43 protein-coding genes and 2 tRNA genes (1 of these 45 only partly in view) are annotated in these 57,671 nt (G+C 48.1%); 17 read left to right on the top strand and 28 right to left on the bottom strand.

Translation table 11 applies throughout. The features are described 5' to 3' along the window. From ING2E5A_RS05860 to ING2E5A_RS05845, 4 genes are all read right to left on the bottom strand, one after another. On the bottom strand, nt 1-1,469 hold the 5' portion of the coding sequence (locus ING2E5A_RS05860; protein WP_083373217.1) for a hybrid sensor histidine kinase/response regulator. The gene continues 1,033 nt to the left of window position 1, outside the view; 1,469 of the gene's 2,502 nt are visible here — the first part of the coding sequence; it begins with the start codon at nt 1,467-1,469; the stop codon falls past the left edge of the window. A gap of 19 nt (nt 1,470-1,488) precedes the next feature. Next, nucleotides 1,489-2,775 (bottom strand): sigma-54-dependent transcriptional regulator, encoded by a 1,287-nt coding sequence (locus ING2E5A_RS05855; protein ID WP_083373216.1) that lies wholly within the window; start codon nt 2,773-2,775, stop codon nt 1,489-1,491. Nucleotides 2,776-2,803: 28 nt separating this feature from the next. Next, on the bottom strand, nt 2,804-3,157 hold the full coding sequence (locus ING2E5A_RS05850) for a hypothetical protein (protein ID WP_083373215.1): 354 nt from the start codon (nt 3,155-3,157) through the stop codon (nt 2,804-2,806). Between the two features lie 135 nt (nt 3,158-3,292). After that, complete coding sequence (locus ING2E5A_RS05845) at nt 3,293-3,574, bottom strand: FtsB family cell division protein (protein WP_161941958.1); 282 nt, start codon at nt 3,572-3,574, stop codon at nt 3,293-3,295. A 184-nt stretch (nt 3,575-3,758) separates the two neighbouring features. Here ING2E5A_RS05845 and ING2E5A_RS05840 point away from each other — a divergent pair, with 184 nt between their 5' ends. The 3 genes from ING2E5A_RS05840 to ING2E5A_RS05830 are packed head-to-tail and all read left to right on the top strand — an operon-like array spanning nt 3,759 to nt 7,677. Next, entirely contained in the window at nt 3,759-5,411 is a 1,653-nt protein-coding gene (locus ING2E5A_RS05840) for a dipeptidase (RefSeq protein WP_071136602.1), read from the top strand. A 23-nt stretch (nt 5,412-5,434) separates the two neighbouring features. Further along, nucleotides 5,435-7,186 (top strand): phospho-sugar mutase, encoded by a 1,752-nt coding sequence (locus ING2E5A_RS05835; protein ID WP_071136601.1) that lies wholly within the window; start codon nt 5,435-5,437, stop codon nt 7,184-7,186. A gap of 35 nt (nt 7,187-7,221) precedes the next feature. Further along, entirely contained in the window at nt 7,222-7,677 is a 456-nt protein-coding gene (locus ING2E5A_RS05830) for a methylglyoxal synthase (RefSeq protein WP_071136600.1), read from the top strand. A 90-nt stretch (nt 7,678-7,767) separates the two neighbouring features. On the opposite strand, the gene ING2E5A_RS05825 is transcribed toward ING2E5A_RS05830, so the two are convergent. Further along, nucleotides 7,768-9,897, bottom strand: coding sequence for a S46 family peptidase (locus ING2E5A_RS05825; RefSeq protein WP_071136599.1), 2,130 nt, complete (start codon nt 9,895-9,897; stop codon nt 7,768-7,770). A 6-nt stretch (nt 9,898-9,903) separates the two neighbouring features. Further along, the gene (locus ING2E5A_RS05820; protein WP_231960451.1) at nt 9,904-11,415 is read right to left on the bottom strand and encodes a polysaccharide biosynthesis C-terminal domain-containing protein; all 1,512 of its coding nucleotides are present in this window, start codon (nt 11,413-11,415) and stop codon (nt 9,904-9,906) included. 162 nt (nt 11,416-11,577) lie between these two features. On the opposite strand from ING2E5A_RS05820, the gene ING2E5A_RS05815 reads away from it, so the two are divergent. Together ING2E5A_RS05815 and ING2E5A_RS05810 are read left to right on the top strand one after the other, a co-directional pair. Continuing rightward, the gene (locus ING2E5A_RS05815) at nt 11,578-13,119 is read left to right on the top strand and encodes a glycine--tRNA ligase (RefSeq protein WP_071136597.1); all 1,542 of its coding nucleotides are present in this window, start codon (nt 11,578-11,580) and stop codon (nt 13,117-13,119) included. A 54-nt stretch (nt 13,120-13,173) separates the two neighbouring features. After that, entirely contained in the window at nt 13,174-13,764 is a 591-nt protein-coding gene (locus ING2E5A_RS05810) for an FKBP-type peptidyl-prolyl cis-trans isomerase (protein ID WP_071136596.1), read from the top strand. Here the strand turns inward: ING2E5A_RS05810 and ING2E5A_RS05805 are convergent. After that, on the bottom strand, nt 13,749-14,045 hold the full coding sequence (locus ING2E5A_RS05805; RefSeq protein WP_071138222.1) for a DUF2149 domain-containing protein: 297 nt from the start codon (nt 14,043-14,045) through the stop codon (nt 13,749-13,751). The genes ING2E5A_RS05810 and ING2E5A_RS05805 overlap by 16 nt on opposite strands. Here ING2E5A_RS05805 and ING2E5A_RS15285 point away from each other — a divergent pair. The 3 genes from ING2E5A_RS15285 (at nt 14,034) to dacB (ending at nt 16,334) form a co-directional block, all read left to right on the top strand. Beyond that, nucleotides 14,034-14,264 carry a hypothetical protein gene (locus tag ING2E5A_RS15285; protein WP_154670044.1) on the top strand — a complete coding sequence of 77 codons (231 nt, stop codon included), beginning with the start codon at nt 14,034-14,036 and terminating at the stop codon, nt 14,262-14,264. The genes ING2E5A_RS05805 and ING2E5A_RS15285 overlap by 12 nt on opposite strands. 222 nt (nt 14,265-14,486) lie before the next feature. Then, complete coding sequence (locus ING2E5A_RS05800) at nt 14,487-14,741, top strand: hypothetical protein (RefSeq protein WP_071136595.1); 255 nt, start codon at nt 14,487-14,489, stop codon at nt 14,739-14,741. A 156-nt stretch (nt 14,742-14,897) separates the two neighbouring features. Further along, nucleotides 14,898-16,334, top strand: coding sequence for a D-alanyl-D-alanine carboxypeptidase/D-alanyl-D-alanine endopeptidase (dacB, locus tag ING2E5A_RS05795; RefSeq protein ID WP_071136594.1), 1,437 nt, complete (start codon nt 14,898-14,900; stop codon nt 16,332-16,334). Between the two features lie 118 nt (nt 16,335-16,452). On the opposite strand, the gene ING2E5A_RS05790 is transcribed toward dacB, so the two are convergent. The 14 genes from ING2E5A_RS05790 to ING2E5A_RS05725 form a co-directional block, all read right to left on the bottom strand. Next, on the bottom strand, nt 16,453-18,012 hold the full coding sequence (locus ING2E5A_RS05790; protein WP_154670106.1) for a glycoside hydrolase family 43 protein: 1,560 nt from the start codon (nt 18,010-18,012) through the stop codon (nt 16,453-16,455). Between the two features lie 81 nt (nt 18,013-18,093). Beyond that, nucleotides 18,094-19,797, bottom strand: a complete 1,704-nt coding sequence (locus ING2E5A_RS05785) for a cellulase family glycosylhydrolase (RefSeq protein WP_071136593.1) — start codon at nt 19,795-19,797, stop codon at nt 18,094-18,096. Between the two features lie 79 nt (nt 19,798-19,876). After that, a complete protein-coding gene (locus ING2E5A_RS05780; RefSeq protein WP_154670043.1) occupies nt 19,877-21,514 on the bottom strand; it encodes a hypothetical protein in 1,638 nt (545 codons plus the stop codon). A 39-nt stretch (nt 21,515-21,553) separates the two neighbouring features. Next, nucleotides 21,554-23,227 (bottom strand): RagB/SusD family nutrient uptake outer membrane protein, encoded by a 1,674-nt coding sequence (locus ING2E5A_RS05775; protein ID WP_071138220.1) that lies wholly within the window; start codon nt 23,225-23,227, stop codon nt 21,554-21,556. A 19-nt stretch (nt 23,228-23,246) separates the two neighbouring features. Then, nucleotides 23,247-26,420, bottom strand: a complete 3,174-nt coding sequence (locus ING2E5A_RS05770) for a SusC/RagA family TonB-linked outer membrane protein (RefSeq protein ID WP_071138219.1) — start codon at nt 26,418-26,420, stop codon at nt 23,247-23,249. Nucleotides 26,421-26,540: 120 nt separating this feature from the next. After that, complete coding sequence (locus ING2E5A_RS05765) at nt 26,541-29,060, bottom strand: glycoside hydrolase family 2 TIM barrel-domain containing protein (RefSeq protein ID WP_071136591.1); 2,520 nt, start codon at nt 29,058-29,060, stop codon at nt 26,541-26,543. Beyond that, on the bottom strand, nt 29,057-31,921 hold the full coding sequence (locus tag ING2E5A_RS05760; protein ID WP_071136590.1) for a glycoside hydrolase family 31 protein: 2,865 nt from the start codon (nt 31,919-31,921) through the stop codon (nt 29,057-29,059). Before ING2E5A_RS05760 ends, ING2E5A_RS05765 begins: the two co-directional genes overlap by 4 nt. 334 nt (nt 31,922-32,255) lie before the next feature. Continuing rightward, on the bottom strand, nt 32,256-36,419 hold the full coding sequence (locus ING2E5A_RS05755) for a hybrid sensor histidine kinase/response regulator transcription factor (protein WP_071136589.1): 4,164 nt from the start codon (nt 36,417-36,419) through the stop codon (nt 32,256-32,258). A gap of 219 nt (nt 36,420-36,638) precedes the next feature. Next, the gene (locus tag ING2E5A_RS05750) at nt 36,639-37,262 is read right to left on the bottom strand and encodes a porin family protein (RefSeq protein WP_083373214.1); all 624 of its coding nucleotides are present in this window, start codon (nt 37,260-37,262) and stop codon (nt 36,639-36,641) included. A gap of 183 nt (nt 37,263-37,445) precedes the next feature. Then, nucleotides 37,446-38,663 carry a M16 family metallopeptidase gene (locus ING2E5A_RS05745; RefSeq protein ID WP_071136588.1) on the bottom strand — a complete coding sequence of 406 codons (1,218 nt, stop codon included), beginning with the start codon at nt 38,661-38,663 and terminating at the stop codon, nt 37,446-37,448. An 8-nt stretch (nt 38,664-38,671) separates the two neighbouring features. Next, nucleotides 38,672-39,370, bottom strand: coding sequence for a DNA alkylation repair protein (locus ING2E5A_RS05740; protein ID WP_071136587.1), 699 nt, complete (start codon nt 39,368-39,370; stop codon nt 38,672-38,674). Further along, nucleotides 39,371-40,324 (bottom strand): NAD(P)-dependent oxidoreductase, encoded by a 954-nt coding sequence (locus ING2E5A_RS05735; protein ID WP_071136586.1) that lies wholly within the window; start codon nt 40,322-40,324, stop codon nt 39,371-39,373. Nucleotides 40,325-40,445: 121 nt separating this feature from the next. Then, a tRNA-Asn gene (locus tag ING2E5A_RS05730) sits at nt 40,446-40,519 on the bottom strand. Between the two features lie 30 nt (nt 40,520-40,549). Next, a tRNA-Asn gene (locus tag ING2E5A_RS05725) sits at nt 40,550-40,623 on the bottom strand. A 184-nt stretch (nt 40,624-40,807) separates the two neighbouring features. Between ING2E5A_RS05725 and ING2E5A_RS05720 the strand changes: the two genes are divergently transcribed. The 8 genes from ING2E5A_RS05720 (at nt 40,808) to ING2E5A_RS05685 (ending at nt 46,946) form a co-directional block, all read left to right on the top strand. Then, nucleotides 40,808-41,365, top strand: a complete 558-nt coding sequence (locus ING2E5A_RS05720; RefSeq protein WP_071136585.1) for an IS1096 element passenger TnpR family protein — start codon at nt 40,808-40,810, stop codon at nt 41,363-41,365. 54 nt (nt 41,366-41,419) lie between these two features. Next, nucleotides 41,420-42,325: a tRNA (adenosine(37)-N6)-dimethylallyltransferase MiaA gene (miaA, locus tag ING2E5A_RS05715; protein WP_071136584.1), complete on the top strand. Its 906-nt coding sequence runs from the start codon at nt 41,420-41,422 to the stop codon at nt 42,323-42,325. Between the two features lie 67 nt (nt 42,326-42,392). Beyond that, a complete protein-coding gene (locus ING2E5A_RS05710) occupies nt 42,393-42,707 on the top strand; it encodes a hypothetical protein (protein ID WP_071136583.1) in 315 nt (104 codons plus the stop codon). A gap of 114 nt (nt 42,708-42,821) precedes the next feature. Beyond that, nucleotides 42,822-44,273 (top strand): RNA polymerase factor sigma-54, encoded by a 1,452-nt coding sequence (rpoN, locus tag ING2E5A_RS05705; protein WP_071136582.1) that lies wholly within the window; start codon nt 42,822-42,824, stop codon nt 44,271-44,273. A 28-nt stretch (nt 44,274-44,301) separates the two neighbouring features. Then, nucleotides 44,302-44,916, top strand: coding sequence for a phosphatase PAP2 family protein (locus ING2E5A_RS05700; RefSeq protein WP_071136581.1), 615 nt, complete (start codon nt 44,302-44,304; stop codon nt 44,914-44,916). A 94-nt stretch (nt 44,917-45,010) separates the two neighbouring features. Further along, nucleotides 45,011-45,391, top strand: coding sequence for a glycine cleavage system protein GcvH (gene gcvH / locus ING2E5A_RS05695; RefSeq protein WP_071136580.1), 381 nt, complete (start codon nt 45,011-45,013; stop codon nt 45,389-45,391). A gap of 4 nt (nt 45,392-45,395) precedes the next feature. After that, nucleotides 45,396-45,902: a 5-(carboxyamino)imidazole ribonucleotide mutase gene (gene purE, locus ING2E5A_RS05690; RefSeq protein WP_071136579.1), complete on the top strand. Its 507-nt coding sequence runs from the start codon at nt 45,396-45,398 to the stop codon at nt 45,900-45,902. Between the two features lie 51 nt (nt 45,903-45,953). Further along, nucleotides 45,954-46,946: a stealth family protein gene (locus ING2E5A_RS05685; protein WP_083373213.1), complete on the top strand. Its 993-nt coding sequence runs from the start codon at nt 45,954-45,956 to the stop codon at nt 46,944-46,946. Between the two features lie 9 nt (nt 46,947-46,955). Here the strand turns inward: ING2E5A_RS05685 and ING2E5A_RS05680 are convergent, their stop codons facing one another. From ING2E5A_RS05680 to metH, 7 genes are all read right to left on the bottom strand, one after another. Then, nucleotides 46,956-47,909 carry a stealth family protein gene (locus ING2E5A_RS05680; RefSeq protein WP_071136577.1) on the bottom strand — a complete coding sequence of 318 codons (954 nt, stop codon included), beginning with the start codon at nt 47,907-47,909 and terminating at the stop codon, nt 46,956-46,958. 331 nt (nt 47,910-48,240) lie between these two features. Further along, the gene (locus tag ING2E5A_RS05670) at nt 48,241-49,248 is read right to left on the bottom strand and encodes a beta-ketoacyl-ACP synthase III (protein WP_071136575.1); all 1,008 of its coding nucleotides are present in this window, start codon (nt 49,246-49,248) and stop codon (nt 48,241-48,243) included. A 72-nt stretch (nt 49,249-49,320) separates the two neighbouring features. Further along, complete coding sequence (gene rpmF, locus ING2E5A_RS14995) at nt 49,321-49,506, bottom strand: 50S ribosomal protein L32 (RefSeq protein WP_083373212.1); 186 nt, start codon at nt 49,504-49,506, stop codon at nt 49,321-49,323. 35 nt (nt 49,507-49,541) lie between these two features. Then, complete coding sequence (locus ING2E5A_RS05665) at nt 49,542-50,120, bottom strand: YceD family protein (RefSeq protein WP_071136574.1); 579 nt, start codon at nt 50,118-50,120, stop codon at nt 49,542-49,544. Between the two features lie 140 nt (nt 50,121-50,260). Continuing rightward, a complete protein-coding gene (locus tag ING2E5A_RS05660) occupies nt 50,261-51,364 on the bottom strand; it encodes a phosphotransferase enzyme family protein (RefSeq protein WP_071136573.1) in 1,104 nt (367 codons plus the stop codon). 37 nt (nt 51,365-51,401) lie between these two features. After that, nucleotides 51,402-52,052 carry a carbohydrate-binding family 9-like protein gene (locus tag ING2E5A_RS05655; RefSeq protein ID WP_143102466.1) on the bottom strand — a complete coding sequence of 217 codons (651 nt, stop codon included), beginning with the start codon at nt 52,050-52,052 and terminating at the stop codon, nt 51,402-51,404. A 221-nt stretch (nt 52,053-52,273) separates the two neighbouring features. Continuing rightward, on the bottom strand, nt 52,274-55,954 hold the full coding sequence (gene metH / locus ING2E5A_RS05650) for a methionine synthase (RefSeq protein WP_071136572.1): 3,681 nt from the start codon (nt 55,952-55,954) through the stop codon (nt 52,274-52,276). Nucleotides 55,955-56,331: 377 nt separating this feature from the next. Here metH and ING2E5A_RS05645 point away from each other — a divergent pair, with 377 nt between their 5' ends. Beyond that, nucleotides 56,332-57,546: an ISL3 family transposase gene (locus ING2E5A_RS05645; protein WP_071136571.1), complete on the top strand. Its 1,215-nt coding sequence runs from the start codon at nt 56,332-56,334 to the stop codon at nt 57,544-57,546. The last annotated feature ends 125 nt before the right edge of the window (nt 57,547-57,671 follow it).

Genomic DNA, 57,671 nt, shown 5'->3' with positions numbered 1-57,671 from the left:
CTTGATGGCGATCCGGCCACTACCTCCACCCTTCCCTCTACCGTATATTTAATTGCGTTGGAGATCAGGTTGGAGCAGATCTCTCTCAGCATGAACGGATCGCTAAAAACATCGAGATCTTCGGGCACCCTGTTTGTCGCGACATACTCCAGCTGCTTTTTCTCAGCAAGCGGCTTGAAGCTCAACAGTGTCGCTTCAACCAGATCGTGGAGGTTGAAGTTCATCTCCTTGCGCATCCATGTACCCGATTCGATCTTCTGATAATCGAGCAGATTCGTGACCAGCTGCAACACATGATTACCCGATTTTTTCATGTTGGAGAGGTAGATCCTCCGGGTATCTTCGTCGGTTCCCGACTCCATCAGTTCCACATAACCGAGGATGGAGCTCATCGGTGCCTTGATATCGTGAGATATGGACATCATCAGCTTTTCACGCGACTGCAGCAACTGGTTGATCCGCAAGTTGGACTCTTCCAGACGCCGCCTGTATCTCTGGCTACGGTTGACATCCATCAGGAACAGCACTCCAAAAACAAGCGCTATCAGGAAGGCCAGCAAGGAGACACCAAGTACTATCTTCGAGGAGTGGTTCAACGTAGCCTCCCTCTCCTCGATCAGCCTGATCGACTTGTCGATCTCCTCCTTCTCGATCGATTTTAAGAGATCGTCGATCCGTGCCGTCAACAGATGATTGGTATGTGTCATTGAAGATTGCCTCATCAACAGCGCAGTCTGAAATTTCCGCTGGTTTTCCAGATTCAACCGTTCGGTGTGCCGGACAATGTTGACCACCGTATCGATTGCCAGCCGGATATTCTCCCTGCCGGCATCGGCTGTGACGGTACGGTTCTTTATGATCAGGGTGGAGTCCTGCTTGCCTTTTACGGCATCCCCTATCCGTTTCAAGAGCCCTTTCTTTTTGCCCTTCACCACCACAGTATCGCTTTCGGCAGCGGTTTCAACAACGTTGGGCACACGATCCACATACTGTTTGAGCTTATCGTTCACCTGTCTAGGGACTATTGTGCTGACCGTTTGCCGGATAACCTCCGGAGCCTTGCTGAGCGAATCGAGCAGAACGGCAATGGCCATGAGGTTCTCCTCCTTCTCATCCAGCAACACGCCGATAGTGTCGAGCTTCACCACCCGCAGGCTATCTTTCGAGAGCAGCTTGAGCGAATCGATCTTCGCATCAACTTCAGGTCTTATCGAACTGTAACGGGAGTAATAGTTTGCCGCATTTTCAGCCGTATACAGGTTTTGCGTACTTTCAACCTCATAGAGCTGGTTGATCACGTTTCCAACGATTAGCAGCTCCGACAGATCCTCGTTTCTGAGCCTTGTCTCGGAAAACCTGACCAGATTCCGATAAACAGCCAACAGTCCAATGATCATGATTACCACAACCAATGCATAACCGGTGATTACCTCATATTTAAGTGCAGAACGCATTCCTGACGATTTCATACGTTTGTTGCCCGGAAGATCAATTGACCTCTATGCTATAGAGCTTGATTTTGTTGTATAAGGTTTTTCTGTCTATATTGAGTATCGATGCGGCCACGGTTTTGTTCCCCCTGGCAATTCGCAGGGCCTCGATTATTTTCTCCTTTTCGTAATTCTCTTTTTTCAAACCTTCGAGCCCCTCTCTTTGCAGTTGTGGCGACTCGCTCCGTTCCCCCACCGGGGTGTTGAACAATGCAGGGAGCACCTTTGCGGAAATCCTATCCCCCTCGGCCAGAAGACACGCCTTGAAAATCAGGTATTTCATCTCCTTGATATTCTCCTCCCAGGGATAGTTGAAGAGCGCCTCGAGCACCTCACGCTCAATTGTCACCATCTTTTTATCCAGCTCCCTGTTGACCACCTCCAGGAAATGATCAGCGAAAAAGAGGATCGCTTCGCGGTTTCCCCGCAGTGTGGGAAGCTCGATATACGACCTCAGGATCAGATCGGCAAGTTTAGGCAGCAGTATCAACTCCAGCTGCTCCTTTTTCTCTTCGGTCGTCATGATAATCTGAACGAAGTCTTCATCTTTTTTCTGGGCAGAGAGTGTCCTCAACAACATCGTCTGAATAGTTATCCCGGTTTTCTGAAGATTCTGGATCAGCAGCAATCCACCCTTTGCCCTCTCCAGCGATTGCATGAAATGGGTCTCATGGTCTCCCTTTTCACAGTTCCGGGTTAACGATTGCGGATTGAGGTCTATCGTCACGAATGGACCTGAATCGATTCGTCCACGGCTGTAGATATAGCGGGCAACCGAGGTTTTTCCCGTTCCATTGTCACCGATGACCAATAGATGCGACTCATCATGTATCACCTCGTTCACTTTGGCGGAAATTGCATCATAACATTCTCCAGGTGGCCATATCAGCGGATCGCGGAACTGCTCGGTAAAGCGTTGGTTCTCCTGAACCTTGAAGGCATCGGCAATCTTCTTGTACAAGAGTTCAGCCTCGATGGGCTTTGCGATATAATCAGCCGCTCCTAGCTTCATCGACTCCACGGCCGACTCGATATCGGCATATCCGGTCATCATGATGACCAGAATTGCCGAGTCGAACTTCTTGATCCACGACAAGAATGAAAAGCCGTCAACATCCGGCATCCGGATATCCGAGAGGATCAGGTCGTACGCCTCGTTTCTCACTTTCTGCTGTGCTTCCTGAACACTTGTCGCCGTATCTGCCTGATACTCCTTTTTTACCAACCAGGACTTCAACATCAGACAAATGGTAAGATTATCATCCAGTATTAAGATTCTCTTCATGTCGGCAGGGAAAGTTAAGGTTTTAAAGTTAGGACTGTTCGTCCGTTGATTGCTCTTTCCGGAGTTCACGGGGGATCATGATGCCCGAATAGAGCAGGAAAATTGCCCCGCTCAACATCGACAATACCCATAAATTATTTTTCCTGAACATCAGATAGGCAGCAACCATCATCAATGCACAGGAAATCACTTGAAAATTGAACAACCGTTTCCCGCGGATACTCTTGCCAGGATAGGGAGAGAAGGCGGTAGCCGCACTGAAAGCAACAACCGAAACAGCCATAACCCATGGAGCAACCGATGGAAGGAACAGATACAACAATGCAGATAACAGGATGACAATACCGGAAATCTGATAAACAATCTCTTTTGATTTATACATTAATTTCACTTTAACCTTCTTAGCAATGATTTTTAAACTGGTCCAACATATGCAATCCGACCACCAGACGGAGCCGCAAAATGAAAAAAACCGCTGACAAACCCTTCTCACCAACTTTCAGCAGAATCGGCAACATCACTCAATCACAAAGATCTCCTCGTTCTCCTTCTTCATAAAATAGTTCTCCCGGGCATATTTTTCGAGATTCTCCAAACTGGATTGGAGTTCGTTCAACTTGGCTCTATCTGTTTCGGTCTGCTTGCGATAGTATTCGATCTGTGTTTTCAGGTCACGAATCTCATTCTCGTATTTGAGTCGTTTAAGGAGGCTGCTGTCACTGAAAAAGAACAGCATGGCAATAAGAGCTATCAATATGGCCAGCTGATAGACCGATAGACTCAGCACCCTTTTTTTCATAATCTTTCCGAGGTCCATATAGCGTAGCTATTCATGAATTACATCATGCAAAATTAATCGAAATTTCAATCTTAATCAAACGATTTCGAAGAATTTAGAGAAATATTGCCGGAGTGAGCAGGCTTTTTTGCGGTTTTTGAATTATCTTTACATCAAATAAATATCAACAATTCACAGAAAAAATATGAAAAGATTCCTCTTCATCGCTGCTGTTTATCTGGCGACAGCGTTTGTAGCCTATCCCTGTACAAATTTTCTCATAGGCAAGAAGGCGTCGGTTGACGGCTCTACCTTTATCTCCTATTCGGCCGACTCCTACAGTCTCTATGGTGAGCTTTACCACTGGAAAGCCGCCAATCACGCTCCCGGCACAATGTTGAAGGTGTATGAGTGGGATACGGGAAAATATCTGGGTGAAATTCCACAGGTCCCCAAGACATATAATGTAATTGGCAACATGAATGAACATCAGGTGGCTATCGGCGAGACCACCTTTGGAGGTCGTCCCGAATTGAGCGACTCTACCGGAATCCTCGACTACGGAAGTTTGATCTATATTACCCTGCAACGGGCCAGGAGTGCGCGCGAAGCGATAAGGATCATGACCGATCTGGTAGCCGAATATGGATACTACAGTTCAGGAGAGTCATTCTCGATTGCCGATCCTAACGAGATCTGGGTTATGGAGATGATCGGCAAGGGTGTCGGGAACAAGGGCGCCGTTTGGGTTGCCGTACGCATCCCCGACGATTGTGTATCGGCTCACGCCAACCAGGCTCGAATCCAGCAATTTCCGCTGAACGATCCCGAAAACTGTCTCTACTCGCCCGATGTGATCTCGTTTGCCCGAAAACAGGGGTACTTTTCGGGAAAGGATGCCGACTTCAGCTTTGCCCAGGCTTATGCGCCGCTCGACTTTGGCGCGCTCCGTTTCTGCGAAGCACGCGTATGGTCGTTCTTCAACCGGGTGAACAAGGATATGGCCAAATATGTGACTTATGCACAGGGCAAGACAACCGACCCTATGCCGCTTTACGTCAAACCCGACAGGAAACTCTCGGTAGAGGATGTCCAGGCATTGATGCGCGATCATTATGAGGAGACGGAGCTCGACTGGCGTTTCGACGTGGGAGCAGGTCCCTTCAACTCCCCCTATCGCTGGTCGCCCCTTACCTTCGAGGTGGATTCGGTGGAGTACTGCAACGAGCGACCGATCGCCACGCAACAGACCGGCTTCTCTTTTGTCGCCCAGATGCGGTCATGGCTACCGGCACCTGTTGGCGGAGTGCTCTGGTTCGGCGTCGACGATGCCGCCCAGACTGTCTACTATCCGGTTTACTGCGGTCATACCGACGTGCCTGAAGAGATGGCGGTGGGCAATGGCGATCTGCTGACCTATTCCGAAACATCGGCCTTCTGGATACACAACTGGGTATCGAACATGGTCTATACCCGATACAGCGACATGAGCGCCGACATGCAGAAGGTACAGCAGAGACTGGAGAACAATTTCAGGGAAATACAGCCCGATATTGAAAAGAAAGCGCTAAATTTGTACAACCAATCGCCCGAGGAGGCTGTCCGTTTTCTCACCAACCACACCAACACGCTGGTAAAGGAGGGCCTTCAGGAGTGGAAGAAACTGGGCCAATACTTGCTGGTCAAGTATGTGGATGGTGTCATCAAGAAAGAAGAGAACGGCCAATTCAAACGGAACCCGTACGGACAACCCGCATCACCCACTCGACCGGGTTACTCAAAAGAATTCTACAAGAAGGTTATCGATCAGACCGGCGAGAAATATAAAGTTCAACCGATTGGGAAACAAGGAAATTGAACAAACTATCATCATATCATCATATGGATAAAGAAACATTATTAGCTCAGGTAACCAGTAAAGCCCAGTCGTGGCTGGATGGCAATTACGACGAAGAGACGAAGAGAGAGGTAAGGCAATTGCTGCAGAACGAAGACAAGCGGCCGTTGATTGATGCTTTCTACAAGGATCTTGAGTTTGGAACTGGAGGTCTACGGGGCATCATGGGGGCCGGCACCAACCGGATGAACATCTACACCGTAGGTGCAGCTACACAGGGATTGTCGAACTACCTGCTGCAGGAGTTCGCCGACCTGGAGCAGATCAAGGTGGTCATTGGCCACGATTGCCGGAACAACAGTCGCAAATTTGCCGAGATAGCAGCCGACATCTTTACTGCCAACGGAATCAAGGTATTCCTCTTTGAAGATTTACGCCCCACTCCGGAGGTTTCATTTGCCATACGCAAGCTTGGCTGCCAGAGTGGAATCATGATCACCGCATCACACAATCCCAAAGAGTATAACGGTTACAAGGCCTATTGGGAAGACGGTGCCCAGGTACTTGGTCCGCACGACAAGAACATCATCGCCGAGGTAAACCGGATCTCCTCTATCGAGGAGATCAAGTTCAACGGAAACAAGGAGTTGATCGAGATTATCGGTAAAGATATGGACAGGGCCTTTATCGAGACGGTGAAGAGTTTTGTCCTCTCGCCCCAGGCCATCGAGAACCAGAAAGATCTCAAGATAGTCTACACCCCGATCCACGGAACGGGAAGCAAACTTGTGCCCGATGCCTTGAAGGCGATCGGTTTCACCAATATCATCCATGTGCCCGAACAGGATATCACAAGCGGCGACTTCCCGACAGTAGTCTCGCCCAACCCCGAAGAGCCGGCGGCACTTGATCTGGCCATAAGAAAAGGAATCGAGACCGGTGCCGATATCGTACTGGCCACGGATCCCGATGCCGACAGGATCGGTGCGGCCATCCGCGACGACGAAGGCAATTTCGTTCTGGTCAACGGTAATCAGATGATGATCATCCTCGTTTACTACCTGATGACCCGCCGCAAGGAGTATGGCTTGCTCAATGGGAGGGAGTTTGTCGTCAAGACGATTGTCACCAGTGAACTGGTAAGAAAGATCGCCGACAAGATGGGAATCGAGATATTCGACTGCTACACCGGATTCAAGTGGATTGCCGACGTGATCCGCAAAAACGAGGGCAAGAAAAAGTATATTGGTGGCGGTGAAGAGAGTTACGGTTTCCTGGCCGACGATTTCGTGCGCGACAAGGATTCGGTATCGGCTTGTACCCTCTTTGCCGAGGTTGCCGCCTGGGCCCGGGATAACGGAAAAACGGTCTATCAGTTGCTACAGGACATCTATGTGGAGTACGGTTACTCCAAGGAGGTGGGGATTTCGCTGGTACGTAAAGGGAAAGAGGGTGCCGACGAGATTGAAGCCATGATGAGGAACTTCAGGGCAAACCCCATTAAGCAGCTGGCGGGATCTCCCGTTGTCTTGTCGAAGGATTTCGTGAAGCTCGAAAGTGTGGATTATGTCAAGGAGGAGGTAACCACGCTCGAGATGCCCACCACCTCCAACGTGTTGCAATACTTTACCGAAGACGGCACCAAAGTATCTGTCCGTCCCTCCGGAACCGAACCCAAGATCAAGTTCTACATCGAAGCGCAGGGTGGCCCCGTCACTTCACGCAAAGATCTCAGGCAGGCCGAAGCAGAGGCGGATGAAAAGATAAAAGCCGTGAGGGAGTTCTTCGGAATTTGACGAGATTGAACAATAACCGCTAAACAAAAATTGAAATGAGAAAGAAACTGACCATTGCCCTGGTGGCTCACGATCACCGAAAAGCAGACATGGTCGACTGGGTAATTTACAATTCCGACTTTCTGGCGGAGCATCACCTGGTCTGCACGGGAACAACCGGCAAGTTGGTTCGTGAAGCATTGAACAGGGAGGGAGTCTTTCCCGAAATCACCTGCATGAATTCCGGACCGATGGGTGGTGATGCTGAGATTGCCGCCATGGTGGTACGCAAGGAGATCGATATGGCTGTTTTCCTGATTGACGACCTGAATGCGCAACCGCACGAGGCCGACATCATGATGTTGCTGCGTCAATGCCGTATCCACAATGTGCCGATCGCCTGCAACCGGTACAGTGCCGACCTGATGATCACCAGCACGTTGTGGGACGATGAGACCTACAAGCCGATGGAACCCCTCTACAGAAAGTTCGACCGGAATAAACCGGAATAAATAAGTCCGGAAACAGACCGGACTCAACGAAATGGAAACCGGACGATCGTGGATCGTCCGGTTTTTCTCTTTATATTAAGGGGACGTTCGTTACTTTACAATATTCAATTCACGCACGATATGCGGCGCCTCCATGATCTTGTCGATCGTGTAAAGCACGTAACGGATATCCACGCTGATGGTACGCTGCATCTCCGGTTCGAAGACAATGTCGCCGCTCAACGCTTCCCAGTTTCCGTCGAATGCCAGACCGATCAGTTCGGCCTTACCGTTAAATACGGGACTTCCCGAATTACCACCGGTAATGTCGTTATCGGAGAGGAAGTTCACCCGCATCGTTCCATCCTTGGCTCCATATCTTCCAAAATCCCTCTTTTTGAGGGCCTCGATAATCTTTGGCTCCAGGTGAAACTCGGGGTCGTTCTCACGATATTTCTCCAGCACACCCTTTTCGGTAGTATAGTAGTCGTACCATACCCCGTCGCGTGGCTTGTAGCCTTTCACCGAACCGTAGCTCATCCGTTGCGTGAATGTTGCATCGGGGTAGAAGTTCTTTTTCGAATCCATCTCCATCAGGGCAGCCATCAGTTCCCGTTCACCCCGCATCATGTTCTCGTAGGCCGACATCATCCGTTCCGTGATCTCGTAACCCATATCCTTTGTGGACAAGGCCAGCTCCATTGCCGGATCTTGTACCAACGTCTCCGTATCTACATTCTTCAGCAGCTTCATCAAGTCGGGAAGATTGGTAAACTGCGAATTTGCAAATAACCAGTCGGCATACTTGTCGTAATCCCCGTCAAATTCCGTCTTGATCTTATTGTAGATATCGGGCAGATACTCCGCCGGGACCCTCTGCTCGTAAAGTCGCATCAATACAGGCAACACTTTCCGGTCGAGTTTGGGTTCATAATTCTTGTACGACTCGATGATCCTGTCGTTGATAAACTCGCTCTTGTCCTCTTCCGTCCCGTCCATGTCGAACTGGAGGATGGTATTTGCAAAACGGATCAGCTCAATCCCATTATTGAAGGTCTCCAGGAAGTAGGTAGTATAACGGGCCAGATCGGTGGAGCCGGTGTAGGTCTCTTCCAGAGTTTTCAGCAGATGACCATATTTCGCCCGGTTTTTCTCGTTGCTGTTGATCCAGTCCGACAACCGTTTCTCCAATTGCCGCTTCTGCGCCAGCACGTCGAGTTTCACGAGCGCTTCGTTCATTCCCATCGAGTTTTTCCAGTAGTTGGAGCTTCCTGCATACTTGTTGGCATATTTCAACCGGATGGTGTCATTCTTTGTCATGGCATCCCACCAGATATCCTGTTTGGCTCCGCGTACCTCGATGCGGGGCTTGTTCTCCGATTCCATCTGTTGTGCTATCCCGAACGAGGAGAGATAACGTTGTGTACTTCCCGGGTAACCGATGGTCATGGCATAATCGCCCTCCTTCACGCCTCCCAAGGAGACCGGCACCACATACTTTGGCCTGTACGGTACGTTATCGACACTATACTTGGCAGGCTTGTTGTTCCTGTCGGCATAGACGCGGAACACCGAGAAGTCGCCCGTGTGGCGGGGCCACATCCAGTTGTCGGTATCGCCGCCATACTTTCCCACCGACGATGGCGGGGTAACCACCAACCGGATATCGCGGAAGACATCGTAGACCACCTTGTAATATTTGTTTCCCGAATAAAAGGGAATGATCCGTGCAGATGTAAAGGGATCGTTGTCATATTGCCGGAGCAGTTCGTCCGAAATTGAGTCGATCGCCTGTTCACGTTGCACCTCGCTCAGCACCATCGGGACCTTCGGCAGGATCTGGTCAGTCACCTCCTCCATGCTGCGCAGGAAAGAGACGGTCAGCCCATCGGCATACAACTCCTGTTGCTGATTGTCGGCCTTGAACCCGTTCTTCAGGTAGTCTGCCTCAACCGAGCTCAGTTTCTGGATGGCCCCATATCCGCAGTGATGGTTGGTGAATATCAGCCCCTTGTCCGATACCGCCACGCCCGAACATCCGCCACCGAATATCACCACGGCATCCTTCAGCGAAGCATTTTTCTCGTCATAGAGTTTATTGACCGGGAAGGTGAATCCCAGCTCTTTCATTCGCGCCACACTTTCTCTGTTCAGCTCTTTCAAGAGCCACATGCCTTCATCGGCTTTCACCCAAGAGACCGCAATAAGAGAAAGGAGGAAAAACAAGAATAATTTTCTCATAATCAACTATTTAATATTAATAAATTTTCCAATGACCGGTGCCCGGCCCAATATTCCTGCCGGGAATCCCTTCTTAAGCGCAAGAACCACGTATGCAACAATCAATATCGTATTGACAGTCAAACGTATCCAAATATTTTCCACATATATGAACCCCAGCAGTATCACCGCCAGGAAGAGCATTGAAACCGAGAAGAAGAGGGCAGCATATTTCAGGTCGTACTTAATCGGATAGTGTTTCTGACCCAGCAGGTAGGAGACGATCATCATTACCAGATTGGCAAAGAATGATGCCCAGGCGCAAGCCATATAGCTGTATGAGGGGATAAACAGGATATTGATTGCCAAGGTGATTACCAGCCCCATGAGCGACATGTAGGCTCCCCATTGCGTCTTGTCGGTCAGTTTATACCACAACGAGAGGTTGAAATAGACACCAAAAAAGAGTTCACCCATCATGACGATCGGCACCACGGTCAGCCCTGCGTGATAGGTCGACTTTATCAGGTACTTGATGATATCCATATACCCCATGACAGCCAGTACCACAAAGAGGCCGAAAATTATGAAATAGCGGGTGACATCGGCATAAGCCCTCTTGTTGTCTCCGCCATCGTTGCTTTTTGCAAAGATAAACGGTTCGAAAGCATATCGGAACGCCTGTGTCATCACGATCAGGATGATCGCAATCTTCATTGAAGCACTGTAGATTCCGAGTTCCCGATAAGCCTCCAGTTTCCCGGGAGTGGCGTCGGGATAGATTTCAGGGAAAAGAATAATGGCGGCATTCTGGTTCAATATCCCGGCAACACCCAGGATCAGCAGCGGCAAGGAGTATTGTAACATCCGCTTCAACAGGGGTAACCCTCCCCACTGGTACCTGATCCTGACCTGCGAAAAGACCAGCAACGTCTGGACGAAAGAGGCGACCAAATTTGCAATCAGGATATACTCCACACTATTCTCAATCCGGTACCAGCCGAACGCACCGGGGTACCTGGCGTCAAGCAATGGCATCACGAGGAAGAAAAAGAGGTTCAACAAGATCGTGATGACAATATTGGAGAGCTTGATGGCCGCAAACCTGACCGGACGATTTTTATACCGCAGGTAGGCAAAAGGGATGGCTCCAAAGACATCGAGCGCGATAATGAAAACCATCATCACAATATAGTGCGGCTTCTCCCCCATGTTCAATCCACGGGAAACCGGGTACAGGAAGAGTAGCGTCAGGGCGACAAACAGAAGCGTCGTAGCGCTCAGACTGGTAATGGCAGTGGAAAAGACCTTGTCGGGACTCTCCTCCTGCTTGTTGGCAAACCGGAAAAAACCGGTCTCCAGACCGTAGATCAAGATGACCAGAAACAACGCAATCCAGGCGTAGAAGTTGTTCACAATCCCCATATCCGCCTGTGAAGGCAGGTAATAGGTCCAAAAAAGCGCCAAAAACCAACTCAACGACCGCTGGATTATGGTAGTGCCGCCATAGATTACAGTCTCCCTGGCAAGGGTTTTCATTCCACCCGACATATCATTTTTTTGAAAGTTCCAGCAAATGTACATAAAATTAGGTTTTCGTTTGTCCGCTTGAACCATAATTATACATCTTTTAAATGGCATAAGGTTCCTAATTTCGAAAAAAACCGTTTACTTTGTAGCTTTATTGAGGAAATCTGATTTATGGCACAAGAAGACGTTTTTAAGAAGATTGTATCGCACTGCAAAGAGTACGGTTTTGTTTTTCCCTCAAGTGAAATCTATGACGGCCTGGGGGCTGTATACGATTACGGACAACTGGGCGTTGAACTGAAAAACAACATCAAAAAATATTGGTGGGACAGCATGACCCTGCTGCATGAGAACGTGGTTGGGATCGATTCCGCCATCTTTATGCACCCTACCATCTGGAAAGCTTCGGGACACGTGGATGCTTTCAACGATCCGCTGATTGACAACAAGGATAGCAAGAAACGATACCGGGCCGATGTATTGATTGAAGAGTACCTGGCCCGAATCGACGAGAAGATCGACAAGGAGGTTGAAAAGGCAGCCCGCAGATTTGGCGAGAGCTTCGACGAAACAATGTTTCGCCAGACCAATCCCCGGGTATTGGAGAACCAGAAGAGACGGGACGAGGTTCATGCCCGGTTTGCCAAGGCATTGAACGATGGCAATCTCGAGGAGCTGCGTCAAATCATCGTCGATTGCGAGATCGCCTGCCCGATAAGCGGTACCAGGAACTGGACGGAGGTACGTCAGTTCAACCTGATGTTCGCCACCGAGATGGGATCAACCGCCGACGGCGCCATGAAGGTATACCTTCGCCCCGAAACGGCACAGGGTATTTTCGTCAACTTCCTCAACGTGCAGAAAACCGGAAGGATGAAGATTCCCTTCGGCATCGCACAGATCGGCAAAGCCTTCCGCAACGAGATTGTGGCCCGGCAGTTTATCTTCCGCATGCGTGAGTTCGAACAGATGGAGATGCAGTTTTTTGTCGCTCCGGGCACCGAACTCCAATGGTTTGAATACTGGAAGCAAGAGCGGCTGAAATGGCACAAGGCTCTCGGTTTCGGGGATGAGAATTATCAGTACCACGATCACGACAAGCTGGCGCACTACGCCAATGCCGCTACCGATATCGAGTTTCGCATGCCCTTCGGGTTCAAGGAGGTGGAAGGTATCCACTCCCGCACCGATTTCGACCTGAGTCAACACGAAAAATACTCGGGCAAGAAGATGCAGTACTTTGATCCGGAGCTCAACACCTCCTACGTCCCCTACGTAGTGGAGACCTCCATCGGCGTGGACAGGATGTTCCTTTCAGTAATCAGCAGCGCCTATTGCGAAGAGCAGCTGGAGGGAGGAGAAACCCGCGTGGTACTGAAGATTCCGGCAGCCCTTGCGCCCGTGAAACTGGCCGTATTGCCCCTGGTGAAAAAAGATGGATTGCCGGAAAAAGCAACCGAGATCATGAATGCGTTGAAGTTCAGTTTCGCCTGCCAGTACGACGAGAAGGACAGCATCGGAAGGCGTTACCGCCGTCAGGATGCCATTGGCACTCCCTACTGTGTCACCATCGACCACCAGACGCTGGCCGACAATACCGTTACGGTGCGCGACCGGGATACGATGGAGCAGAAACGGGTCACCATCGACGAAATTGAAAAAGAGATCTCACTCAAGACCGATATAAAACAGTTACTGAAAAAACTAGCCTGATCAATTGGTCTGGCCATGGCCGATTCGTACCCATTGAGATAAAAGTCCAGAAAAATGAAAATGAAGACAAAACTATATCTTTTGTTAGGGCTGTTTGCCGCCTGTCTCCTCATCTCCTGCAACGACGATGAGGATCCCATCGACGAAGCCTACAAGCTGGCCAACGAAGCCCAGTTTGCCAAGATCACCGCAGACCCCGCCTACACCAAGATCACATCGCAGTCTGCAAACGGTCATATCATGTACAAGGAGCTGGTTGACGGGAATACGGGAGAGAGACCCTATTTTTCCGACACGGTAAGTGTGCGGTATACCGGTTGGTACAAGAATGACTGGAACCGGGAGGATACCTACATCGACGGTGATGGAAACCTTGTCAGGAACAAGGTGATCTTTGACTCGACTGCCGACAACAACGGAGTCGGGAACAATATTCCCCGAACCTTCAATGTGGGCAACGAACTGATCGACGGCTTCAGTACCGCTCTCCAACACATGGAGGTGGGCGACAAATGGGAGATTTGGATTCCTTGGAACATGGGCTACGGGGCAAGCCAAAGTGGCACTATCCGCCCCTATACCACCCTGGCATTCGAAATTGAACTGGTGGATATCGTGCGGCAACAGGGTTATTCCGGCACGTAAATAATCTCGCCGTTCTCCAACTCGTATTCGATCCCTACCCGCTTCCCTTTTTGCCCCGATGACGACTGGTCTTCGGAGGGAGTGTAGCTGTTGATTTCATTCCCTTCCCGGGTGATGATTTCCATGTTGTCCTTCCCGGGATTTTTTATGATCGTGAAGTCTTCCCCGCTGAAGAATTCCGACATGCCCATGTGCATTACCAACGCCACCATCAGGGCGACGGCAAATACCATCGCCACGTCAATGAGAATGAATAAGATAAGTTTGAAATGAGCAACCATAAAGTAATAGCAACCATTGATGTATCGCGCCCTGCCGGACGTAAGATCGTGAAAGAACTGCAAAACAAAAGAGTCGTCAAACTTAAATATCCATTGCCGGAAGAGACTTCCGGTGAATGGCACGATTGGGAAGAGGTGTATGAGAAAGGAGTAGATAAACTGAGTGAATTATGCGACACCGATTTACGCGAATTAGCCGCAAAACATAATATAAACTGACAACTACAGTGTTTGTCGAAGAAAATGTGAAAGTAATCATCTGGAAGGAAAAGAAAGATGTGAAAGGAATGGCGGACACTTCCATGGGTAAGTTGCCGATTAAATTTACCCGCAAACAAGAATCCAAACAGTAACCGCTTCTTTCCTCACGACCATTTTCTTTGCCACATTGGCAAGATATTCATATACTTGTAGCTCACAGGCATAAAATAGGAGGGGATTATGAAAGTAAAAGTTATCATCGATATCACATCGTCCGAAGGAAGGGAGATTGTGGAATATTTAAAACAGTTCCCGGATGAAGTTACCTTCGAGAGTGACATCTCCGCGGTTGAAGAATCCGTGGAAGCTTATAGACGAATTCAACCATCTACCACGACCAAAACTCCTCCACCGGGTTATATGACCTCCGAAGAGTTTTGGGAGAAAGCAGTCGAGGATACCCGTAAGTTTTGTGAAAAACATGGTATTTTATAGTCAGCAAGCATTAAAAGTTCATCGTTACCGTCGTAACCCGAATACCACGTGGTATATCATTTACGACATAGATCGCGATAATAACATCTGTATTAACAAGATAATCTCAAACTATTTAACTATTGGAGAGCAAGAGTAATCAGAAAAAGAGTAGGTATGAATAGATATATCTTTTCCCTTCTTTTCCTATTTCTAGCCGGATTTATTTATCCACAAACGGCGTTGCAACGATTTATCAATAACCCGGCATTGAAACACGCGTCGGTGGGTGTCTCGGTGGTGGAGTTGGAGAGTGGAAAAAGTATTGCCGCGTACGACGAGGAGAAATCGCTTACCCCGGCATCGGTGCTCAAGTTGATTACCGCCGCAACAGCCCTGGAAGTACTGGGGGAGAACTACCGGTACAAGACCGAGATCGCGATCGACGCGGATGACCCCTCTCGGATATTGGTGATCGGTACGGGCGACCCCACGCTGGGCAGCGAGGTGTTTCCGGAAAATCCCGACGCTTTTTTTATTAACGGGGTGGAAGCGCTGAAAAAGAGTCTCCCTGCAGACAAAGAATATTCTATCTACGTGGTGGATAACTTGTTTGGATATAACGGAATTTCTCCGGAGTGGACATGGATCGATATCGGTAACTACTACGCGCCGGGTGCCTATGGCATCAGCATTTATGATAACAGCTATCGACTGGTATTTAATACCACCGACCGGAACAATCCCCCGCGCATCTTACGCACGGAACCGGAGATTAAAGGGCTTACCTTTCAAAATTCACTTTCCTTCAACACCACGGGCCGTGATAATGGCTATATCTACGGCGTCCCCTTCTCGTACGAACGATCGCTACGGGGAGATATCCCGGGCGGGAGAACCGAGTTCAGCATCAAAGGGGATATTCCCGATCCCGGGCTGTTGGTAGGAGAAACGTTGGCTGATCACTTGAAGCGCACGGGATACCGAATAGTGAAAGTGGAAACCTCCCGGGTGGATTACCTTTCCCGGAATCGCTCGAGCGGGCAACCGGTTCCCTACCGCGTGGGCAACGTGCTCTTTACCCAAGTGTCCCGCCCTTTGAAAGAGATCATTCGTGAGGTGAACATGGAGAGCAACAACCACTACGCGGAGCACCTGATTCGCACCATCGGTCGATACGGTAACAGCGACCTATATGCCGATGCCCTCGAGGAGGGGATCGAGCAAACCTTGGAACATTGGAAGCAAAAAGGGATGGACACTGCCCCGCTCCACATGCACGACGGGTGTGGGCTGGCGCCACAGAACGCGGTGAGTGCACGGTTCTTGACCGACCTGCTGGTTTACATGCACAACCGAAGCGATTGCTCCACGGCCTTCTTCCAATCGCTACCTAAAGCAGGACAAGAAGGAACGCTGCAAAATTTCCTGCGGGTTACCCGCCTTAATGGCAAGGTAATGGCCAAGAGTGGAAGCATTGGTGGGGTTCAATGTTATGCGGGATACCTGATCGACGGGAACAGGCAATACGGGTTTGCCGTGATGGTAAACAAGTTCAACGGCACCCGTCCCGAGGTGAGGAGTGCCATTGAACAGTTCCTGCTGGGGCTGTAATACCCTAATCCCACGGCAGGTGTATTTCGAGCCCTACCGTCAAGCAAAATAGGCCACCCAACTTGCCTGAAAAATCCGATCAACGACTTTACAACCCGGATTGACTTTACAATCCGGATTAGCTCTCTTTAGGCAGGTAATCAAACCAGTTGAAGTAGGCTTTCGCGTTGCTTGGTTGCCCGTTAGACGAAGCATACAACCCGATCATAACCCCGGTGAATCCGCCAGCAACCTCCGTACTCAAGTAACGAGTATCCTGTTTGCCTAACAGCCTGTATTCCTCTTTTCCCGTATCGGAAAAATAGAACGCGTACTCATTCGCGGTTCCCTCTATCTTGAGGAGCACCTTATCTCCATCCACCGCTTTTTCGGCGACCGTATAGGATAGCGAACCCACACGAACGCGTAATTGGACGACACGCTGCTCCCCTGATTTTTTAAACAACAGGTCGTAATGATGCGTGTTATTTTGCAACAACGTCATCCCCGCCTCTTCGTTATCCTTCAACGGATTAAATTCCAAGAAAGTGGCCGCCATAAAGTCGTGTTCTGTTTGTCTTCTGCATACCATAGAAACTGCGTCGGCCTCATTTAGCGTAATGGGAGAAGCGGTGATCCGTAAATATCCTTTCTTTTCTGTCAGGGAATAATTTTCTCTAACAGGATTGCGCAAGTATTGCCATTCAAAACCCAGCGTCTCTTCATTGAATTCGGTTCGAACGGGTGCCGCCTCAAACGGCTGAAGAGGCAATGTAGGCACATCCATCCGGAGGGATACCGTGCCGTTCCCGTTTACCTGCGGCCATCCCCCGGCCGGCCAGTCGACCGGCGCCAGGAAAGTCTCCCGTCCGAGTACATGATAATAAGCAAATTGGTGTGTGACCCGGAAACCGAGAAACACCATCCACCAGGAACCATCTCCGGCCTGTACCATATCTCCATGTCCTACACCCTGGATACGGTTGGCCTGACCCCTACGATTGGCATGGGTAAGTATCGGATTAAGCGGACAGGATTCATAGGGGCCGTACAGATTTTTGCTCCGCCCGATGGTCACGCTGTGCATGTATTCTGTGCCACCCTCTCCCAGCATCAGATAATAATAACCATCTTTTTTGTAAATGTGGGGTGCCTCTGGGAAACGTCCGCCGATACCTCCCCAGACAAGACGCTCGGGAGCCACTATTTTACCGGTCTTTATGTCGATTTCGGCAACCCGGATTCCTTCATCTCCCTGCGTCACAAAATAGGTTCTGCCATCGTCGTCCCAAAAGATATCTGGGTCAATGCTGTTTATATCTACCCAGGTAGGTTCGCTCCACGGACCTGCAGGATCTGTGGCGGTACAATAGAAATTTCCGCCCCCCGACACATTGGTGCAGATCACATAGAATAACCCTTCATGATAACGTAGCGATGGCGCGTACAAGCCTGCTGAAGCAGGTGCTTTATGCAATGGCAGTTGGGAGTCCCTAGTAAGGCAATGTCCTATTTGCTGCCAGTTGACCAGATCTTTACTGTGATAAATAGGCAATCCCGGGAAATATTCGAAAGAAGAGGTCACGAGATAAAAGTCGTCATTCACCCTACAAATACTTGGATCAGGATTAAATCCCCTTATTACAGGGTTTTTATACCCGTTTTGAGCCTGCATATTGTTGATAGCACATACGGTCATCGCTATGCAAATAATAGTTTTCACTAAATTGATTGCCCTCATATAATTATTATTTTTCATGAAAGTATCTTCCACTCAGTTTCAGAAAGGATATTTTCCCTCTTTGGCTCCTTTCAAAATGCCGTCCATTGCATAATTGTCTTTAATTTCACCCGTATTTCGATTTACTACTCCGCCTGTCTCCCAATAGAAAGGAACCATTCCGTGATTCTTGGCTTCGCGTGTCACGGTTTCGTCGTAGAGATTGCGGGACTTGTTGTGTGCCTCCTGATGTTCTCCCAATCCGGTACGCATCGTGATAGCACCATACTCACCCAGGATGACAGGGATACCTTTATCCACGAACTTCGTCTTCATTTTGGCAAACAATGATTTCATTTCTGCTTCGTCACCGGAAGTGGCATTGCGATCCGATCCGGTTACAGAGTGGGTTCCCCAGAAGTAAGCCATCCTACCCCAGCTTTCATCCTGCGTCAGACCACAGAATGTCCACGGATTGTAATAATGCACTTCGAGCATCAACCGGTTGGGCACAACATCCGTCGGCATATCGCCAAACAGATTATTGGTCATGTCGATATCGGTATTAGGGCCTTGTACAATCAGGTTGCGTACGGCATTGTTTCCGCCTGTGGCTCGTACCGCATCGATGAACGTCTGTAGGTATGATTTCAATACGACCATCTTCTGGGCGTTATCCACGTTCGGTTCGTTGGTGCCGGCAAAGAGCAGATGTTCATCGTAGTGGTTCAGCCTGTTTGCGATCTGAGTCCATAAAGCATGCTGCTTCCGGTTGTTTTCCTCCTGCTTGTCGGGTGTACAGTTATTTTCCAGCCACCCTCCATCCCAATGGATGTTGACGATGGCATACATATCGTTAGCTACACAATAGCCCACGACCTCGTTTACACGATCCAACCAACTATCCTTGATTTTATACGTTTCAGCATCTTCGATATACTGGTCCCATGAACACGGAATACGTATAGCGTTAAAGCCGAGTTCTTTTATTTTCTTTATATAGTCTTCGGTTACTTTGGGATTACCCCAGGCCGTCTCGCCACCAATGGCTTCGAGTGTATTTCCTATATTCCAGCCCGCATACATTTTAGCCGCCAATACCAGGGCGTCGCTCTCCATTCCAACGTTCGGGATACTGCTGGCAAGCTGGTTTACGGTTACGGTTTCCGTAAGGCTTCCCAAAGTGAAAGTGATGCTTCCCGTGCGAGGGTCGCCATAGTTGGCAGCCACGTTGAAGGTCAAGGTTTGTTCCGTCATAGCAGCACGAGTGGTTACTTCGGTAATCCAGCTATCGTTGCAGGCAACGGTAACCGCGCCATTTGCCGTCAACGTGATTTCAATTTGGGTGCCCTCTCCGGCCACATCATTGAATGTAGTTGGCGTGATACTCAATCCATCAGCAGCGGTTTGCACCACGTTTATGGTTTGGGTAATATTGCCTCCTTTCACTGTTATCGTAGTGGAGCGGTCATCGGTATCCGGATTGGCATCTACCGTAACAGTGTATTTATAAACGGCACCCGAAGCAGATGAAGCCGGTGCCACCCGGCACCAGCTTTCGTCGTTACTTTTTACCTCCAATGCTACATTTGATTTTACAGACAGTGTCTCGGTTCCTCCTGTTTTGGAGAAAGTCATCTCCGATTTGGCCGGTATGATTTCCGGCACTACCGGCTCATCATTGCCGGAACAGGCTGTCGCGTAAAAGAAAATCGCCAGGAGCAAAGAAACTCCCATAAAATGTTGCCTAACGAGATCCATCATTCTATTTTTACAGAAATATTAGTGAGTGTAAAGTTACCCTCTTTTAATTGATTCAATGTTACTTTCAGCTTATCACCCTCTAAGTCGAATTAAGAGTGGCACTCTCAGCAACTGCTCTCACATTGGCATCCCATACCCAGCCGTTGGACGTATAGTCATCACCGAAAGTGGAAGGACTTGTCGATCCCCCTGAAAAACCGGGAGCTCCACCCACCCAGTCAACAAACCAGTGAACATCGGGTTTGAACGTTTTTCCTGCAAACGCATTTTTCCATACTTTCAATGGATCGGTTGTGGTACCACCCCCTGCCGAGGGAATCAGATGATAGGCCATATATTCCGGTTTTTCCGGATCGCGGGCTCCCAGCCATATCCCCGAAACGCTTCCAGAGGCATCTTTTTCTATACTCATGATACGCAATTGACGGTTGGCATCGAGATGGAAAGATGCCCAACTGATAATCGAAAAATCAGGAACAGTCTCATCAAAAGTATAGATCCCTTTATCGTTCAATGAATAGCCCATTGTCAGTTCCTTTCCGTCAGGCAGCTTGAAAGTTGCCTCCATATCCTCGGAGTTGAGTGCCAGGCTGAAATCTCCATAAACGGTAGGATCAGGGGTTCCCAACCAATCCGGATAATCTTCGGGTTTATTCCATCCGTTCATTCTTGCTCCGTCCAAACCACACCAATCCAGCGGATTGGCTTCCGATAATTTCCATACAATGGTTTTCTGAACGGTCTGTGACACATCATCCATCCAGTTATCGGGAAGCGATGGTTCGGGTTCTTCCTGCTCACCCGGAGTCCAGTTGTCATAATATTCCTTACTAATGAAATTATAAACCAGCAAACAGGCTCCCTCTCCCGACAGTTCGGGATCGCGTAATACAGCCAATTGCAATGTATTTTCGGTAAGCGACATGATCTTGATGTCTCCCCAATCTATTACTACCCCGTCACGGTTGATATCGTGCAAGGGCGAGGCATCTGTCATCCTTAAAGTATGGTCATCCACATCGAGCATATAGGTACCCCTTTCTATTCCTCTCGACGGGATCGTTTTATGTTCTACCACCACATTTGCACCGTCTCTCAAATCGAAAGTCATTGAGCCAAAGTCGGCTGCATCCATCAACCAGCTATTGCCCGGCCAGTCGGGGTTCCAGTTCCATGAGTCACTCCCTTCAGGCAGTGTAACGCCATTGGTCACTGTTTCCCAGCTATCATCGGTTCCATAAAAATACAATGGTCCAATGAAGTAACGGCTCACTCCATCTACATCGAGATCGAGATACCATGTTTTAGCATTGCCTACACCGCCTGAAAGCAATGTCCATAATTCATCGCTTACAAACTCAGCATAGAAGTCATCAATCGTAAAAGTAACAGGATTTCCATATACTATCCCTCCCCGTGTTTCTACTCCGAATTTTACTTCGTATGTGCCGGGGAACGCTATTTTTAATGTTATTTTCTGCTTTTGGCTGCGTCCCTGAGGGTGATTCCACAGGGGGGTATATCTGCTATCCATCAGACTGGAAAGATAGACGATATTGGGGTTTGATGCATCATGTTCTATCTTGAATGCAATACCTTCCACCAGGTCGTCCGGTGTTACATCCTTGGGACCCAAATCATATTGTTCGGGTGTACAAGCGAAAAAAAGTATAATTACGCTTGCTATCAATATATATATAGATGATTTCAGTTTCATATGGTTATTTTTTCTTGTTGGTGTATGGAAGACACATTATTACCATCCCGGGTTTTGAACCAGCATACCGTTTGCCAGCGTTATTTGATTATACGGGATCTGACTAAGTCCTTTTGTCGCACGGATCCGGTCAGCCCTGATAGAGACTACATCCTGGGAACCCCCACTATACACGGGGATCTCAGCCGCAAGTTTATTGGCTGCGTAGTCTATTCCCTGGCGGAGCAAATCCCAATAGTTGATACTTTCGAACGCAAATTCCAGACGGCGCTCCTGTATAATATTCTCTTTGGTTACAGGAAGTGCCGCGTAATTAGAAGAAAGCACGCCGTCGGAAGTATAAGCACGCTTACGAACAGCGTCAAAGTAAGCCTGTGCGTTCGGGCTTCCCAGCTCGGCCGCCATCAGTAATACATCGGCATACCGAATAATTACATAATCCTGGTGGTTGGAAATCTGGAAATCGCCCGATCCATCTGCTTTCGATGCGGAAGTCCCGTCGGCAAAGCAGAGCGGTGCATATTTTTTCACGGCATAGCCGGTATATTCACGTTGGTCTTTGTAGCTGGCTTCATAATCAGCAAGCCCGGTAATACCTTCGCCGACCATGTCGATGATGGAAGCACTACGGCGAGTATCACCGGTTTGGAATTCGCTTACGAATGCGGGATTCACAGTCAATCCTCCCCAGCCTTTTCCGTAAGGAGGGGCATTCAGACTGCGCATACCGACCATTACCTGCCAACGGTTGCCGTCGTTATTCCCATTGTAGTCTTGCGAACTGGTAAATTTCATGGCAAGAATGGTTTCGCTGTTACCATCACCGGCATACGTGCCGAGTAGGGTTTCCATATCACCGATTTCAGCCACACCGGCCGATGCGGCAGGCCACAGGTTCTTGAACTCGCTGACCAAGCTGTATTCATTCGAAGCGATGATCTCTTCCAATGCGGCCAGGGCTTCCGCTTTCGTGGCGCCTTCCGGTTCGCTACCGTAATAGCCGGTATAGTAGAGGTAAGCCCTGGCAAAAAGGGCGGCTGCAGCATACCGGGTGATATGCCCATCGTTGGTTGCCGCGTTTGCCTTTGGATAGGCATCGGCGGGAATATTTTCCATGGCATATTTCAGATCTGCAAAGATCAGCGCGAAGACGTCGGCAGGATCGGCTTGCGGCCTGTTCTCGTTCACCGGTTCATCAAACAGGGGGATATTTCCCCAAAGGCGAACCATGTCAAAATAAAGCAGGGCCCGGATGGTGCGGCACTCGCCCATATAGGTGCCACGCTTACTCATTGTCTCGTTCCAGCTAATTTGTTCTTCGCGGGATATCAGTTCATTACAGCGATAAACCGCGGCATAATAGTTCCTCCAATCGTTTTCAAACATGTTCAGGTCGGCCGGTGACTGCGATATGTCGAATCGGTCAATGGCCTGATAACCTCGCCCGTCGGCATTGCCGGTTCCACCGAAGCATTCATAGCCCATAGTTTCAGCACCCAGATAGAAGCCTATCTGCACATTCGAAGAGGTTTGGCGCCACCCGTCGTAACAACCAATCAGTGCGCGCCAAGCATCCCTTTCGTTCTTGTACGAGGTGCCAGTTGTAGACTCGGTTTTAGACTCCACGTCCAGGAAACCATCGCTACAGGAGGCTGTTCCCAGTATCAGGGAGAGTACGACTGCTACTAGTATATTGTATTTCATCTTGTTCATTTTATTATCCATTAGTTAATTAGAATTTAAGACTTACACCGAAAAGAATCGTTCTTGGACGAGGATAGTATCCCACATCAATGCCCGACACCCAACCATCCGTACCATAGCCTATTTCCGGATCCATGCCTTCATACTTTGTAAAGGTAAAGGCGTTTTGCACCTGTGCATAGAGACGTGCCTGACTGATGAATTCGTGCTTCACAAATCGGGAGAAGTCATATCCCAGGGTGATATTACTGACACGTAAATAGTCTGCATCATGAACAAAGAGGTCGGAGAACTGCCAGTTGATGTTCTGTTCGGTCACACGGGGGATTCTGTTGCTTGTACCTTCACCGGTCCAGCGTTGAAGTATGGCAGTGGTATAGTTGGCATACTTGTTGGTGAAATTCCGGTAGGACTGTACGATCTGCTGACCGGCTGCACCGCTAGCCTGAAGAGAAAAGTCAAAACCTTTATATCCGAAACCAAGATTGAAACCGTATGTAAAGTCGGGCATCCCGTTACCCAGATTTACCTTGTCGTGATCGTCGATTACACCGTCATGATTCACGTCGATATATTTCACATCACCGGGTTTCACGTCATTCTGGAGGACACCGTTGCCGGCAGCAATCCAATCTGTGATTTCCTGTTCGTTCTGGAACAGGCCATTTGTTTTGTATCCCCAGAAATACCCAATAGGTTTACCATTTTCCGCACGATAAAATTCGGGGGTATTATCATATAACTGGTTGGTTTGTCCGTGAATGATACCGTCTTCGGTAGGGATCTCTCCTACTTTGTTTTTATTATAGGCACCATTCAGGCCAATATTATAACTGAAGTCTTTGTTTATACGATCGTTCCAGGTCAATGCCAGTTCAATCCCGCTATTCTTTACACTACCACCGTTGATATAAGGAGCTCCCGCGCCTACTGTTGCCAGGATAGGTGCCTGAACCAGCCAGTCTTTGGTATTTTTCGTATAGAGATCGAGATTTACTCCAAGCCGGGTGTTGAGCAAGTAGGCATCCAACCCGATATTGGCTTGTTCGGAGGTTTCCCACGTTACATTTTCATTGGCTAAGCGATTGGGATATGCACCCCAATTGGTGGCCAGTTCTTTCGCAGCATTCTCATCGTTATATCCGCCTGTCCCGAACAGATAGTGGGTATTGCTGTTTTTCATCGGAGCCAGATACTGGTAGTTGGCTATGTTTTGGTTGCCCACTTGTCCCCAACTGACACGTAGCTTGAGGAAATTGAGCCACGATGGAACGTTCTCCATAAACGGTTCATTGGTAAGTGTCCAACCGGCAGAGATAGAAGGGAAGTATCCGAAACGGTTACCTCTGGCAAACCGGGAAGAACCGTCGGCACGCAACGTAGCATTCACCATATAGGTTTCTTTCCAGTTCCAACCCAAACGACCGAAATAAGAAACACTGCGCGATTCATCATGAGGGTTGCCTGACGCACTTAACCCATCCGTACTGGAAGAAGCCGTTCCATTATCGATATAGGCATATTTCCATGTGTCGAAACCTTCTTTCAATATGCCATTTCCCGCTCCCAGGTAAGTGCCTTCGTAACGATAGGCTTCCATACCCAGCAATGCATTGAAAGCATGGTTATTCATTGTCCAATCGTAAGTCGCCGTGTTTGTCCAGGTCATGCCGAGTCCACGGTTCATATTCTGTGAAACACTGGTACGGGTATCGTTATAGCTATAAATACTGAAATGATAGAGAGGGGTAAAGCTGCGGTATTCACTTGCATTGTAGACGGCACCAAATACAGTACGCAATTTCAACCGCTTTATCGGCTCAATTTCGGCATACAGGTTACCGTTGAATGTGCCTGCCTTGTCTTCGTTGTTAGTATTGGTCATCATAAGACCATAGGGGTTCCCGTCTCCGTTATACCAGTCGCTGTTGCTTGTGTCGTTGTATGGTGAATCATACATATTATTGTCACTATAAACCGGGGTCAGCGGTGATACACCAAAAGCGCCTCTTAACGTATTGTTATACTGGTTGCCTACGTTGATACCATTATTTATCCTGTATATGAAACTCACCTGTTCGCCGACTTTCACGAAGCCGTTAAACAGCTTATGTTCGGAGTTGACCCGGAAATTATAGCGTTCATAGTTGGAGACATCGGCACCACCAACGATCCCTTCCTGATTCAAGTAACCCAATGAGATGGCGTATGTGGAAGTGGCCGATCCTCCGGTAATACCCAATGAATAACTTTCAGTTTTTGCATTCTTTTTAAACATCCTGTCCACCCAGTCGATATCATACAGATTGCCGTTTGCGTCATAAATGGACTTGAAACTGCTCCAGTCGTAAGCCGCATTGCCACTGTTCAATGCCTGTTCGTCCATGATAGTCATATATTGGGTCGCATTCAACATATCTGCTTTACGGGCTACATTTTGTACTCCATAATAGGCATCGAAGTTGACTTGCGCTTTCCCTTCCCTCCCGCTTTTTGTGGTGATGAGGATTACACCATTGGCAGCCTGTGCACCATAAATAGCGGCAGATGCTGCATCTTTCAAAACGTCGATGCTCTCGATGTCGGCAGGATTCAGGGTTGATATATCTCCACCAATTCCGTCAATCAGGTAGAGGGGGCTGTGGTTTCCGACTGTACCCAAACCGCGGATTACCACCTTCATATTCGAACCGGGTTGTCCGGAGGTAGAGGTGATATTTACTCCGGGGGTTTTTCCCTGCAGGGCCTGCAAGGGACTAATAGTATTCATTTTATTCAGTTCGTCGCCTTTTACCTGAATGGTTGCCCCGGTAGATAATTTCTTTGCCTGTACGCCATAACCAATTACAATTAATTCGTCGAGGACTTCAGTATCTTCTGCCAGGCTTACATTGATTACATTTTCACGTACGGTCACTTCCTGGGAAATAAATCCGATGTAAGAAAAGACAAGTGTTTGCCCTGTATTTACGTTGATCGAATAGTTCCCATCAATATCGGTTACCGTACCGTTATTTGTCCCCTTCACAAAAATGCTTACCCCGATCAACGGTTCCCCGTCGGTTGCCGAGACCACCGTACCCGTAATGGTATTATTTTGCAAAGGTTCCGCATGCAGCGTCACCGGTTTTAATAAGATCAGTGACACACCGATTAAAAAACAGTATAAATAACGATTATTTATACTTCGTTTGCAATTCATGTTTATCATACTTTAACAATTAATTAGTTTAATAGTAAACGTATTAGTCGTCATTCCCTTTGGCTTGACAACTCAATAAAAAATAATACGTATTAGATTACGAATAGCCGGTCTCCGACATTACTTCGTCACCTTTATTTCAATGGCATCTTTCATCAATCCATCCGACTCTGCCGCCAGACGAATAACTCCTTCTCTCTTTTCACTTTTCACAACAACCAGGCATTTTCCATAAAATGCTTTCCGTTCCGATGCTTTGAAGCGTTCCATACTTGTCGGGTTCCCATTGTCCACACCGACGACCTTTCCGTTACCCGACAGGTTGAAACGGATCAGGTTTTCTGCATTAGGGCAAATCGTGCCCTCTTCATCCAAAACTTCCACTGTAATAAAACTAAGATCTTGTCCGTCGCCCCTGATCACACGCCTGTCAGGCGTTAAACGGATCTGCGACGGTTCTCCGGCCGTTTTTATTTCTTTCGATAATACCTCTTTTCCATTTTTCCTGGAAATCACTTTTATTGTGCCGGTTTCATAAGCCAGTCGCCAAAAGACATGGTGCTTGCCGCCCTCTTTTCTTTTGATGCCCTGAGAGACGCCGTTCAAAAATAACTCCACTTCATCTGCCTTGCTGTAATAGGCCCAGACGTCCACAGTTTCTCCCGGTTGCCAGTTCCAGTGCGGAAAAACATGCAATACCTCTTTATCGGTCCATTCCGATTGATACATGTAATAGACATCTTTCGGGAACCCCGCCAGATCCACAATGCCAAAATAAGAACTCCGTGCAGGAAACCAGAAAGGGGTCGGTTCGCCGAGATAGTCAAAACCTGTCCAGATATACATTCCACTAATGAAGTCACTGTTTTTCACGTCGTTCCATGCCTGCTCGTGCGTACATCCCCAAGGGACGTGGCAATTATCGTAGGAAGAGCAGGCATAGGAAGGATCGGTAAACGGGATATCCCAACGTACCGGCCAGATATACATGGAGTCGCTTGGCATCCGGTAATAACCGCGGGTCATCAGTCCTGAAGTGGTTTCCGCTGCAATAAACGGTTTTCCCGGGAAGTTCTCCGGCACGTTCTTATAGTCATATCCATGATAATTGAATCCGATCAGGTCGAGCGCTCCCGATCTGAAGAGGTGATTGGCCGGATTGGTTTCATTGTTTCCGGTTGTCACGGGTCGGGTCGGATCCAAACTTTTTACGATATCCGCCAGTTTTTTTGTCAGGAGAGCATTCACACTCATCGTCTCCCCATCTGTCCCCGCCAGTGCCGTTTCATCGCGTTTAAGGTTCAACAGGAGATTAGCCTGCTGGATATCGAGTGTATCGGCTTCGGCGTGGGTCCATTGTTCAAGGACTTCATTCCCGATGCTCCACATAAATACCGAGGGATGATTACGGTCACGGAGAATATGGTCTGTGAGGTCTCTTTCGTGCCACTCGTTAAAATAGCGTGAGTAATCGTATGTGGTCTTTCGTTTACGCCACATGTCGAAGGTTTCATCCATGACAATGAATCCCATCCTGTCGCATAGCCGGAGCAGTTCCGGTGCGGGAGGATTATGCGCAGTACGAATACCATTCACACCCATCTCTTTGAGTATCTCGAGCTGCCGTTCAATGGCCCTTGTGTTGACGGCCGCACCGAGGCATCCTAAATCGTGATGCAGGCAGACTCCTTTTATCTTCGTCGATTCACCGTTAAGGAAGAATCCTTTTTCCGCGTCGAACGTGAAATAGCGGATCCCGAGCGGGGTTACATATTCATCGGTCTGTTTGTCGTCCACGAAAATACGGGTGACTACCTCGTACAAACAGGGATTTTCAAGTGCCCACAATACCGGCTCCCGCACGGAGAGATCCTGTTCGATCTCTTTGGAAGAGCCGGCAGCCAGTGTGCCGGAGACCGAAGCCGAAGCGACCTGTTTGCCCGAACCGTCTACAATAGATGTCTCAGTTTTTAGATTCACTTCTTGTGGCATTTCGTTTTTAACGGTTGTTTTTACATTCACAACGGCATTATCCTCTGTAATCTCCGGCGTCGTTACATATACTCCCCACAGATCAACATACACCGGATCGACACTTGTCAGCCATACATTCCTATAAATACCGCATCCCGAATACCAACGGGAATTGGGTTGCTCACTGTTGTCCACCCGTACCGCTATGACATTTTCCGTATCAAATTTCAAATGGGGAGTCAGGTCATACCGGAACGATATATAGCCAAACGGCCGATGCCCGAGATGGATGCCGTTGATCCATACATCGGAATTCATATAGACTCCGTCGAAATCAACAAATATCTTTTTTCCTTCATAGGATTGATCGAGGAAAAACGATTTCCGGTACCAACCGATTCCGCCGGGCAGGGCTCCACCCCCGCTTCCGGAAGGGTGATCCTCACTGAAATCACCTTCAATCGCCCAATCGTGGGGCAACTCCAGTTCCCTCCAACCGTTATCGTCGAATACAGGATCGCTTGCATCGGAAAGATCCCCAAGATAAAAACGCCAACCATCGTTGAAACTTTCTGTTTTGCGAGGGTTCCGGTCGACATTCCGGCAGGCATTGAATCCGGTAAAAACAACGCCGAGCAATAATAGTATGGCAATAGCGTTTTTCATTTTTCTAAAGGTATCTTTTGTGCCGCACCCGTATAAACGACTTCAATGCCTTTTGCATCGGGGTCTACGGCCTGCGGTCTGTTTTTATCGACATAGACTACATTGAACCTGCGTTCCTGCAGCATTCCTTCAAACGATCCTTCCCTGTCACCTATTACGAGCGTTTTGGTTGCATCATCGTAATTAAATCTGATGATCGCATATGCTCCTTTTTCATAGTTGTAATTCACGCCTTCGTCCTCATAAAGCGAAAAAGTTCCATTCTTACCTGCGAATACATACAATGTGATATGTTCAGGCTTTTTCTCATCGGAATACTGGATTTCAGGGCCAAACGGGATAATAGCCCCTTCTTTCACGAACAGCGGTATACGGCTATACGGTGCATCCACCCGTTGTTTTTGTCCCCCATCAATGAATTTTCCCGTATAGAAATCGTACCAACCGGTGGTGGCAGGAAAATAAACCGTCCGTCCGGTTGCCTTATATTCATACACAGGGCAAACCATCAACATATCCCCGAACATATACTGGTCGCCGATATCATTTACTTCCGGATCTTTGCCGTGATCCATGACCAATGCGCGCATGATGGTGTAATCGTTGAAATAAGTCATTCCAGCCAATGAATAGATATAGGGCATCAAACGATATCGGAGTTTATTGTAATAGACCATGGATTGATAGGCGGGATGGTCTTCTGGAGCAATATTAAACACCTCTCTGTAAGGGAATTGCCCATGAGACCTGAATAACGGGACAAAAGCTCCGAATTGCGACCAGCGGGCATTTAATTCACGCCATTCTTTCAAATCCTCATTTTCAATCCCTGTAGCATTGTAGTAATGCTGTGCCTGCTCATATCTTTTTTCCACACAAAATCCACCGATGTCCATTGTCCAGTATGGTATGCCGGATAAAGCAAAATTGAGCCCGGCCGAGATCTGCGCTTTCATGTCTTCCCAGCGGGTACCGATATCCCCGCTCCAGACCGCGGTTGAATAGCGCTGGATGCCGGTAAAACCGGAGCGTGTCAATAAAAATACACGGTCATCCGGATTTACACTCCGTTGTCCGTCATAAATGGCTTCGGCGTTTACCAGCGAATAGGCGTTGAAGTATTTTGTGGAAGGGCCGAGGGCAGTGGGGCCGCACAGCTTCTTCCGGTAATCCATGTCGGTATTATCCTGGATGTTCGGTTCGGAAGCATCCATCCACCAGGCATCGATACCCAATGAATATAAGTTTTCTTCGAGCTGTTTCCAGAATAGTTTGCGTGCACCTTCGGCATATGCGTCATAGAATGAGCCGATATACCCTTGTCCGATCCAATCACGGATACTGTCTTTTACTGCCTGTTGATACATCCACCCGTTTTTGTCGAATGCTTTATAATGGTCGGTATTCATATAAAATTTGGGCCATACCGAGATCATGATCCGTGCGTTCATCTCATGTATTTTATCAACCATCCCTTTTGGATCGGGGAATCGTTCCTTATCGAACTTGTGGCTTCCCCATTCCGCTTCCGGCCAATAGCTCCAATCCTGTACGATGTTATCAATGGGTATTTCTCGTTTTCTGAATTCAGCAAGGGTTTCCAGTAATTCGTCCTGGGTTTTGTAACGTTCCCTGCTCTGCCAAAAACCCATGGCCCACTTGGGCATGATCTGCGACTTCCCGGTGAGGGTTCGATACCCGCTGATCACCTCATCCATGCTGTTTCCGGCCACGAAATAGTAGTCGATGCCGTTCCCCATTTCGCTCCAGAGAGAGAGTTTATTTTGTTCTTCCTCGGGAACGGGGCTTAACGCTTTCAGGGCGATGTATGACACGTCGCCATCGGGCTCCCACTCCACACGTATCGGCACCCTCTCCCCTTCCTTCAAATGGTATTCAAACTTGTAGCTGTTGGGGTTCCACGCGGTACGCCAGCGCTCTTCTACCACCGGCTCGTTATCCATAAACACCCGGATATACCCGGCGTAATGCAAGAAAAACCGGTAGAGGCCGCTCTCGGGAGCTTCCAATTCGCCGCTCCATGTAACGCGGGAGTTGTTCAGGTCGAAATCTGCCGGGAAATTCTCCAGTAATGGGATGAATTGGTAATCGAGCTTGCTCTCTTGGCGCACGATTGTCCCGGTAGAATCTCCTTTCCGGGTGTAGGTGGCGGTAAGCCCCCCGCCGGCTCCATCCTCCCCGTAGAGCTTGAACTGGTCCAGGTCCGCATAGTCGCGCGTGTCGCCAAATTTACTCAGGGAGTAGTTGTCCCACACGATGCCGTAGTTTCTACTGGAAATAACAAACGGAACGGATACCTTGGTATTATACTGGAACAACGATTCGTTTTTTCCTTTATAATTAAAGTCGTCGGCCTGATGCTGCCCCAGGCCATAGAATGCTTCGTCATCGGACGACTCAAACAGTTGATGCACGGTGTACCCTTTGGTTCCTTCTACTTCAATGGGCGTCAGTGTTTTTCCGCCACCCTTATTTTCTTGTAGAAGAGTTTCACCTTTTTTATTTAGAAATGCTATTTCACCCGTCGATTTCCGGATGACAACATCCAACGAGTCGGTGGAAAGGGTCACCTCGTCTCCATTCTCGTATACACTAAACGTTCCCGATCGTTTCAAGCCCGGCCGCAGGATCAGGCTTTTCTCGTCGGAGAATATTTTTCCGGGGATGGCCGATACATGGATGATGTTGTTATCAATCACGTTGAGCCGGATTGTTTTCGCGGTGTGACTATTTTCCTGTTTAACACGGACAATAATCCCGTTGTCTGTTTTCTCTATCCCGGTGGTCGCGCAGGAGAGAAAAAATAGGGTACTAAATACGATATAAAAAACACGTGCCATTTGATACAGTTTATTGAACTTCCACAACTGGGTGCATAGCTAAATATTAGACATTTAACTATTTAGTGGGCTACCCGTTCGATGAAATAGGCGTGATCTGATAAGCTGTTTGAACGAAGTGAGTTATTTATCAGATAGCCTATAAATCGGTAATGGGTCACTAAATAGTGATAGTCGACATATTTAGCTATACATACCACATAAGCAAAGCCAAAGATTATTTTTTTGTAAAATTAAATATAATTCAGGCTTCAGGCGGGAAGCAATGTTGCGGGGCACGACCGCCTTTGATAACCGAAGGGGTTGTTTTGTTTCCCAAAGGTATGTTAAATGTTCACAACGGGTCCGCGAGGTTGGTACGTGGGGCCTCTGACACATTTTGCTGATATTGAGAAGGCAAAAGATCAAACTCTTCCTTAAAATATTTACTGAATGTTTTAGGATTATTAAACCCCACCTGATACGATATTTCGGAGACCGTCAGTTGGCTTTCGCGCAACAGTTGGGCGGCACGCTTGAGACGAATAACACGAATAAACTCGATGGGGCTTTTTCCCGTAATGGAGGTCAACTTCTTGTAGAGATGTACCCGACTAATTCCCAACTCTTTGCTAAGCTTCTCTACCGAGAAATCGCTGTCATCGATATTCTCCTCCACCAGTTTGATCGCGTTCTTGATAAGCTTCTCGTCCAACGGGGTGATGGTAATCTCTGCCGGTTCAATTTCAATTTGGTGTTTAAACCGGTCCTGACGATACGATCTCAGCTCCAGTATCTTGTTTATCCGCAAGAGAAAAATATCCAAGTTAAACGGCTTCGTGATATAGTCGTCCGCACCTGTTTCAAGCCCCCTGAGCTCTTGCTCTTGCGCTGTATGTGCCGTGAGTAAGATAAGGGGGATGTGCGAAGTACGCACGTCGTTCTTCACCTTCTCGCACAGTTCATAGCCATCCATCTCGGGCATCATCACGTCACTGATAATGATATCGGGGGAATACTCTATAATTTTACTCCATGCCTCTTTCCCGTTGGAGGCTTCAAGCAGCGTGAACTCTTTTTTCAACGTATCTTTCATGAAATCCCGAAAATCATCGTTATCGTCCACCAACAAGATACGTGTTCCCTCGCTTTCCAATGCCTCCTCGTGCTCACCGCCGTGTTCCTCACCAGTTAAGGCGGCATGCTGATTTTCCCGTGGCACGCCGGAGTGAGAAGCGATATACTCGAGCCTGTCCACCGGGAATTGAAGAAGAAACAGGCTCCCCTTGGGCGCGTTGTCGTATACCTCGATGCTTCCTTTACAAATAGACACAAATTCTTTTACGATGTGTAATCCGATACCGCTTCCGGGAAAATCTTCGTTTTTTGTTTTTCCCTGATAAAAACGTTCAAAGATCCGCTTTTTCTCGTCGTCTTTTATCCCAATACCAGTGTCTATTATTCTGATCTCTATTTGTTCAGGATCGGTCTCTCCGTTTTTAGGTAAAAGTTTTACCAACACATCCACAGTTCCGTTTTTTTCGGTAAATTTTATTGCATTGGAGAGAAGATTCATCATTATCTTTCTCATTTTGTCTTCATCGAATACCATTCTCAATTCATCTACCGATGAGAAAAAGGTCAACCGGATATTCTTCTTTTCCGCATATTCGGTGAAATAGGTGAAAGAATTTTTCAAAAACGAGATAATGTCTCCATAGGATAAATTCAGGGAATGTTCATTCACATCGCTTTTTCTGAAATCCAGTAACTGGTTCACCATATTCAACAGTCGTATGGCATTTTTGTGTATCAAAGAAAGCTGGTGTTTTTGATGGTCATCGGCAACGGACTTCATCATATTTTCCAACGGAGATATGATCAATGTCAGAGGTGTGCGCAATTCGTGACTGACATTGGTAAAGAAACGAAGTTTCATTTCATCCATTTCATGTTTCCGTTGTGCTTCCAGTTCTATTTGCTTCATTTTAAACTTCTGTTGTTCGTTTCTTATGATCATATACCGGGCCAGTAACAGGATAGAGATCAGAAGAAAAGCATAGAAGATATAGGCGCCGGCAGACAACCAGAATGGAGGTTTTATACGGATTTGCAGCGCTGTGGATTCTTCACTCCAAAAGCCGTCACTGTTTGCGGCCTTTACCCTAAGAGTGTATTTTCCCGGAGCGAGATTGGTGTAAGTAACACTGTGGACGCCATGGTCGGTTAATAACCAATCCGTATTAAATCCTTCCAACATATAGGCATAGGTTGTTTTTTCAGGGAGCACATAATTCATGGCGGAAAATTCGACCGAAAAAACATTTTGCCCGTATTTGAAGGTGACTTCTTCTACCCGATTCAGTTCCGATGACAGGATCTTATTCCCGTTATATTCCGCTCCGACCAAAACATCCTCATTGAAAAGTTTCAATCCGGTAAAAAGGACTTTGGGTTGTGAAGTATTATAGCGGATATTTTCCGGATTAAATATATTGAATCCGTTGGTCCCTCCAAGCAGAATTTCTCCATCGGAAGATTTGAATACTGAACGTAAATTAAATTCGTGGCTTTGCAGGCCATCCACTTCACTGTAATTCACAAAAGAAAGATGATATTCATTGGTTTTTGAATCGGTATGGATAATGATATTGGATACGCCGTTAGAAGTAGTGATCCACATATTATGCTGGTTATCTTCAATAATACCTGAAATCACATTATCGGTAAGTCCGTCGCTTTTGTACAATTGGGTGATTTTATCCTGTTTGGGATCCCAGATATTCAACCCTTCCCGGGTTCCCACCCAAATAAGTCCGCGGCTGTCTTCATACACCTGATTCACGTTCAGATTGGTAAAGGACTGATCCCCTTTGCGGTTGCCCATTAAGATCTCTGAATGTCCGGTTTGTATATCGAAGATTGTAATTCCGTTGGCTGTTCCGAGAATTAATTTATCATTTGTACCCAAAAAAAGCGAGGATATATATTCCGAAGATAGTTGTTGTTGTGTACTATTATTGAATGTGGTGAATTGCCTGTTATCCGGATTGAGTTTTTGCAGTCCGCTTCCCAATGTCCCGATCCAGATCATTCCGGATCTGTCCTCAACAATTGACCAGACATTATCGTTGGCAAGACTGTTCGGGTCGTTTGGATCATGGCGATAGTGAATAAACTCTTTTCCGTCGAAGCAATCCATCCCCGACAGGTAGGTGCCGATCCATAACTTTCCGTTTTTGGCAGCACACAGGCTGACGATCACGTTATCGGTCAGAGAGGAATTGTCGGACGGATCATGGCTGTAAATATGATATGATCCGGTCTTTGTATCTAAACGGACCAATCCGCTTCCGTTTGTGCCGACCCAGATACTTCCTTTGTCATCTTTAATAATGGAATTTACATCGGGTTTGAAGTTATCTACCTTTTTGAAATAATTGAGATGTTCAATGCCGAATTTGTAAATACTTTCGCTGTAGTAAGATATTCCGTTTTTATAGGTGCCGATCCAGATGATACCTGTATTGTCGGGATAAATACAATTAATGCTGTTGTGCGCAATGCTTCGTTTGTCGTAAGGCAGGTTCCGCAAATTTGTCAACGTGTTGGTTTTTTTATCGATAATATCTATTCCCCCATGGTCGGTTGCCATCCAGATCAGCCCGTTGGGATCCTGGATAATATCCTGGATCATGTCACTTGACAATAAAAATGGAAAGTCACTTTGTTTTGATCCCAGATGCTTCCATTCTTTTTGCCGGGAATGGTATAACCAGGTTCCAAGCGGTATATCGGAATAGATCCATACGTTGTTGTCTGCGTCGACAAAGGCCTGGTAGTTATGCGCTTGTCCCTTCTGTTGCTGCATGACGTGATCGTCCACACGATGAACACGGTAACTCTGCTTATCCATGAATTGAATAAGCCCCGATTGAAAAATAAACAGGTAACAGGTTTCAGACTCTTTCAAGTCGGTGATGGTACCAGTGCTTAATTGTCCATTTTCCCCGCTTTGCGGGAAAAAAACGGATGTACCCCGGCCCGGGTGGTACTGATAAAAGCCCATCGAATTCGCGTAACACCATATATTCTTTTGACTGTCAACAAAAACGAGGTCCACCGGACTCGTTACTCCTAACTGGTTAAGCATGGCCTGGCACTTCACGAACTGCTCCTTTTCCGGGATGTACACCACATACCCACCCGCTGTCTGTATCCATAACCGACCTTCTCCATCCTCCTGCACATTCATCACAAAGTTGTCGGGCAGCGAATTATCGTTGTCGGGATCATGAAAAAACGGCTTGAACTTATACCCATCGTACCTATTTAGCCCCGATGCGGTAGAGAACCACATGAACCCTCGACTATCTTTAAAAATATGGTTTATTTGGTTATGAGAAAGCCCGTCACCCACTTCCAACTGTTTGAAGAGATACGACGATTGGCCCGAGAGCGATAGATTACACCAGGTAAATAGTAAAAGGAACAGCAGGAAACGGGGCAATCGCATCATTGGCTTATTCTTTACGGCGGGTAAATTTCTTACATCACGAGTCGTCAAAGGTATTTTGCAAACATAGCTATAATTGGTTATTTTTCATACAACTCTTTATTTTTTAACAACACTTTGTAAATAAAGGGTAACAAGCAGCAGAAAAAAGGGCCATCCAGTGTTTGGACAGCCCTGTTAAGTATGTGAATAAATATTTTTTCACCTTTACCGGAAGGGATTTTAGAACTTGTACCCTACCGATAGATACGCGTTTTGATTTTTTATACTTCCTTGGTCCGAGTCCGCGATATCTACAAGGCCCATATCCCAACCGAGGTCAAGCAGAATTGGGCCAAACTCGGCGCCCACGCCGAGGCCTAAACCGGCATCGAAATTCTTGAGGAAGCCATTATCGCCGAATACATCCCACTCGGTCTCGTCTTCCCAATCTCCGAGCGAGCCGCTGAGTTTTGATTTGCCGCCTATACCATAAGCAACATACGGGCCGGCATGGAATACGATGCGTGTTCCGGGGGTTACATCCAATTTATACGCATAATGAACCGGCAGTTGCAGGTACATCGGGTTTACAGTAAAATCTGCCGTGGCATCGCCTATTGACTCGCTATATTTTGCTCCTTTCGTGGTGAAAAACAACCCTGTTTGTATCGCTGAGTTGTATGCAAACTCGTAGTCAGCTGCCAAACCTACATGGAAGCCTATTTTAACGTTCTGGTCATCCAGATCATCTCCATAAAAATTGGACATGTTAACGCCGCCTTTAACTCCCAAGCTTGTCTGCGCACTTACAGCGGATACCAAGGCAAACATAGCAACCACCAGCATAATTCTCATTTTCTTCATAATTCAATCATTTTAGTTAAGTAATTCCTTGAATTCACGATCTACGCGCCTGGACGCGCGCGAACGCACCGATTTTTTGTTTGAGAGGGCGTTCGCTTAAGACAGGAATTAAACGTTCCTACCGCTTTTTTGTTCGGAAGGAGCCCGCGGCAGGTGTTATTTAGAAATAATCTAAAACAGCAATTACAGGTAACTCAACCGGAAACGAGAACCGGAAAAAATCTCGTTTGCTACCTCCTGGATCTTGTCGGCCGTGATTTGATCGATACGGTTAAACACCTCGCTTAGCGGCACGAAGCGCTTCTGGTGGAGGTAGTTCTTCGCCATGCTCAAGCAGCTGTTCTCGTTGTTCTCGGCAGCAATGCCCAATTGTCCTTTCCATTGGCGCTTCGCTTGGGATAACTGCATCGAGGTTAATTTTTTCTTCTTGATTTTCTCGATCTCTTTTTCGATTAACCGGACGCACCGCTCCCGGTATTTCGGGTCACAGGCAAAGTAAACACTAAAAAGCCCGGTGTCGCTGTAGAAGGTGGCGCTCGACTCCACGTGGTACACCAGCCCGTTTTTTTCCCGGAGCGAAGTATTGAACCGGCTGTTCAAACTCCCCCCGCCCAGGATATTGTTAAGGAGGTACAGCGCGTGTTTATCGGGGTGGTGCATGCTAAAAGCCTCCCACCCGAGCATCACGTGTGCCTGGGTGGTGTTTTTTTGCAATTCTACTTCTACCGGCACTAAGTTTCCGGGCGCCACGCGCGCTTTCGCCGGAACGCGTCCGGGGGCCGGGAACGAAAAGTGCTTCTCGAGCTGGCGCGTTACCTGGGTGAACGGCGTCTTGCCGAAAGAGAAGAAAATCATTTCAGACGGTTGATACTGCCGTTGCACGAACCGCTTCAGCGAACGGGTGGTGAATCCTTCCAGGCTATCGGCGTCACCCAGTATATAATGCCCCAGGTCATGGCCTTGAAATACCAGGTTTTCGAAGTCATCGTATATCTGCTCCGACGGGAAATCGGCGTAACTGTTCATCTCATCCAGAATCACGTCCCTCTCCCGTTCAATCTGATGAGCGGGAAAGGTAGAATGAAAAACAACATCACTCAGCAACTCCACCGCTCTGCCGAAATATTCGGCCAGGAATGTTGCATAAATAAATGTCTCCTCCTTTGTGGTATAAGCATTGAGCTCACCACCAACGTTTTCCATGCGGTTGACCACATGGTGGGCCTGTCGCTTTCGAGTCCCCTTGAACAGCATATGTTCCACAAAATGGGCCATTCCATGTTCGTCGGGAAATTCGTCGCGAGAACCTGTATTTACCGCTATCCCGCAATAGGATATCTCCGACGGGAAGGGGCGGTGAACAAGACGTAAACCGTTGGATAGTTGATATGTTTGAAACATATGGAGAGCTATTTTGTCATGTAAGATCTTTTCTGGTCCGGCGACAGTCTCTCGATGGCATACCGCAACATCGTCCGGGGCATTCGGGTGCAGTGGAGATCCAGAAAGCCGGTCAGCACCTTCTCATCGCGTTTTCCGGCTTCACGCAGCATCCAGCCGCACGCTTTATGCATCAGATCGTGCCGGTGAGTCAGAAACATGGCGGAGAGTTTCAGCGTGTCGTCAAAATCATGCTTCCGGATAAAGGCCAAGGTGGAAACTACAGCGATGCGCTGTTCCCAAAGATTCTCGCTGGCGGCCAGCCGGTACAAAAGAGACCGCTCCTTGTCCACCAACCACTCGCCAACAATATTGTATGCAGATATATCCACCAGGTCCCAGTTGTTGACCCGGCGCCTGTTGTCCAAGTAAAACTGGAATATCTCCTTCCGTTCCTCCTCTTCTGCCTTTTTGAACCGCTCCGTCAGAATGACCAGGGCACAGAACCGACACTCGTGGTAGGGGTCGTCCAACAGGATCTTCACCTCCTCCAGCGGGATCTTTTTACAGGCTTTGGCCACGCTTCTAGTTTCGGGAACCGTGCAGCCGATAAACTGGTCGCCTTCGCCATACTCTCCTTTCCCGGTCTTGAAAAAACGGAGGGAGTCTGCCGCCTTTTGCGGGCTGCCGAAAGCGAGCAACTGCTCTTTTACAATCTCTGCTCTCATCTAATTTACCCGTGACACTTCATATTTACCTTCATAAAAACCGACAATGTTCTGCGCCATCTCTTCAGCCATCCGATTGCGGTCCTCGACCGTTTTGGTACCCGCATGCGGAGCAAGCACCACATTGTCCAGATCCAGCAACTCGGGAGAGATTCTGGGTTCATTCTCATATACATCCAACCCGGCCGCCCAGATCTTTTTCTCTCTCAGCGCCCTGGCCAATGCCTTTTCATCCACCATGTTCCCCCTGGCCGTATTGATAAAGACAGCGGTGGGTTTCATCATCGAGAACTGGCTTTCGCCAATCATCCTTATGGTTTCGGGGGTAGAGGGAGCATTGAGCGAAACATAGTCGGCCGTTCGCAACAACTCTTCAAAAGTAACATAGGTGGCACCGTAAAGCTGCTCGATCTCCGGGCTCAACCGGTTCCGGTTGTGATAAATGATGTTCATCCCGGAGGCAACGGCACGCCGGGCCAAGGCCTGTCCAATTCTCCCCATCCCGATTATGCCGAGTCTTTTCCCGAATAGCGGCAATCCGGCATCGCCGTATACTCCCCAATCGACCATCCGGTGCTCACGCAGTTTCCTGTCGTAATAGCCGATCCGTCTTCCGGCAGCCAACAGCAGTGCAAATGCCAGCTCGGCCGTAGGTTCGCACGTCGTCCTGGGAATGTTGGTCACCACAATCCCCTTCCGCGTAGCATACTCCACATCAATATTGTTGTAACCTACACCGTAGTTCGAAATCAGCTCAAGCCTGGTTCCCTTGTCCATGATCTCCTTGTCTGTAGAGAAACTGAAATTGGGTATCAGTATCTCAAAATCGGGAATCATCTCCAATACCTGATCCCGCTTCAGATCCTTATCCTGGGGCATAAAGACCTCAAACTTCTCAAAAAGCTCGGCAAGTGGTTCCCGGTGCAGGGCAATTGTAACAAGTATCTTCTTCATGATCGGGATATTTTTTCATTAAACGGGCGATGCGTGAAATTGTTTCTGGTGGCGGCCGGAAAATTATCAAAACCATATAATATAATGAAAAGAGTGAGCATCGCTACTCACTCATTTTCAGCTCTTCAGGCTGGACTTGAACCAGCGACCCTCTGATTAACAGTCAGATGCTCTAACCGACTGAGCTACTGAAGAATATTCCTTCTTATTTTCTCACATTTTCAGCTCTTCAGGCTGGACTTGAACCAGCGACCCTCTGATTAACAGTCAGATGCTCTAACCGACTGAGCTACTGAAGAGTTTTTCCTCTTCCTGTTGGAAAAGTGATGCAAAAGTAGTACATTTTTTCAAATATTCCAACAGCTTTGAGATAAAATTAAACGATATATTTTCAACAGCCGTTTTTATCAATGGATCACCCTCCATTTAAAAAAGTTTTTACTACCTTTGAATGCAAATAAACGAGTACTAAAACACTTTTTTATGATTTTCAGATTCGTAATCATATCGGACGAAGTAGATAACTTCAAACGGGAAATAAAAATAGATGCCGACAACACTTTTTATGATCTGTTCAAAGCGATTGTCGACTGTACCGGTTTCAGCGAAAACGAGATGGCCTCTTTCTTTATTTGTGACGACAATTGGCGAAAGGAACAGGAGATCACTCTTGTGGAGATGGATACCTACTCCGATGAAGATCCATATACTATGGCCGAATGTGTTTTGAGTGACTATCTTGAAGATGAAAAACAGAAGATGCTCTTTGTATTCGACTACCTTACCGAAAGAGCACTTTTCATAGAGCTCTCCGAGATTATCACCGGCAAGAACCTGAAGAGACCGGTCTGCACCCTTTCGATGGGAGAAGCACCCCGGCAATCGCTCAATCTCGACGAGGTCTCCAGCGCGTCAGCCTCGCTGGATGTGGATGAGACCTTTTTCGGGGACGAGGACTACAACCTCGATGAACTGGACAAGGAGGGATTCGATGGACTTGACGACATGGAGATATCGACGGAAGAGAACGACCTCTATTGATTTTGACTGCACTTTACCGACCATTCGCATAAACCGCAACAACCAGCCTCTTTCATGAATACTTTGCTCGTGCTTCTGGGGCCGACCGGCGTGGGCAAAACAGAAACAAGCCTTCAGATAGCCGAACGGCTGGGAAGTCCCATTATCTCTTCAGATTCCCGGCAAATATACCGGCAGATCTCCATCGGAACAGCAGCTCCAACTGCTGAGCAGCTGGAGCGGATTCCCCATTATTTCGTGGGGATGTTCGAGCCTGAAGACTATTATAGTGCCAGCCAGTTCGAGGAGGATGCAATCCCCCTGATCGAGCGCCTGCTCGAGACTCACCCCTATGTGGTGATGTCGGGCGGCTCGATGCTCTATATCGATGCCGTCTGTAAGGGGATTGACGAGATTCCGACCATCGACGAAAAACTGCGACGGGAGGTGAACGAGCTCTACCGCAAAGAGGGATTGGATGCCATCCGATCCCGCCTGAAGATACTCGATCCGGTATTCTATCGCACAGTCGACCTGAAAAATCCCAAACGGGTGATCCACGCGCTCGAAGTCTGCCTGATGGCCGGGAAACCCTACTCCTCGTTACGCACCAATCCCCAAAAGAGACGAAGTTTCAACATCGTAAAGGTAGGTTTTACACGTCCCCGGGAAGAGCTATATGCGCGAATCGACCGCCGTGTAGACCAGATGATTGAGGATGGACTGGTGGAAGAGGCCCGCAAACTCTATCCGAAACGGCATCTGAACTCATTAAATACAATCGGTTATAAAGAGCTGTTTGAATATTTCGACGGCAACTGCTCCCTTGAATATGCCATCGGGAAAATAAAGCAGCATTCAAGGAACTATGCACGCAAACAGATGACCTGGTTTAAAAAGGATGCGGAGATCAACTGGATCGACCTTTCAGACAGCAGCATCGACGCGGTGGAAGCCTCTATCCGCATGATCAAGCGATGATCCTGAAAAGGGGTTGTTGAACCAATACCACGCTCTGCTGTTTAATAGTTGAAAGGAGAAATATGATATGAAACAGCCAGCGTTTACACCAATCGATCCCGACTTCCCCGATCTGTTTCAACGGGAGATTGAAAAAGGGTCAGTAAAAGTGATCTATTTCGATACGGAGCAGTACCCCGACCTGAAAGAATCGAACGGAGCCGTAACGGCGATCATCGATAAGGGGAGATCGGGCCAGTTTATGGTTTTTGCGAACGGCGACCAGGTAAGGACAGACAGGATCATTGCCTACAACGGCAAACCCGGTCCCGCTTACGATGAGTACGACGCCTATGCGCTCGCCCCGCTTACCTGTAAGGCGGGATACGACGACGAGTGCTAGCCCTCCATGGACAGGTTTCAACCGTAACGATGCGGAGAAAAAAATGGTTATGTTGAACGACAAAAAGAGGTAATTTAACTATCTTTGCTTTCATAAAAGGATTGAAAATCACTTATGGCACTTAGGCAACAACAGGAACTCAAACAGACACAGAAACTATCACCGCTGCAAATGCAGGTGATAAAACTGGTTGAATTGAATTCGGTTGAGCTGGAGGACAAGATAAAACAGGAGCTGGAAGACAATCCTGCCCTGGAGGAAGGGAGCGAGCAACTTGGACAGGAGGAGGGCGAAAACTTTTCGGAGAGCGAAGAACAGCTCTCGGAAGAGGATATTCTGATGGGTGATTATTTCTCGGAAGAGGATATTCCCGACTACCAATTGAACAAGACCCAGAAAAAAAGCGGTCCCGACTTTATCGAGGCCACCTATTCCAACGACAAGAGTCTCAACGAGGTATTGCTGGAGCAGATCGGGCTGCTCCACCTGAATGAGCAGGATCAGAAAATCGCCGAATATATCATTGGCAACCTCGACGAGAATGGATACCTGCAGCGGAGCCTGCAAGCCATCTCAGACGATCTGCTCTTTCAACAGAACATGGATGTTCCGGAGACAAAATTGCAGTCCATACTGGAGATCATCCAGGACCTCGACCCGGCAGGTGTGGGGGCAAGCGATCTGCAGGAGTGCCTCAGGCTGCAGCTTAAACGCAACACGCCCACGAGACAGAACAGGCTGGCGCTGGAAATTGTCACCAACTATTTCGAAGAGTTTACGCGAAAACATTACGACAAGATTATCCGTCAACTGAACATTTCACAGGATGAGCTGCGCGATGCCATCCGTGAAATTGTCTCGCTCAACCCAAAACCCGGCAACAGCCTCGGCGATTCGATAGAGATTGCCATGAGCAATATCACTCCCGACTTTATAGTGGAGTCATACAACGGCGAGGTCAACATGTACCTGAACAACAAGAACATTCCGGAGCTGAAGATCAACCGCGATTTTTCCGAAATGCTGCAAGGATACGCCCAAAACAAGGAGAGCATGAGCAACGATGCCAAGCAGGCCGTCATGTTCATGAAACAGAAGGTTGATGCTGCAAAATGGTTTATCGATGCTGTCAGGCAACGTCAGAACACGCTCCAGAAGACCATGGAGGCCATTGTCAATTTTCAGTACGACTTTTTTCTGTCTGAAGACGAATCGATGCTCAAACCAATGATTCTCAAAGATATCGCACAGCGAACCGGATTCGACATATCCACCATATCACGGGTAAGCAGCAGCAAGTATGTCCAGACAAACAACGGTATCTATCCCCTCAAGTTCTTCTTTTCGGAGGCAATGCAGAATGAGGCAGGCGAAAATGTATCGTCGCGCGAGATAAAATCTCTCTTGAAAGAGCTCATCGAAAACGAGAATCCCTCCAAGCCGCTTACCGACGAGCAGCTGACGGCACAGTTGAACCGGAAGGGGTACATCATCGCCCGGCGTACGGTAGCAAAATATCGTGAACAGTTGAACATTCCTGTGGCTCGATTAAGAAAAAAAATTTAACTTTGCTGTTTCAAAATAGAACTCCGCAATGAAACAATTTGCCCGTATCATATCGTCGGTCTTCCAGCCGCTGTTAATGCCCGTATACAGCATTTTGCTGCTCTTTGTCTATACACATTTCAAACTGCTGTATGCAAATCAGTTCTGGACAATAATGATGCCTGCAATCCTCTTCTCGTTTGTGATTCCCGGCATCCTGATCTTTATCGTATACCGGCTGAGATTGATATCGGACCTGTCGCTCAAGGTCAGGAAGGAGCGCTTTATCCCCTACACCATCGTACTGGTTTCATACCTGATCATGATATTCTACTATTACCGGATCGGAATGCCGTGGTGGTTCCTCATGCTTGCCGCCTCCTCCATCGCCGTAATCCTCATCGCCATCTTCATCACCATCTGGTGGAAAATCAGCGCCCACATGTTCGGTATCGGCGGGCTGCTGGGAGGAGTGATGTCGGTGAGCTATTTCATCGAGAAATCCAACCCCTATCAACTCTTCATGGTGCTTTTCGTCATTGCCGGACTGGTTGGCGTGTCGCGGCTGAAATTGCAACGCCACACATTGGGACAGGTTATTGGAGGTTTTATTCTCGGACTGATCATCGCCATCCTCTCGGTCAGGACAGGAACCCATTTCTGATCTGCCTGAGCCACACTCAAAATGATTTTGCAATAAAGAAAATAAATATTATTTTTACCCTGCAATTAAACCACTCACATTAAAAATTACTTCTATGAATTTTCCTGAAGATTTAAAGTACTCAAACGACCACGAATGGATAAGAGTAAACGGAAAAGAGGCATACGTCGGGATTTCAGATTTTGCGCAGAGCGAACTCGGAGAAATTGTCTTTGTCGACGTCACCACTGAAGGAGAAAAGGTTGAAAAGGGAGCCGTTTTTGGCAGCATTGAAGCTGTAAAGACCGTTTCAGACCTTTTAATGCCTGTAACCGGCGAAGTGCTTGAGGTGAATCCGAAACTCGACGACCAGCCCGAACTGGTGAACAAGGACCCATACGGTGAAGGATGGATCGTAAAGGTAACCATCGAGGATGAAGCCGATCTCGACGACCTTCTCTCCAGCGAAGCATACAAAGCCTTTATTGGACAGTAAGCAGATGAATCCGATCATTAGCATAATAATGGGCAGCACTTCTGATCTCCCCGTGATGGAGAAGGCTGCCCTTTTTTTCGACGAGATGGAGATCCCGTTCGAAATAAACGCCCTCTCGGCTCACCGCACACCGGAGGCCGTTGAGCAATTTGCCAAGAATGCTCGTCAACGGGGCATCAAGGTGATTATTGCGGCTGCCGGAATGGCCGCCCATTTGCCGGGTGTAATTGCATCGATGACCACCCTTCCCGTGATCGGCGTACCCATAAACGCATCACTCGACGGCATGGATGCACTGCTCGCCATTGTTCAGATGCCGCCGGGAATTCCCGTTGCCACTGTCGGCATCAACGGGTCGCTGAATGCTGCCATCCTTGCCGTGCAGATGATCGCAACCGGAGATGAGTCACTCCAGCAGAAACTGGCAGTCTACAAGGATGAGTTGAAGGTTAAAATCACACAGGCCAACGAAGAGCTGGCCAACATCAAGTATAAATTCAAGACAAACTGATTGGGCAGTTGATAAGAAAGTGCTCCTTGGTTGAATTCATAAAACAAAGACGTGGAAATTGATTTTGTAATAACGTGGGTCGACATGAATGACCCGAAATGGCAGAAAGATTTCGCAACCTATTCGGGAAAGATCGACAACACTGTGAACGAACTGTCTGAAGCCCGGTTCAGGGATTATGGTTTTCTCAAGTACTGGTTCAGGGGGGTTGAGAAATTCACGCCATGGGTAAGGAAGATCCATTTTGTCACCTGCGGACAGAAGCCCGAGTGGCTGAATGCAGATCACCCGAAACTATCGCTGGTGAATCATGCCGACTATATCCCGCAACATTTTCTTCCGGTATTCAACTCCTCGCTTATTGAGATCTACCTTCACAAGATTCCGGATCTGGCAGACAGGTTTGTCTATTTCAACGACGATTTCTTCATCACCAACCAACTCCCGCAGGAACGCTTTTTCATCGACGGGGTACCCAACGACATTGCCGCTTTTCGCTATAACTCCGGCATGGGGTTATGGTCGAAATGTCTCAAGAACAACATCCGGATCATCAACAGGCGGTTCAACAAGCAGGAGGTGATGCAACGCGACCACGAGAAGTGGTTCCACCCCTCCTATGGCAAGAAGAGCAGGCTCACCCGCCTTCTCAAACCTTATAACAAATTCATCACGCTGATCACGCCGCACAACGCGCAACCCTATCTCAAGTCGACTTTCGAGGAGGTGTGGGAGTATGCGGGTGCGGAACTGACAAAAGCTTCGGAGAATCGTTTCCGGAGTCCGAACGACTACACCCAGGAGCTGTTCCGGACCTGGCAGATCTGCCGTTCCAACTTCCTACCCTACAACACCTACAGCGATACGAAGATGTTCCCGCTGATCCTGAAATCAAAGCAGGCCATTAGGGCCATCTACGAACAGCGCTACAAACTGATCTGTCTGAACGACAATGCGCATATTCGCAACTATGCCGCAGTTATCCGGGAACTGGACAAGGCGTTCCAATCCATCTTGCCCGACAAATCGACTTTCGAGTTGTAGCCGGAACATTCAGGATCGGGTTGATGTTTCGAATGAGGATTTTTCAGGAAAGAGTTCTTCGAGGAAAGGTTTTACCATCATACGGTCGGCATCCTTGACCCGTTGACTGTCGTTCAGGCAAAAGAGAGCGGGGTTGTATCGCTTCAACCGCTCCATGAACTTCCCGCGATAGAGATTCAGCCGCAGCGAATTTCGCCGGCCTACATACTTCAATTCGGCCCTGCCTACGGCCAACGCATAATAGGAAAAGACGGAGCGCTGCAGGTCGCCATACTGCCTCGTATGACTGTGGACCGAGCTAGCCACCTGCTCTGCAAATACCTGCTCGACAGCATGACGGTAATCGGCTGTCACATATGCATCAATATTGTGATGTGGAATTCCCGAATAGTAGATGCCAAACCGCTCCTTCACCAGAGCAGCCCCTCCTATAACCGTGGAGATGTATTGTCCCAGCCGTCCCCGGAGAAGCAGCTTGACCTGATAGTGCCATCTGCCCAGCAATTTCCGTTTCAACCGGACGTATGGTAACCCTTTCTCATTGAAAAAAAAGTCGGGCGTGAGCGGTTTGTTAAAAAACATGTCATCGTTCGCGAAGAGGAAACGTTCTGCAAGGCCGGGAATACGGTAAAGGTAATATTCTATCACACTGGAGTTGAAACAGGGAAGCGCCTCCTCGGGAAGGATCTCCTTATGGTCTACCAGCTGAATTTTCGGATGTTCTTTCACCAGCCATTCGGGACACTGGTCGTCCGTCACGATAAAGATTTTCCGTATCCAGGGGAGATAGCGTTCTACCGAACGAAGCGAATATCTCAGTTCATCATTGTTCATGTAGCGCCCCTTGTTGTTTACTTCCGAGTTGTCCGACACTGCACCGGTGAACCGGATCTTCTTTTCGAGCCACCGGGGATCGCTGCCGTCGACCCACAAATAAACCAAATCTATATCAGTTGAATTCATGCTCTTTTTTATATGCTACAAAGGGGTGAAATTCCACCCCCCTGCAAAACGTAGCTGCAAAGATAGTAAAAACGGTAAACATGAGAAAATTTTACTAATTGTGCGGAGACAAAAAAGCAACTGTATGCTATGGAAAAGGGTTACGGAAATCGACACATTTCACGAAGGAGAGCCCCGGGGCGGTAGACATACCGGCCCGAAAGCGGCAGCGTCGACTTGCGGCTCGTTCACGTGGTGAACAGGGAGCAATGCATCGGATGCAGGGCAAGGCGGTTAACCGCCATAGTTGTTGTAGAGGGGTATGAAAAACATCAAGGGGTCAGGTGTGAAATCACTTCACCTTGTCGCCATCGTATCCCCATTTCAGGTATACGCTCCCCCAGGAGAAACCGGCTCCGAATGCGGCCAGGATGATATTGTCGCCCTTGCGGAGCTTCTTTTCCCACTCCCACAGGCAGAGAGGAATTGTTCCGGCGCTGGTATTGCCGTAACGTTCGATATTGACCATCACCTTCTCCGGGGCAATCCCGGCACGAGTCACCGCCGCGTCGATAATGCGGATATTGGCCTGATGGGGAACAAACCAATCCAGCTCATCGAGGGTGAGGTTATTCCGCTCCATAATGTCGAGCGAAACCTGGGCCATATTGGATACGGCATATTTAAACACCACCTTTCCCTCCTGATATACGGTATGTTCATTCCGTTCCACCGTATCGCGGGAAGCGGGATATTTGCTGCCGCCAGCCTTCAGCTGCAAGGGAGCGTACCCCACTCCATCGGCACGCAGGATCGCGTCAATGATACCCAGATGCTCTTCGGTAGGCTCAATCATCACGGCACCTGCCGCGTCACCGAAAAGCGGACAGGTGGTACGGTCGGTATAGTTTGTTACCGAAGACATCTTGTCTCCGGCAATCAGGATAATCTTCCTGTATTTTCCGGTTTTGATAAAACCGTTACACACTTCAAGACCGTAGACAAATCCGGAGCAGGCCACCTCCATGTCGAAACAGAAAGCATTCTTTATCCCCGTATTTTCGGCTACGATTGACGCTGCAGAGGGGAAGAGATGATCGGGTGTTGTTGTCGCAAAGACCACCCCGTCTACCTCTTCAGGCCGGGTGTTTGTCTTCTCGAGCAACTCCCTTACAGCCTTTGTTCCCAGTACAGATATACCTTGCTCCTCCCCTTTCAGGATTCGCCTCTCCTTGATACCCACGCGGGTCATTATCCACTCGTCGGATGTATCCACCATCCTCGACAACTCCTCGTTGGTAAGGATGTAATCAGGAACTGCTGCTGTAATTCCCGTGATGACAGCGTTTAAATTTGTCATTATCCTGTTATATTGAAAAAAACCCCGAAAAACAAGGTTATTCAGGGTTCCATTTATTACGAATAAATGAGTTTATACCGCAACTTCTTTCTCAATTGCCAATTTTCCTCTGTAATATCCGCACTCGCCACATACTGTGTGGTAGATATGCCATGCTCCGCAATTGGGGCAGATGGCCATGGTTGGCATCTTGGCGTGGTCGTGCGATCTTCTTTTTCCTTGTCTTGCAGACGACTGTCTTCTTTTTGGATGTGCCATTTTGTATATTTATTATTAACGTTTATATTTAAAAATCATTCCAGGTTTAATCCTTTCAGACCTTCCCATCTCGGATCGATATTTTCTGTAATCTCTTCCTCATCGGCAAAATCTCCATCATCATCCTCCATTTCACCGCCATCATCATCCTCATCCCTGCTAACCGCCCGGTGTTTCCGGAGCTTGGAAGACATGGCCTTGTTACATTTTCCCGGTTCATGAACATGCTTGATGGGAATATCCAACACCACAAACTCATACAAGAACCAAGCGATATTGATCTCACCCTCCTCTTCGGGGATGATCACCACTTCGTCGCTCTCTTCGGAATATTCCCTGCCGAGCTTTACAATCAGGCGGTTTTGAGAATCTATCTCCTGATCCATATCATCGAGACAACGATCGCAAGGCACCTGGACAACTCCCTTCAGATCAAAATTGAACTCATACATGGACGATGTCTTTTTGATCGTCAGTGTTACGTTGACATGGCCTTTCTTCACCTCATCTCCATCAATCGCTTCGAAAAATTTTCTATCTAATTCATACTCATAAGTATGTTTTCCCTGCGAAAGATTTTTTAAAGGAATCTTGTATAAGCTAAACTTTGCCACTTTTTAACCTGAAAAATAAAGCGGTGCAAAGATAGTGATTTTTTTCTTCACACTGCTCTTTTTTTTACATTATTTATTTTCACGTATAAATGGACCCTCGCTGCCGCATACAATAACGGCAAGAGAGCACTTTCAAAAGATCAGGCCTTAAACTTTGCCGCGCTCTTCAAGACGATCTCCTGCATCTTGTCGAAATTCTCCTCGAGACTCTGCAGCAACTTGAACTGTGCTTTCGACCGGACCAGGTTATGGTTTCCGTACGAGATCTTGTAATAGTTATCTCCATCGATGTAATCTGTCAGAAAGCGTACAGTCTGCATGTAGGTAAGCAGCTTGGCACCAAAGGCAAGATTCTCGATCTCAATGTCGGTGAGGAAAGAGGCTGCATTTTCCAGATATCCGTTCGCATATCCTTCAAAGATCTCCAGATCAACCTCAACATTATCCAGATTGGGATCATCTTCCGCCCCCTTGTTCGCACCCGTACGGATAAAATCGCCGAAATCCGACAGGACATATCCCGGCATCACCGTATCCAGGTCCACCACGCACAACACCTCGTCATTTCTATCAAAAAGGATATTGTTCACTTTGGTATCGCAATGGTTGGTACGCTTGACCAGTTTGCCCTCCCGGTGCAGCCTCTCAGCCTTGCACATCTCGTCTGCACGGGCCTCCAGTTCGTTTACCAGTCCCTGCACCTCGGCGAGACGACCAACCTTGTTTGCCCTGACCGAGTCCCTGAATGTTTCCAGCCTCGACTCGATGTTGTGGAAGTTAGGTATGGTCTCAAACAGCGGACCACCCGGCAGGTCGGCCAACATCTTCTGGAAATCGCCGAAAGCCAATCCGGCCCTGTAGGCCAGTTCAGGATTTATCTCATCATAACTCTTGCTGTCCCTGATAAAGTCCATCATCCTCCAGTAGTTGCCGTCTTCATCCTGGCAGAAAAGCTTTCCGTCGGGTGTGGGAATGAGCGTCAAGACCCTGCGATCGACATCCTGCACTCCCGCATCCATCAACTTTTGTCGGATGTGCATCGTCACGCGCAAAATATTGTTTTGAAGTTGCGGAACATTTTTAAAGATGGCATGGTTGATACGCTGCAGTACATACTCTTTCTCTCCGGCTACCACCTTGAAAGAGTCGTTGATATGACCCGCTCCCAACGGCTTCACCTCAACGCCCTCGACATTGCCGGTAAACCGGGCTACAATCTCTTTTAATTTATTAACTTCTTGCATAATATTGATAAGATTATGATGCGTTACAAATGATCGCTTATTCCAGTTCCAATAGCCCGAAAAACTGCGGGACGTGAAAATTGGGCGAAGGCAGATCGATGGGGTTCCAACTGATAAAATGGGGCTGGGGAGTCTTGTCTCCACATTTATAGAAGTTTACCCTAATCTTTTTTCCCGACAGCTCCTCATCGTCACTAAAACCCATTGCCTGCCGTGGAATAGCCAGATATAGCGTCCAGTCGCTTACCTGCTTGCCACTTTCATATCGGTGCCGGATTGTGGAAAAACGGTCGATCGAAGCCATATGTCCGGTAAGGTTCTCCGCTTCGCTCCGGGTTTTATGTTTTGCTGCAAGCAGCGCCCCCAGCACATTACACTCGAAATTCCTGTAAACACTCTCTCCTTCACGCTGCATGAAGAACTCCACACAACTGTCTTCCCAGACCGAGCCGAAATCTTCGGTATTCACCGCCCGTATCTCCTCGCCAATCACCTCATAACAGAGGTAGATCCTTTCGCCGTCATGGGCAACCCTCACCGAGACCGGTAAAGATTTCGGGAACTCCTCTTTCCAGTTCACCCGGTCGATCCGGGCCACTGCCCCCGCTTCACGCAGCAGATTGATCCTGTCGAAAATGGTTTCACATTGTGAAATATGTTGCTTGGGTACTTTGAGGGTATTCATCATAGCAATAATTTTTCCCAAAAGTACCGGTTTTCGCCGGATTTAACAAAAAAGCCGGCCATTTTTCGTTAAAAAAATAACCGTCCCATCCTGTTTTACGGACCTTGAAGGCAACTCTGTCGAAACAAGAGAATTCTTTCAGATCTCCGGCCAGGCGTGCCCACTGTCTGGGAAGCAACTCCGTTGAAGCAAGAGACCAAAGAGGAGCTCTTCCGGATCCGGTTTTACAGATTTGCCGACAGAAACTTCCGGATCATCTCCTTGTCGACATTCCGCCGAACGGCATAATCGTTGAACTGATCTTCGGAGAGGGGACCGATAACGAAGTATTTCGACCGTGGATGGGCAAATACAAAACCGCTGACCGAAGCCGGAGGATTCATCATCCCATTTTCAGTCAACGTGATCCCGATCTCTTCCGTCCGGAGCATATCGTGCAGCAGGAAGTTCATCGTCTGGTCGGGAATGGAGGGATATCCCACTGCCGGCCGGATTCCCCTGAATCTCGATGCCAGCATGTCGGCGATCGACAGCTTCTCATCCGCCGCAAATCCCCAGTACTCTGTCCTGATCATGTAGTGCAGCCATTCGGTTGCAGCCTCGGCCAGTCGCTCGAGCAATGATTTCAGCAACAGAGCCGCATACTCATCCTCGTCGGCTTCGAAAACCTTCAGCAACTCCTCTGCACCAAATCCTGCCGTAACCGCAAAAGCACCGATATAGTCCTTTTTCCCCGAGGTTACCGGTGCAATGAAATCGCTCAGGCAGAGATATTCATCCTTCTCGCTCTTTTTCTGCTGACGCAGCATGGGAATGGAGATCCCTCCGGCCACTATGGTGTCGTTTTCACTATACGCCTCATAGAGTCCGCAAACAGCACGGATATAGTCGGCCTTATCATTTACCAACCTCCGGAGCATACTGCTTGCGTCGTCGTATAGTTTTGCCGCCTCCCTCGCTTTCTCCTGCTCGTCCTCCCTGAAACGGACCGCCCACGCATCGCGCTCTTCCGGCGTGTAGCCAGACTGTGCAATGGAGGCGAACTTTGCCGACAGGTTCCAGCCATGAAAGAAAAACTTCCAGTCGATATAGGGGATGATCTCCTCCACTGGGATCTGTTTCAGCACTTTCCGCCCCATCATCCTGGGCTTCTCGGCAACGAAGCCGCTCCAGTCGATCCTGAACCTCTTTTCACGCGCCTCTTGCAGCGGAACCAGCTCCACGTTTCGGTCCATGTTGTTTTCACGCAGTTCGGCATATTCATCCCGTATCTGCCGGAGATATTGCTCCTTCGATTCGGAATTCAACAGGTTAGCGGCTACGCCCGGACTCTGTGATGCATCCTTCACATATACCACAGCACCCCTTCTGTATTTCGGTTCAATTTTCAAGGCCGTGTGCAGTTTCGATGTAGTGGCACCACCGATAAGCAAAGGCATCTGAAACCCGGCCTTCTCCATTTCTGCTGCCACAATACTCATCTCTTCGAGCGACGGTGTGATCAGTCCGCTTAATCCCACAATATCGGGTTGCTCGCGCATAACCGTCTCGATGATCTTTTCAGGGGAAACCATCACCCCCAGATCCACAATTTCGTAATTATTGCACGACAGCACAATGGAAACGATATTTTTCCCGATATCGTGCACATCTCCCTTCACGGTGGCCAAGACAACCTTGCCCGCTTTCTGTGCCTCCCCTGAAGATTTCTCGGCTTCGATCACGGGCTGGAGAATGGAGACTGCCCTCTTCATGGTCCGGGCAGCCTTTACCACTTGCGGTAGGAACATCCTGCCTGAACCGAACAGCTCTCCCACCACGTTCATTCCTCTCATCAATGGCTTGTCAATCACATCCACTGCACGCGGGTATACGGTCAGCGCTTCCGCAATATCCTCCTCCATAAAATCACTTATCCCCTTGACTAGGGCGTAGCTCAGCCGCTCATCGAGGGGCAGCGAACGCCATTCGAGCACCTTCTCTTTCGACTCCTCGGCAGCCTTTCCCTTGATACTCTGGGCATACTCCATGAGACGCTCCGTGGCATCTTCCCTGCGATTGAAGATAATATCCTCCATCAACTCCTTCACCTCGGCAGCTATATCCTCATACAACACCGATTCTGCCGGGTTGACAATCCCCATATCCATTCCTGCCTGGATGGCATGGTAGAGAAAAACCGAGTGCATCGCCTCCCTGACGTAGCTGTTTCCCCGGAACGAGAATGAGAGGTTGCTCACCCCCCCGCTCACCTTGGCCCCCGGGAGGTTGGACTTGATCCACTTCACGCTCTTCAGGTAATCGAGAGCGTAGTTGCGGTGCTCCTCCATTCCGGTAGCGATAGCCAGCACGTTGGGATCGAATATGATATCCTGCGAAGGAAAACCGTTGCCGACCAGCAACCGGTATGCCCTTTCGCAGATCTCGATGCGGCGCTCGAAATTGTCGGCCTGCCCCTTCTCGTCAAAAGCCATCACCACCACGGCAGCACCATACGCCCTCACCTTGTCAGCCTCCTCCAGGAATTGCTTCTCGCCGTTCTTCAGTGAAATGGAGTTGACAATGGATTTTCCCTGCACGCACTTCAATCCGGCCTCGATCACCTCCCAGTTCGACGAGTCTATCATCACCGGGATCCGCGAGATATCAGGATCGGACGCCAGCAGGTTGAGGAAGCGGGTCATCTCACGCACACCGTCCAGCAGACCATCATCCATATTTATGTCGATGATCTGCGCACCATCCTCCACCTGTTGCCGGGCTATCTGCAGGGCCTCCTCATATTTCTCCTCCTGGATCAGTCGCAGAAACCTGCGGGAACCGGCCACGTTACAACGTTCACCGATATTCACAAAGTTGATTCCGGGCGTGAGCACAAACTCCTCCAGACCCGAAAGCCGCATCAAATTTGGCTGCTTCATCGGTTTCGGTGGCACAACACCGCTTACCAGTTCGGCATACTTCGCAATATGTTGGGGAGTGGTTCCACAGCAACCACCGATAATATTCACCAATCCCTCGTCGATATATTCCCTGATCTGGGCGGCCATCGTTTCGGGCGTCTCGTCATACTCGCCCAGCTGATTGGGCAGCCCTGCATTGGGATAGGCACTTATGTAAAAGGGAGAGACGCGTCGCAGCTGTTTTATATAGGGCTTCATATCGGATGCGCCGAATGAGCAGTTCAATCCCACCGAAAGCAACTGAACATGACTTACCGATATGAGAAAAGCCTCGATCGTTTGACCTGAAAGTGTCCTGCCCGCCTTGTCAGAAAGTGTCACCGAAAGTGAGACGGGGATACTCTTTCCATGCTTCCTGGCCACCTCGCCGGCAGCAAACAGGGCAGCCTTGGCGTTAAGGGTATCGAAAATCGTCTCGATCAGCAGGATATCCACCCCGCCCTCCACCAAAGCATCGATCTGCTCGAAATAGGCATCACGCAGATCGTCGAAGGTAACGGCACGATACATCGGGTTCTCCACGTCGGGACTCATCGATGCGGTCTTATTGGTGGGACCGATAGATCCGGCCACAAAACGGGGTTTATCCGGATCGAGCGCAGTAAACTTCTCTGCGGCCTTTCGTGCAATTCTCACCGCCGATGCATTGATCTCCCTTACCAGGTGCGACATCCCGTAATCTTCCATCGAAATGGCATTGGCATTGAAGGTATTTGTTTCGATGATGTCTGCACCGGCAGCCAGATAGCTGCAATGGATCTCCTCAATGATTTCCGGTTGCGTGATGCAGAGCAGATCGTTGTTCCCTTTCTGCAGCTTCGCAACATCCTTGAACCGTTCGCCACGATACCCCTCTTCAGTGAGTTTGTAGCGCTGTATCATTGTCCCCATTGCTCCATCAAGAATGAGGATGCGTGATTTCAAAATCTCATCTATCTTCATGTCAGTCTTTATCCAACGTTTAGGCGTGCACAAAGTAACAAATTAAAATGCTAAGTCCAAAACATTTCGCGTCAATCGACATATAGTGAGGGTTGTAGTAACCACACCTAAGGAGGTAAAAACTATGTTAGTTAAATGAATCCGAAATCTACAGAATCACTCCTGTTTGGAATACCCATGCCCCTATCCTAAACAGGAAAGTTTTCTCATTTCAATTCCACTATGGTACGATTGGAAGTCGAGCGTGGTGAGCATAACGTCTGCACTGCGTTATTTCAATTCCACTATGGTACGATTGGAAGAGAGTATTATCGTCAAATAAATTCGGTTCTATATGATATTGTATGGGTAAATTAAAATTGAATTAACTTTGTGGAATGAATTCAATAGCACTTTTCACTTTAGCATTAGGTTTGGAAAAACCGTGGATCATTACCAAAATAGATATTGATCCAAGCATATCACAGTTGGATATCCACATAGACTTTGAGCGAGGCTCAAAGTTTTTAATGCCCGACGGAGCTTATTATACAGCTTATGACAGTAGCGATCATACATGGCAACATCTGAATTTTTTCCAGTATCGCTGCTATTTGCATGCGCGCATACCCCGGGTAAAACAATCTGACGGCAAGACGGAGGTTCAAAGTGTACCTTGGGCACGAAAAGGAAGTGGTTTCACTTTATTGTTTGAAGCGTTCTCTATGTTGCTGATAGAGAAAGAAATGCCTGTAAGCAGCGTTGCTTCCACGTTAAAGGTTTACGCACAACGTATCTGGGGAATTTTCAATTATTGGGTAGAACGTGCACATAAAAAAGATATCCCTGAAAACTTAACTCAAATCGGTTTTGATGAAACTTCACAGAAGAAGGGGCATAACTACATCACACATTTGGTCGATTTGAACGAACGGCGTGTACTTTACGCCTGTCAGGGCAAAGGTTCTGATTGTATCGAAGAGAGCGTAAAGTATTTAGAAAGCAAACATGTAGATACCACTCAAATCGAAGATGTTTGTATAGATATGTCACCCTCTTTTATCGCGGGTTGCACAGCGTATCTTCCAGAGAGTCAAATAACATTTGATAAGTTTCACGTGGTAAAAGAGGTCAATAAGGCGATGGATGAACTCCGTAAATTAGAACGAACAGGAAATGAGCTGCTGAAAGGACATAAGTATACTTTTCTGAAAAAGAAATTGAGCGACAAACTACAAACAGAGAATGATATACTACTCGAGATGTATCCAAAGCTAGGGCAGGGATATTGGCTTAAAGAAATGTTTGAGGACTTTTGGCAGATAAAGGACACGGAAGAAGCAGAAAGCTATTTGGCCTTTTGGTGTGACTTTGCCATGGAATCTAAAATACAACCTTTTATCCGATTGGTAAATACCATTAAAGCCCACTGGAGAGGCATTGTGAGATATATAAAGAGTAAAATCTCAAATGGCATACTCGAAGGAATAAACTCAAAAATTCAATTGGCTAAAAAAAGAGCAAGGGGTTATAGAAACTCCCGGAATTTTATTAACATGATTTACTTTACCTGTGGCAAACTCAAATTTGACTACCCACAGTATTTCATATAGAACCATTAAACATCACACAATCATATCAAAAATAATTAACAAGTGGGTGGGTATGCTCCGGAATCCGAAAAGTGATTAAAAACAGGAAGTGCTAAAAATATCAATCACATTGTTAAGCTGTTAAG

It is taken from the genome of Petrimonas mucosa, from assembly GCF_900095795.1.
Classification (GTDB): Bacteria; Bacteroidota; Bacteroidia; order Bacteroidales; family Dysgonomonadaceae; genus Petrimonas; species Petrimonas mucosa.
This window is presented reverse-complemented; position numbering and strand designations above follow the sequence as displayed.

Bases quoted from the DNA above. Each gene is read 5' to 3' on its own strand.
- ING2E5A_RS05855 (WP_083373216.1), bottom strand. From the start codon at position 2,775: ATGAAGAGAATCTTAATACTGGATGATAATCTTACCATTTGTCTGATG.
- ING2E5A_RS05850 (WP_083373215.1), bottom strand. From the start codon at position 3,157: ATGTATAAATCAAAAGAGATTGTTTATCAGATTTCCGGTATTGTCATC.
- ING2E5A_RS05845 (WP_161941958.1), bottom strand. From the start codon at position 3,574: ATGAAAAAAAGGGTGCTGAGTCTATCGGTCTATCAGCTGGCCATATTG.
- ING2E5A_RS05840 (WP_071136602.1), top strand. From the start codon at position 3,759: ATGAAAAGATTCCTCTTCATCGCTGCTGTTTATCTGGCGACAGCGTTT.
- ING2E5A_RS05835 (WP_071136601.1), top strand. From the start codon at position 5,435: ATGGATAAAGAAACATTATTAGCTCAGGTAACCAGTAAAGCCCAGTCG.
- ING2E5A_RS05830 (WP_071136600.1), top strand. From the start codon at position 7,222: ATGAGAAAGAAACTGACCATTGCCCTGGTGGCTCACGATCACCGAAAA.
- ING2E5A_RS05825 (WP_071136599.1), bottom strand. From the start codon at position 9,897: ATGAGAAAATTATTCTTGTTTTTCCTCCTTTCTCTTATTGCGGTCTCT.
- ING2E5A_RS05820 (WP_231960451.1), bottom strand. From the start codon at position 11,415: ATGAAAACCCTTGCCAGGGAGACTGTAATCTATGGCGGCACTACCATA.
- ING2E5A_RS05815 (WP_071136597.1), top strand. From the start codon at position 11,578: ATGGCACAAGAAGACGTTTTTAAGAAGATTGTATCGCACTGCAAAGAG.
- ING2E5A_RS05810 (WP_071136596.1), top strand. From the start codon at position 13,174: ATGAAAATGAAGACAAAACTATATCTTTTGTTAGGGCTGTTTGCCGCC.
- ING2E5A_RS15285 (WP_154670044.1), top strand. From the start codon at position 14,034: ATGAGCAACCATAAAGTAATAGCAACCATTGATGTATCGCGCCCTGCC.
- ING2E5A_RS05805 (WP_071138222.1), bottom strand. From the start codon at position 14,045: ATGGTTGCTCATTTCAAACTTATCTTATTCATTCTCATTGACGTGGCG.
- ING2E5A_RS05800 (WP_071136595.1), top strand. From the start codon at position 14,487: ATGAAAGTAAAAGTTATCATCGATATCACATCGTCCGAAGGAAGGGAG.
- dacB (WP_071136594.1), top strand. From the start codon at position 14,898: ATGAATAGATATATCTTTTCCCTTCTTTTCCTATTTCTAGCCGGATTT.
- ING2E5A_RS05790 (WP_154670106.1), bottom strand. From the start codon at position 18,012: ATGACCGTATGTGCTATCAACAATATGCAGGCTCAAAACGGGTATAAA.
- ING2E5A_RS05785 (WP_071136593.1), bottom strand. From the start codon at position 19,797: ATGATGGATCTCGTTAGGCAACATTTTATGGGAGTTTCTTTGCTCCTG.
- ING2E5A_RS05780 (WP_154670043.1), bottom strand. From the start codon at position 21,514: ATGAAACTGAAATCATCTATATATATATTGATAGCAAGCGTAATTATA.
- ING2E5A_RS05775 (WP_071138220.1), bottom strand. From the start codon at position 23,227: ATGAACAAGATGAAATACAATATACTAGTAGCAGTCGTACTCTCCCTG.
- ING2E5A_RS05770 (WP_071138219.1), bottom strand. From the start codon at position 26,420: ATGAATTGCAAACGAAGTATAAATAATCGTTATTTATACTGTTTTTTA.
- ING2E5A_RS05765 (WP_071136591.1), bottom strand. From the start codon at position 29,060: ATGAAAAACGCTATTGCCATACTATTATTGCTCGGCGTTGTTTTTACC.
- ING2E5A_RS05760 (WP_071136590.1), bottom strand. From the start codon at position 31,921: ATGGCACGTGTTTTTTATATCGTATTTAGTACCCTATTTTTTCTCTCC.
- ING2E5A_RS05755 (WP_071136589.1), bottom strand. From the start codon at position 36,419: ATGATGCGATTGCCCCGTTTCCTGCTGTTCCTTTTACTATTTACCTGG.
- ING2E5A_RS05750 (WP_083373214.1), bottom strand. From the start codon at position 37,262: ATGAAGAAAATGAGAATTATGCTGGTGGTTGCTATGTTTGCCTTGGTA.
- ING2E5A_RS05745 (WP_071136588.1), bottom strand. From the start codon at position 38,663: ATGTTTCAAACATATCAACTATCCAACGGTTTACGTCTTGTTCACCGC.
- ING2E5A_RS05740 (WP_071136587.1), bottom strand. From the start codon at position 39,370: ATGAGAGCAGAGATTGTAAAAGAGCAGTTGCTCGCTTTCGGCAGCCCG.
- ING2E5A_RS05735 (WP_071136586.1), bottom strand. From the start codon at position 40,324: ATGAAGAAGATACTTGTTACAATTGCCCTGCACCGGGAACCACTTGCC.
- ING2E5A_RS05720 (WP_071136585.1), top strand. From the start codon at position 40,808: ATGATTTTCAGATTCGTAATCATATCGGACGAAGTAGATAACTTCAAA.
- miaA (WP_071136584.1), top strand. From the start codon at position 41,420: ATGAATACTTTGCTCGTGCTTCTGGGGCCGACCGGCGTGGGCAAAACA.
- ING2E5A_RS05710 (WP_071136583.1), top strand. From the start codon at position 42,393: ATGAAACAGCCAGCGTTTACACCAATCGATCCCGACTTCCCCGATCTG.
- rpoN (WP_071136582.1), top strand. From the start codon at position 42,822: ATGGCACTTAGGCAACAACAGGAACTCAAACAGACACAGAAACTATCA.
- ING2E5A_RS05700 (WP_071136581.1), top strand. From the start codon at position 44,302: ATGAAACAATTTGCCCGTATCATATCGTCGGTCTTCCAGCCGCTGTTA.
- gcvH (WP_071136580.1), top strand. From the start codon at position 45,011: ATGAATTTTCCTGAAGATTTAAAGTACTCAAACGACCACGAATGGATA.
- purE (WP_071136579.1), top strand. From the start codon at position 45,396: ATGAATCCGATCATTAGCATAATAATGGGCAGCACTTCTGATCTCCCC.
- ING2E5A_RS05680 (WP_071136577.1), bottom strand. From the start codon at position 47,909: ATGAATTCAACTGATATAGATTTGGTTTATTTGTGGGTCGACGGCAGC.
- ING2E5A_RS05670 (WP_071136575.1), bottom strand. From the start codon at position 49,248: ATGACAAATTTAAACGCTGTCATCACGGGAATTACAGCAGCAGTTCCT.
- rpmF (WP_083373212.1), bottom strand. From the start codon at position 49,506: ATGGCACATCCAAAAAGAAGACAGTCGTCTGCAAGACAAGGAAAAAGA.
- ING2E5A_RS05660 (WP_071136573.1), bottom strand. From the start codon at position 51,364: ATGCAAGAAGTTAATAAATTAAAAGAGATTGTAGCCCGGTTTACCGGC.
- ING2E5A_RS05655 (WP_143102466.1), bottom strand. From the start codon at position 52,052: ATGATGAATACCCTCAAAGTACCCAAGCAACATATTTCACAATGTGAA.
- metH (WP_071136572.1), bottom strand. From the start codon at position 55,954: ATGAAGATAGATGAGATTTTGAAATCACGCATCCTCATTCTTGATGGA.
- ING2E5A_RS05645 (WP_071136571.1), top strand. From the start codon at position 56,332: ATGAATTCAATAGCACTTTTCACTTTAGCATTAGGTTTGGAAAAACCG.